The 56124-nt window shown below is 69.9% G+C and carries 47 protein-coding genes and 3 pseudogenes (1 of these 50 cut by a window edge); 31 read left to right on the top strand and 19 right to left on the bottom strand.

The features are described 5' to 3' along the window. On the top strand, positions 1-576 hold the 3' portion of the coding sequence (locus ACYVO6_RS26880) for a DUF998 domain-containing protein (RefSeq protein ID WP_461065429.1). It extends 24 nt beyond the left edge of the window; only the last 576 of its 600 coding nucleotides appear in the window; the start codon falls outside the window, past its left edge; its stop codon occupies positions 574-576. A 34-nt stretch (positions 577-610) separates the two neighbouring features. Here the strand turns inward: ACYVO6_RS26880 and ACYVO6_RS26875 are convergent, their stop codons facing one another. After that, entirely contained in the window at positions 611-1468 is an 858-nt protein-coding gene (locus ACYVO6_RS26875; RefSeq protein WP_461065427.1) for a sugar phosphate isomerase/epimerase family protein, read from the bottom strand. A 209-nt stretch (positions 1469-1677) separates the two neighbouring features. On the opposite strand from ACYVO6_RS26875, the gene ACYVO6_RS26870 reads away from it, so the two are divergent. Further along, positions 1678-2715, top strand: coding sequence for a LacI family DNA-binding transcriptional regulator (locus ACYVO6_RS26870; RefSeq protein WP_461065425.1), 1038 nt, complete (start codon positions 1678-1680; stop codon positions 2713-2715). Positions 2716-2743: 28 nt separating this feature from the next. Here the strand turns inward: ACYVO6_RS26870 and ACYVO6_RS26865 are convergent, their stop codons facing one another. From ACYVO6_RS26865 to ACYVO6_RS26855, 3 genes are all read right to left on the bottom strand, one after another. Next, positions 2744-3406, bottom strand: a complete 663-nt coding sequence (locus ACYVO6_RS26865) for a protein-L-isoaspartate(D-aspartate) O-methyltransferase (protein WP_461065424.1) — start codon at positions 3404-3406, stop codon at positions 2744-2746. A 105-nt stretch (positions 3407-3511) separates the two neighbouring features. Then, on the bottom strand, positions 3512-4870 hold the full coding sequence (locus ACYVO6_RS26860; RefSeq protein ID WP_461065422.1) for an alkaline phosphatase PhoX: 1359 nt from the start codon (positions 4868-4870) through the stop codon (positions 3512-3514). Positions 4871-5042: 172 nt separating this feature from the next. Further along, positions 5043-6056, bottom strand: coding sequence for a LacI family DNA-binding transcriptional regulator (locus tag ACYVO6_RS26855; RefSeq protein ID WP_461065420.1), 1014 nt, complete (start codon positions 6054-6056; stop codon positions 5043-5045). Positions 6057-6212: 156 nt separating this feature from the next. On the opposite strand from ACYVO6_RS26855, the gene ACYVO6_RS26850 reads away from it, so the two are divergent. Next, complete coding sequence (locus ACYVO6_RS26850) at positions 6213-7367, top strand: Gfo/Idh/MocA family protein (protein ID WP_461065418.1); 1155 nt, start codon at positions 6213-6215, stop codon at positions 7365-7367. 5 nt (positions 7368-7372) lie between these two features. Here the strand turns inward: ACYVO6_RS26850 and ACYVO6_RS26845 are convergent, their stop codons facing one another. Next, entirely contained in the window at positions 7373-8374 is a 1002-nt protein-coding gene (locus ACYVO6_RS26845; protein WP_461065491.1) for a glycoside hydrolase family 43 protein, read from the bottom strand. A gap of 68 nt (positions 8375-8442) precedes the next feature. Continuing rightward, positions 8443-9231, bottom strand: coding sequence for an IclR family transcriptional regulator (locus ACYVO6_RS26840; RefSeq protein ID WP_461065416.1), 789 nt, complete (start codon positions 9229-9231; stop codon positions 8443-8445). 151 nt (positions 9232-9382) lie between these two features. On the opposite strand from ACYVO6_RS26840, the pseudogene ACYVO6_RS26835 reads away from it, so the two are divergent. Both ACYVO6_RS26835 and ACYVO6_RS26830 read left to right on the top strand, forming a co-directional pair. Beyond that, positions 9383-10723, top strand: a pseudogene (locus ACYVO6_RS26835) (gluconate:H+ symporter); the annotation flags it as partial. Positions 10724-10737: 14 nt separating this feature from the next. Beyond that, positions 10738-12066 carry an enolase C-terminal domain-like protein gene (locus ACYVO6_RS26830; protein ID WP_461065414.1) on the top strand — a complete coding sequence of 443 codons (1329 nt, stop codon included), beginning with the start codon at positions 10738-10740 and terminating at the stop codon, positions 12064-12066. A 123-nt stretch (positions 12067-12189) separates the two neighbouring features. Here the strand turns inward: ACYVO6_RS26830 and ACYVO6_RS26825 are convergent, their stop codons facing one another. Continuing rightward, positions 12190-12390 (bottom strand): cold-shock protein, encoded by a 201-nt coding sequence (locus ACYVO6_RS26825; protein ID WP_352375788.1) that lies wholly within the window; start codon positions 12388-12390, stop codon positions 12190-12192. Positions 12391-13076: 686 nt separating this feature from the next. Between ACYVO6_RS26825 and ACYVO6_RS26820 the strand changes: the two genes are divergently transcribed. From ACYVO6_RS26820 to ACYVO6_RS26810, 3 genes and pseudogenes are all read left to right on the top strand, one after another. Continuing rightward, on the top strand, positions 13077-14375 hold the full coding sequence (locus ACYVO6_RS26820; RefSeq protein ID WP_461065412.1) for a DUF3533 domain-containing protein: 1299 nt from the start codon (positions 13077-13079) through the stop codon (positions 14373-14375). A gap of 80 nt (positions 14376-14455) precedes the next feature. Further along, positions 14456-14620: pseudogene (locus ACYVO6_RS26815) on the top strand (alpha/beta fold hydrolase); the annotation flags it as partial. 55 nt (positions 14621-14675) lie between these two features. Beyond that, positions 14676-15140 (top strand): winged helix-turn-helix transcriptional regulator, encoded by a 465-nt coding sequence (locus ACYVO6_RS26810; protein ID WP_461065410.1) that lies wholly within the window; start codon positions 14676-14678, stop codon positions 15138-15140. A 118-nt stretch (positions 15141-15258) separates the two neighbouring features. Here ACYVO6_RS26810 and ACYVO6_RS26805 read toward each other — a convergent pair. Continuing rightward, a pseudogene (locus ACYVO6_RS26805) lies at positions 15259-15703 on the bottom strand (winged helix-turn-helix domain-containing protein); the annotation flags it as partial. Between the two features lie 111 nt (positions 15704-15814). Between ACYVO6_RS26805 and ACYVO6_RS26800 the strand changes: the two are divergent. Continuing rightward, on the top strand, positions 15815-17164 hold the full coding sequence (locus ACYVO6_RS26800; RefSeq protein ID WP_461065408.1) for an SCP2 sterol-binding domain-containing protein: 1350 nt from the start codon (positions 15815-15817) through the stop codon (positions 17162-17164). Between the two features lie 56 nt (positions 17165-17220). After that, positions 17221-18183 (top strand): PDR/VanB family oxidoreductase, encoded by a 963-nt coding sequence (locus ACYVO6_RS26795; protein WP_461065489.1) that lies wholly within the window; start codon positions 17221-17223, stop codon positions 18181-18183. Positions 18184-18561: 378 nt separating this feature from the next. Here ACYVO6_RS26795 and ACYVO6_RS26790 read toward each other — a convergent pair whose 3' ends face one another. Continuing rightward, a complete protein-coding gene (locus ACYVO6_RS26790) occupies positions 18562-19989 on the bottom strand; it encodes a glycoside hydrolase family 43 protein (protein WP_461065406.1) in 1428 nt (475 codons plus the stop codon). Between the two features lie 98 nt (positions 19990-20087). Beyond that, complete coding sequence (locus ACYVO6_RS26785; protein ID WP_461065404.1) at positions 20088-21305, bottom strand: right-handed parallel beta-helix repeat-containing protein; 1218 nt, start codon at positions 21303-21305, stop codon at positions 20088-20090. Between the two features lie 348 nt (positions 21306-21653). On the opposite strand from ACYVO6_RS26785, the gene ACYVO6_RS26780 reads away from it, so the two are divergent. Further along, positions 21654-24494 (top strand): beta-L-arabinofuranosidase domain-containing protein, encoded by a 2841-nt coding sequence (locus ACYVO6_RS26780; RefSeq protein ID WP_461065402.1) that lies wholly within the window; start codon positions 21654-21656, stop codon positions 24492-24494. Positions 24495-24567: 73 nt separating this feature from the next. Here ACYVO6_RS26780 and ACYVO6_RS26775 read toward each other — a convergent pair whose 3' ends face one another. Together ACYVO6_RS26775 and ACYVO6_RS26770 are read right to left on the bottom strand one after the other, a co-directional pair. Further along, the gene (locus tag ACYVO6_RS26775; protein ID WP_461065400.1) at positions 24568-25653 is read right to left on the bottom strand and encodes a mechanosensitive ion channel family protein; all 1086 of its coding nucleotides are present in this window, start codon (positions 25651-25653) and stop codon (positions 24568-24570) included. 334 nt (positions 25654-25987) lie between these two features. Next, positions 25988-26950 (bottom strand): lysylphosphatidylglycerol synthase transmembrane domain-containing protein, encoded by a 963-nt coding sequence (locus tag ACYVO6_RS26770; protein ID WP_461065398.1) that lies wholly within the window; start codon positions 26948-26950, stop codon positions 25988-25990. Positions 26951-27097: 147 nt separating this feature from the next. Between ACYVO6_RS26770 and ACYVO6_RS26765 the strand changes: the two genes are divergently transcribed. Continuing rightward, a complete protein-coding gene (locus tag ACYVO6_RS26765) occupies positions 27098-29011 on the top strand; it encodes an ABC transporter ATP-binding protein (protein ID WP_461065487.1) in 1914 nt (637 codons plus the stop codon). A 278-nt stretch (positions 29012-29289) separates the two neighbouring features. On the opposite strand, the gene ACYVO6_RS26760 is transcribed toward ACYVO6_RS26765, so the two are convergent. Further along, positions 29290-29952 (bottom strand): TetR/AcrR family transcriptional regulator, encoded by a 663-nt coding sequence (locus ACYVO6_RS26760; protein ID WP_461065396.1) that lies wholly within the window; start codon positions 29950-29952, stop codon positions 29290-29292. A 104-nt stretch (positions 29953-30056) separates the two neighbouring features. Here ACYVO6_RS26760 and ACYVO6_RS26755 point away from each other — a divergent pair, with 104 nt between their 5' ends. The 3 genes from ACYVO6_RS26755 to ACYVO6_RS26745 all read left to right on the top strand — a co-directional run bounded on the left by ACYVO6_RS26755 (position 30057) and on the right by ACYVO6_RS26745 (position 32887). Then, positions 30057-30911, top strand: coding sequence for an SDR family oxidoreductase (locus ACYVO6_RS26755; RefSeq protein ID WP_461065394.1), 855 nt, complete (start codon positions 30057-30059; stop codon positions 30909-30911). Positions 30912-31040: 129 nt separating this feature from the next. Then, positions 31041-31994 carry an alpha/beta hydrolase gene (locus ACYVO6_RS26750; protein ID WP_461065392.1) on the top strand — a complete coding sequence of 318 codons (954 nt, stop codon included), beginning with the start codon at positions 31041-31043 and terminating at the stop codon, positions 31992-31994. 143 nt (positions 31995-32137) lie between these two features. Continuing rightward, entirely contained in the window at positions 32138-32887 is a 750-nt protein-coding gene (locus ACYVO6_RS26745; RefSeq protein ID WP_461065390.1) for a type 1 glutamine amidotransferase, read from the top strand. A 49-nt stretch (positions 32888-32936) separates the two neighbouring features. Here ACYVO6_RS26745 and ACYVO6_RS26740 read toward each other — a convergent pair whose 3' ends face one another. Further along, entirely contained in the window at positions 32937-33974 is a 1038-nt protein-coding gene (locus ACYVO6_RS26740) for a helix-turn-helix transcriptional regulator (protein ID WP_461065388.1), read from the bottom strand. 215 nt (positions 33975-34189) lie between these two features. Here ACYVO6_RS26740 and ACYVO6_RS26735 point away from each other — a divergent pair, with 215 nt between their 5' ends. The 4 genes from ACYVO6_RS26735 to ACYVO6_RS26720 are packed head-to-tail and all read left to right on the top strand — an operon-like array spanning position 34190 to position 39726. Beyond that, positions 34190-35221 (top strand): sugar ABC transporter substrate-binding protein, encoded by a 1032-nt coding sequence (locus ACYVO6_RS26735; RefSeq protein ID WP_461065386.1) that lies wholly within the window; start codon positions 34190-34192, stop codon positions 35219-35221. Between the two features lie 9 nt (positions 35222-35230). Then, positions 35231-36916 (top strand): sugar ABC transporter ATP-binding protein, encoded by a 1686-nt coding sequence (locus tag ACYVO6_RS26730; protein WP_461065384.1) that lies wholly within the window; start codon positions 35231-35233, stop codon positions 36914-36916. Beyond that, positions 36913-37956 (top strand): ABC transporter permease, encoded by a 1044-nt coding sequence (locus ACYVO6_RS26725; protein WP_461065382.1) that lies wholly within the window; start codon positions 36913-36915, stop codon positions 37954-37956. The genes ACYVO6_RS26730 and ACYVO6_RS26725 overlap by 4 nt, the downstream gene beginning before the upstream one ends. 24 nt (positions 37957-37980) lie before the next feature. Then, on the top strand, positions 37981-39726 hold the full coding sequence (locus ACYVO6_RS26720) for an amidohydrolase (protein WP_461065380.1): 1746 nt from the start codon (positions 37981-37983) through the stop codon (positions 39724-39726). An 89-nt stretch (positions 39727-39815) separates the two neighbouring features. Here the strand turns inward: ACYVO6_RS26720 and ACYVO6_RS26715 are convergent, their stop codons facing one another. Beyond that, positions 39816-40763 carry an LLM class flavin-dependent oxidoreductase gene (locus tag ACYVO6_RS26715; protein WP_461065378.1) on the bottom strand — a complete coding sequence of 316 codons (948 nt, stop codon included), beginning with the start codon at positions 40761-40763 and terminating at the stop codon, positions 39816-39818. Positions 40764-40952: 189 nt separating this feature from the next. Here ACYVO6_RS26715 and ACYVO6_RS26710 point away from each other — a divergent pair, with 189 nt between their 5' ends. Both ACYVO6_RS26710 and ACYVO6_RS26705 read left to right on the top strand, forming a co-directional pair. Further along, on the top strand, positions 40953-42395 hold the full coding sequence (locus ACYVO6_RS26710) for an APC family permease (RefSeq protein WP_461065376.1): 1443 nt from the start codon (positions 40953-40955) through the stop codon (positions 42393-42395). Positions 42396-42489: 94 nt separating this feature from the next. Beyond that, entirely contained in the window at positions 42490-43311 is an 822-nt protein-coding gene (locus ACYVO6_RS26705; RefSeq protein WP_461065374.1) for an SDR family NAD(P)-dependent oxidoreductase, read from the top strand. Here the strand turns inward: ACYVO6_RS26705 and ACYVO6_RS26700 are convergent. Together ACYVO6_RS26700 and ACYVO6_RS26695 are read right to left on the bottom strand one after the other, a co-directional pair. Next, positions 43295-44590: a cytochrome P450 gene (locus ACYVO6_RS26700; protein ID WP_461065372.1), complete on the bottom strand. Its 1296-nt coding sequence runs from the start codon at positions 44588-44590 to the stop codon at positions 43295-43297. The two genes, ACYVO6_RS26705 and ACYVO6_RS26700, sit on opposite strands and share 17 nt — an antisense overlap. Positions 44591-44624: 34 nt before the next feature. Continuing rightward, the gene (locus ACYVO6_RS26695; protein ID WP_461065370.1) at positions 44625-45983 is read right to left on the bottom strand and encodes a glutamine synthetase family protein; all 1359 of its coding nucleotides are present in this window, start codon (positions 45981-45983) and stop codon (positions 44625-44627) included. 221 nt (positions 45984-46204) lie between these two features. On the opposite strand from ACYVO6_RS26695, the gene ACYVO6_RS26690 reads away from it, so the two are divergent. The 7 genes from ACYVO6_RS26690 to ACYVO6_RS26660 all read left to right on the top strand — a co-directional run bounded on the left by ACYVO6_RS26690 (position 46205) and on the right by ACYVO6_RS26660 (position 52468). Continuing rightward, the gene (locus tag ACYVO6_RS26690; RefSeq protein WP_461065368.1) at positions 46205-46393 is read left to right on the top strand and encodes a ferredoxin; all 189 of its coding nucleotides are present in this window, start codon (positions 46205-46207) and stop codon (positions 46391-46393) included. Positions 46394-46397: 4 nt separating this feature from the next. Continuing rightward, complete coding sequence (locus ACYVO6_RS26685; RefSeq protein ID WP_461065366.1) at positions 46398-47669, top strand: NAD(P)/FAD-dependent oxidoreductase; 1272 nt, start codon at positions 46398-46400, stop codon at positions 47667-47669. An 8-nt stretch (positions 47670-47677) separates the two neighbouring features. Next, the gene (locus ACYVO6_RS26680) at positions 47678-48484 is read left to right on the top strand and encodes an acetoacetate decarboxylase family protein (RefSeq protein ID WP_461065364.1); all 807 of its coding nucleotides are present in this window, start codon (positions 47678-47680) and stop codon (positions 48482-48484) included. Positions 48485-48584: 100 nt separating this feature from the next. After that, entirely contained in the window at positions 48585-50054 is a 1470-nt protein-coding gene (locus ACYVO6_RS26675) for an aldehyde dehydrogenase (RefSeq protein ID WP_461065362.1), read from the top strand. After that, entirely contained in the window at positions 50047-50961 is a 915-nt protein-coding gene (locus ACYVO6_RS26670; RefSeq protein ID WP_461065360.1) for a 3,4-dihydroxyphenylacetate 2,3-dioxygenase, read from the top strand. The genes ACYVO6_RS26675 and ACYVO6_RS26670 overlap by 8 nt, the downstream gene beginning before the upstream one ends. Before the next feature lie 11 nt (positions 50962-50972). Continuing rightward, a complete protein-coding gene (locus ACYVO6_RS26665; RefSeq protein WP_461065358.1) occupies positions 50973-51818 on the top strand; it encodes a fumarylacetoacetate hydrolase family protein in 846 nt (281 codons plus the stop codon). Between the two features lie 74 nt (positions 51819-51892). Continuing rightward, positions 51893-52468 (top strand): MarR family winged helix-turn-helix transcriptional regulator, encoded by a 576-nt coding sequence (locus ACYVO6_RS26660; protein ID WP_461065356.1) that lies wholly within the window; start codon positions 51893-51895, stop codon positions 52466-52468. 81 nt (positions 52469-52549) lie between these two features. Here ACYVO6_RS26660 and ACYVO6_RS26655 read toward each other — a convergent pair whose 3' ends face one another. Both ACYVO6_RS26655 and ACYVO6_RS26650 read right to left on the bottom strand, forming a co-directional pair. After that, positions 52550-53257: a gamma-glutamyl-gamma-aminobutyrate hydrolase family protein gene (locus tag ACYVO6_RS26655; protein WP_461065354.1), complete on the bottom strand. Its 708-nt coding sequence runs from the start codon at positions 53255-53257 to the stop codon at positions 52550-52552. Then, positions 53254-54750, bottom strand: coding sequence for an aldehyde dehydrogenase (locus ACYVO6_RS26650; RefSeq protein ID WP_461065352.1), 1497 nt, complete (start codon positions 54748-54750; stop codon positions 53254-53256). Before ACYVO6_RS26650 ends, ACYVO6_RS26655 begins: the two co-directional genes overlap by 4 nt. Positions 54751-54821: 71 nt before the next feature. Here ACYVO6_RS26650 and ACYVO6_RS26645 point away from each other — a divergent pair, with 71 nt between their 5' ends. The 3 genes from ACYVO6_RS26645 to panD all read left to right on the top strand — a co-directional run bounded on the left by ACYVO6_RS26645 (position 54822) and on the right by panD (position 55812). Then, positions 54822-55028 carry a hypothetical protein gene (locus ACYVO6_RS26645; protein ID WP_461065350.1) on the top strand — a complete coding sequence of 69 codons (207 nt, stop codon included), beginning with the start codon at positions 54822-54824 and terminating at the stop codon, positions 55026-55028. Beyond that, positions 55001-55237, top strand: a complete 237-nt coding sequence (locus tag ACYVO6_RS26640; RefSeq protein ID WP_461065348.1) for a TetR/AcrR family transcriptional regulator — start codon at positions 55001-55003, stop codon at positions 55235-55237. The genes ACYVO6_RS26645 and ACYVO6_RS26640 overlap by 28 nt, the downstream gene beginning before the upstream one ends. Positions 55238-55383: 146 nt before the next feature. Then, the gene (gene panD / locus ACYVO6_RS26635) at positions 55384-55812 is read left to right on the top strand and encodes an aspartate 1-decarboxylase (RefSeq protein WP_461065346.1); all 429 of its coding nucleotides are present in this window, start codon (positions 55384-55386) and stop codon (positions 55810-55812) included. The last annotated feature ends 312 nt before the right edge of the window (positions 55813-56124 follow it).

Below are 56124 nucleotides of genomic sequence, written 5' to 3'. Positions count from 1 at the left end.
CTGCTCTCGTCGGGGTGTGCGCCCGTCCTGCTGGCCGGAGGCTGGGCGATCGCGGCGGTGCTGGAGGGACCCGCCTACGACCCCGCCACCCGGACGATCAGTGTCCTGGCGGCGTACGGGGCCTCGGGATTCTGGGTGATGACCGGAGGACTGCTCGCCCTGGGCGCCTGTCACCTGCTGACCGCCTGGGGGCTGCGTGCGGCGGCACTCGCCGGACGTGTGGCGCTGGCCGGCGGTGGAGCGGCGACGTTGGGGGTGGCACTGTTCCCGGCGCCGAGCAGTGGGGGTTCCCTGGGGCACGGTTTCGTTGCCGCGGTCGGATTCGCTCTGCTGGCGGTGTGGCCGGTCCTGGCTGCCGATCGCGGAGGGACCGCACCCTGGGGGCTCCGGCCCGCGCCCTCGTTCGCGGCGACCACCCTGATGGCCGTCGGCGCGGCATGGTTCCTGATCGAACTGCACCGTCACGGTGCCGCTGGTGTCGCCGAACGCGTGGTGACCTCCATCCAGTCCCTCTGGCCCTTCGTAGTCGTCGCTTCGTGCGCCCGTCATCCTGACGACGACGGGCCTGCGATGTGAGTCCTGCGAGGTGAGGGGTGAATGCCGGGCGGAGTCACTTCCAAGTGGCCAGGTATTCGCCGATCTTCTCCCGCATGAATACGGAGGACTCCTTGGCCTTCTCCTCCCAGGCGAACACGCAGGCGGTGAGGGTGCCGTCGAAGCCGCCTGCGTCGAGTGCGCGGAAGAGTTCGTCGAAGTCGACCTCGCCCTCGCCCATGTTCAGGTGCTGGTGGATGCGGGCCGGGGTGCCGGGCGGGTTGAGGATGTAGCGGTTGCCGGAGGACGCGGTGTGGTCGAGGGCGTCGGCGAGGTGGACGTGGGTGAGCAGGTCTCCCGCGTACTCGATGATGCCGGGGGCGTCGTTGCCGATGTGGAAGGTGTGCGGGGCGCAGTAGAGGAAGCCGACGTTCGGGTGGTTGATGCCGCGGATGAAGTTGATCGCGTCGTAGCCGTTCTCGATGAAGTCGTCCGGATGCGGCTCCAGGGCGAGGTGGATGCCCTCGCGTTCGAACAGCGGCAGCAGTTCGTCCATCGACTTCCAGAACTGGGCCTCGCTGCGGTCCGGGTCCTCCGGGCGGCCGTTGAACTCGGAGATCATGCTGGTGACGCCGAGGTCCGCGGTGATCTGGACGGCCCGCTTCCAGTACCGTACGGCGGCCTGCCTGGCGTCCTCGTCCGGACCCGACCAGCGGAACAGGGGGAGGACGGAGGAGATGCCGACGCCCGCGGACTCCAGAGCCTTGCGGAACTTCGCGACCGTGCCGTCATCGAGGCGCGGATGGCGGAAGAACGGGATGAAGTCCTCCCGCGGCGACAGCTCGATCCACTCGTAGCCCAACTCGGCCACCACGGCGGGCAGTTCGAGCAGTGGGGTGTTGCGGATCATGTACGGGTCGAGGGCGATCTTCATGGTGAGTACTCCTTGGTGTCATCGGCTCCGGCGACGCGCCACCCGGGCGCCGCTCCCCGGCCGGAACTGGACGAACCGGGCGCTCGCCGTCCCGCTTCCTGTCTGGGCCCGGCCACTCAGGACCTACCGTTAAAGCGCTTTAAGTCCTGGTACTATCAGCGGCGTCACAGACAGATGTCAAGGGTGTTGCCCAAACCACGGGAGGTCGTGTGGACGAGGTCGGCTCCGGTGCCCCCGCGGGCGGCAACGGCGCGACTCCGCGTCCCCGCCTGGAGGACGTCGCCGCGCGCGTCGGCCTGTCGACGGCGTCGGTGTCGCTGGTGCTGCGGGGCGTGCCCGGCCCCAGCGAGCGCACCCGGCAGCGCGTCCTGAAGGCCGCCGCCGAACTCGGCTACCGCCCCGACCGCACCGCCAGCGCCCTGGCCAGCAGGCGCAGCCGGCTGCTCGGCGTCATGGTCGCCATCCACAGCCCCTTCCACGCCGAGCTGGTCGAGCACCTGCACACGGCCGCCGAGGAGGTGGGCTACGACCTCGTCCTGAGCGCCCTGACCCCGAACCGCGACGAGAACACGGCCGTCGAGACACTCCTGGCCTTCCGCTGCGAGGCGCTGATCCTCCTCGGCCCGGTGGCCCCCGCCTCCGTACTCGCCGACCTCGACCGAAGGGCGCCCGTCATCTCCGTGGGCCGCCGGATCACCGGGGCCGAACTGGACGTCGTCCGCACCGCCGACGACGACGGAGTCGGCCAGGTCGTCGACCACCTGGTGGGCCTCGGGCACCGTACGATCGCCTACGTCGACGGCGGCAAGGGTGTCATCGCCACCGACCGGCGCCGCGGTTACCGGAGTGCCATGCGCCGCCACGGTCTCGACGAACAGATCGGGATCCTGCACGGGGACATCACCGAGGAGGCCGGGGAGAAGGCCGGCCGGCACTTCCTCGACGACGGCGAACTGCCGACCGCCGTCGTGGCCTACAACGACCAGAGCGCCATCGGCCTGCTCACCGCCTTCCGGCGGGCCGGCATCGACGTCCCCGGCACCATCTCCGTCGTCGGCTACGACGACAACACCCTGTCCCGGCTGGCCGCCTTCGACCTGACCACCGTCAGCCAGAACGCCGAGGAACAGGCCCGCCAGGCCGTGACGGCCGCCGTCGAGCGCCTCGACCAGGGCCGCACCACACCCCGCGAGATCGTCCTCGATCCCTCCCTGGTGATACGGGGGACCACGGCTCAGCCGCGCTGATCACGGGGGCAGGCGCCGCTGGTCTCGCTCAAGGAGGACCCGTGTCGTCCTGGGGAAAGCCGTACCGTCCCTGAAGCCGCACGAAGCGGGCCGCGGTCACGATCCGACGCTGCTCCAGCCCCGATGCGGTGCGCACGAAGCACACGACGCGCTCGTGTCCGCCCGGCCCGATCGGCTGCACCAGGCGGCCGGACGGCCGCACCTGCGTGACCAGCGGTGCGGGTACCTCCGGGAACGCGGCCGAGACGACGACCGCGTCGTACGGAGCGCGGTCCGGCACGCCGCCGCTGCCGTCGCCGATCCGCAGCTCCACGTTCCGTATCCGCTGCCGTGCGAGGTTGCCGCGCGCCTGGCGGGCGATGTCCGGCCGCATCTCGATGCTGACCACGTCGGCGGCCAGCCGGGCGAGCAGCGCCGTCTGGAAGCCGAGACCGGTACCGATCTCAAGGACATGCTCGTTCCCGCCCAGGCCAAGGCTCTCGATCATCATGGCGGACAGCGACGGCTGCGTCGTGACCTGTCCCTGCCCGATCGCAACGGGTGCGTCGCGGTAGGCGGCGGCCACCTGACCGGCCGGAACGAACTCCGCCCGGGGCGTCGTCCGTACGGCCTCGAGCAGCCGTTCGTCCCTGATCCCGGCGGCTCCGAGGGCCCGCACGAGATCCTCGGGCTCCCTGGGTACGGAGTTCATGGGCGGGTCACCACACCGTCAGCCTAGGCGGCCGGGTGAGGGTTGCCGGACCTGTTCTGGCTCCGGTCCGGCAACCCTGCGGGCAGACGGTGACCTACGGACGGATCAGAGCGCGCCCTGGGTCCAGGGTCCGGTGATCGCGAACGTGATGCCGGGTGTCTGGACGTTGACGAACAGCCAGTTGCCGTTCTTCGGCTCGAACACGGATCCCGCCCACTCGGAGCCCCTGTGGTCGGCGGCCGGGACGTTCTTGCCCGCGGTGCCGCCCCGCAGGTCGACGTCGTTGGCGGCGAAGCGGAAGATCTCGCCCTCCGTGGTCAGCCCGTGGACGTACTCGGTGCCGCCGCCGTCCTCGCACAGCACCAGGCCGCCGCGAGGGCTGACGCACATGTTGTCCGGTGCGTTGAGCACGTCGGAGCCCGGGGAGGCGAAGAGCACCCTGAACTCGTCGGTGGCCGGGTCGAGTTCGAAGACCTGGCCCTGGCGGGCGGGACCGCCGTCGGTCGTGAGCACATAGATGCGGTCGTTGCCGTACCAGGCGCCCTCGAGGCGGCTGAACACGGCGGCGCCGTTCGCCTGCGCCTGGAGCCGCACCGTGTCCGTCGCCGGGTCGGCGTCGCTCACGGGCACCCAGGAGACGGTGCCGTACGCCTTCTCGCCGTCGAGGCGGGTGTCGTACTTCGCGGCGCCGATGCGCATGGCCTCGAGGCGGCCGCCCTTGGACAGATCGCCCGGCACCGCCGGCACGAAGCGGTACAGCGATGCGTCGCCGCGGTCCTCGGTCTCGTAGACGTGGCCGGTCGCCGGGTCGATGGCGACGGCCTCGTGGTTGAACCGGCCCATGGCCTTGTACGGTTCGGGGTTGCCCTTGCCCTGAGAGGCCACCTCGAAGATGTAGCCGTGGCGCTTGCCGGCGGTCGTGGAGAAGGTTTCCTCGCAGGTGAGCCAGGTGTTCCACGGGGTGGGACCGCCGGCGCAGTTGCGGATGGTGCCGCCGAGGCTGCCGTACGACTCCAGCCATTGGCCGGCGTCCGGGTCGAAGACCATGGTGGTGGTCCCGCCGCCGGCCTCGGGGTTGTAGGCCGGGGCGGTGAAGGCGGGTCCGGCGCCGCGCTCGTGGTTGCGGACGAGGTGGACCTTGTCCCCGTACCGGAAGGCCGCCATGCCGTCGTGCGAGCCCGGGGTCCGTACCCCGTCGTCCATGAGGTCGTTCGTCCAGCCGTAGGAGATGTACTCGAACCCGCGCGGCAGCTGCAGCAGTTCCAGGCCGGTCGCCTGGTCCTTGACCGGGCGCAGCGGACCGTACCCGGCGTCGAATTCCAGCTTGACCGGCGCGGCTGCCGCCGTCCGCGCCGCGAGGGCCTGGAAGGGTACGGACGCGGCAGCGGCCACGGCAGCCCCGCGCAGGAGGGTGCGTCGTTCAAAACCGGAACCGGTGGATCTTCCGGCGGACGTGCCTGACATGGGAGTCCTCTCGATGCAACGAACGAGGGGGCGGCGCGAGTCACTCTAGGAGCAGACGCTTGGTCGTTTTCCCAACGGCAAGTGAGCGTTGGGAGAACCTCTTTCGGCCATGGGGGCAGGAATTTGGCCATTCGGTGCGCACGAGGCCGGGGCGTCCGCAGGGCGGGGCCGGTCATGCCTCGGGGCTGCTCGCGGGTGGTGCCGTCGTGCCGCGTACTTCGAGGAAGGGGACGGTGAGGTCGACCTCGCCGGGGCGGTCCGGGGCGTCGATGCGTTCCAGCAGCCGCTGGGCGGCGCGGCGGCCGACGTCGTGGCTGGCGTTGTCGACGGTGGTCAGCCACAGATGGCGAAGGCGGGAGAGGTAGGTGTTGTCGTAGCCGATGAGGGAGAGATCGCGGGGGACCCGCAGGCCGCTCTCCTCGGCGGCGGAGAGGGCGCCGACACAGGCCATGTCGTTGACCGCGAAGACGGCGGTGGGCCGCCGCGGACGGCTCAGCAGCCGGACGGTGGCCCGGTAGCCGCCCTCTTCGGTGAGGTCGCCCTGCTCCACGACCGCTGTGCCGGTCAGTCCGTGCTCGCGCATGGTGGCCTCGAAGCTGCGGCGGCGCAGTTCGCCGACCGCGCCCTGCCCGGCGATGTGGGCGATGTGCCGGTGGCCCAGGCCGATGAGGTGCTCGGTGGCCAGGCGGGCGCCGTGCTCGTCGTCGCCCGCGACGATGTCCACGCCGGGCAGCACCGGTTCGCGGGTGCCGGCGACGACAGTGGGGACCCGCCCGGCGGCGGTGCGCAGCGCCTCGGGGTCCTGCAGGGTGCCGACGGCGATCAGGCCGTCGACGCGCAGCTCGGTGAACGTGCGGGTGAGGTCCTCGCCGAGGCGCCGGTTCAGGTGGCTGTCGGCCAGCAGCGTGTGCAGGCCGCTGTCGTACAGCCGCGCGTTCAGCCCGTCGAGGAGTTCCACGAACCAGGGGTTGCGCAGGTCGTTCAGCAGCACGCCGACCGTGCGGGTGCGCCGCTCGCTGAGGCTGCGCGCGGCGGCGTTGGGCCGGTAACCGAGTTCCTCGACCGCGGCGAGGACCGCCGCCCGCTTCTCGGGACGCACACCCTCCGCACCGCGTAGCACCAGCGAGACCAGGGACTTTGACACGCCGGCCCGCGCGGCGACGTCACGTATGGTCGGAGTGCTCATGGGATGGACCGTTCCACACGGCTCGAGCCCTTGTAAAGGCCCCTTGACACCTGCTGGAAACAGGACTCATCGTGAGGCCGCAGGTTCTGGATCGGTCCAAAGAGGCTTTGAACGAGGTCCGAACAAGGTCGGAACAAGGTCCACAGAAGGGCTGTCATGGTGAATGGGCTCGGCATCGCCGTCGTGGGGTTCGGCTGGATGGGACGTGTGCACACACAGGCGTACGCCCGCCTGCCGCACCACTTCCCGCAGCTGTCCCTGCGGCCCGAACTGGTCGCGGTCGCGGACGAGGTGCCCGGCCGGGCCGAGGAGGCGGCGGGGCGGTACGGCTTCGCGTCCGCGGCCCGCGACTGGCGGGAGGTGGCCGCCGATCCGCGGGTGCGGGCGGTGAGCATCACCGCCCCGAACTTCCTGCACCGCGAGATCGGCGTGGCGATGGCCGAGGCCGGCAAGCACATCTGGATCGAGAAGCCGGTGGGCCTGACCGCCGAGGACGCCAGGGCCGTCGCCGACGCCCTCGGCAAGGCGGGCGTCCAGGGCACCGTCGGCTTCAACTACCGCAACGCGCCCGCCGTCGAAGCCGCCCGCGAACTGGTCGCCTCCGGCGAGATCGGCACGGTCACACACGTACGCATCCGGCTGTTCAGCGACTACGCGGCCCACCCCGAGGGTGCCCTGAGCTGGCGGTACGAACGGGAGCGCGGGGGCGGCGGGGTGCTGGGCGACCTGGCCTCACACGGCGTCGACCTGGCCCGCTTCCTGCTCGGGGACATCACCTCCCTCACCGCCGACACCGCCGTCTTCATCCCCGAGCGGGCCCGCCCCACCGGCGCCACCGCCGGTCACACCCGGGCGACCGGCGGGGAACTCGGGCCGGTGGAGAACGAGGACTACGTCAACTGCCTCCTCCGTTTCGCCTCCGGTGCCCGCGGTGTCCTGGAGGCGTCCCGGGTCTCGGTCGGCGAGCAGAACAACTACGGATTCGAGATCCACGGCACCACCGGCGCGGTGTTCTGGGACTACCGCCGGATGGGAGAGCTCGCCGTCAGCCGCGGCAGCAGCTACCAGGACCAGCCCGTGAGCACCCTGTACGTCGGCCCCGGACACGGCGAGTACGCCGCCTTCCAGCCGGGCTCGGCCAACAGCATGGGGTACGACGACCTGAAGGTCATCGAGGCGTACCACTTCGTGCGTTCGATCGCCGAGGGCATTGCGTACGGGCCGACGGCGGCCGACGCCGTGGCGAGCGCGGTGGCACTGGACGCCATGGCGCGCTCCGCCGAGCAGGGAACATGGGTGAACTTGGGGTGACCGCGTCAGCCGCCGCCGTCGAGGTCGGTGCGCTGGCGGAGCACCCGTAGCTCGTGACCGAGGAGCTGCATCTCGTACAGCTTCCCGCGCGCGTTCTCGAACGGGCGGTGCAGGATCATCATCAGCTCACCGTCGAAGGTGTGGAACAGCATGCCGTGACCGCTGTCGTCCCGGACCAGAGGGCGGTGCTGTTGCCAAGGCCCGGTGATGTCGCCGGACTTGGAGACGGCATAGGTCTGCACATAGCCGCCACTGATGGTGCCGTCCTGGCCGGCCACGTTCTTCTCGTACGTCGACCACAGCATGAGCAGGGAGTCGTCAGGGGTGCGGTACAGCTGCGGGCCGTCGGTGACGTAGGGCGAGAGCTGGTGCGGTACGCCACCGGGGATCTGCTCGCTGATCCAGAACGCGTCCGACGCCTTGAACAGGAAGACCGGGTCTCCGATCGTCCGGGTCAGGTCCGGAGCCAGGCGGATCGCTTCCATGGTTCCGTCGATGGTCTGCAGCCACTCGTGTGCGTACACCATCCAGGGCTGTCCGGCCGGGTCGACGTAGAGCGTGCCGTCGAGGGTCATCAACTGCTCGGGAGGGGTGGGGCCCGCCGGGTCGATGACGGTGAAGGGCCCCAGCAGCGAGTCGGACACAGCCGTGATCGTGCCGCGCATGTGGTTGGGGAGCTGGAACGGTGTGCCCCATTGGCTGGGCGGCGGTACCGGCAGCGGCTTGTCCTGGTCGTGCAGCGTGGTGAGCAGGTAGTACCTGCCGCCCCATGCGTGCACCTCCGGCGCCCATCCGCCGTCGCTCGCCCAGATCTCCTTCTGCTCGGCGGCCCGGAAGACCACGACGGGACGCATCCAGTCGCGCAGGTCGCGGCTGCGGTAGACCATCGTGCCGGTGCCGTCCACGCCCGATACGGACGGGTTGTTGGACGTGTAGAGGTAGTATGTGCGGGTTTTGCTGTCGGCGACGATGAACGGATCGTGCAGCGGCATGTCGGGAAGCCGCATCAGCTCGGTCTCATCGGTCTCAGCCACGGTCGAAGAATACGTTGACGCTCATTCCCGGGCGGGGGCGGCTACTCCCAACCGGGCTCGCGAGAGGCCGGCGGCAGCAGGGTCTCGATCTTCCCCCGGACCTCCCGCATCACGGCGACGATGCGTCGCTGATGCTCCTCCGTGAGGCGGGACACCGGTACCGAGCAGCTGATGGCGTCGTTGGCCGGGGTGTCGTAGCGCAGGGCGAAGCCGAAGCCGGCGATGCCGAGGACGGTTTCCTCGCGGTCGATTGCGTAGCCGCGTTCGCGTATCTCGGCGAGATCGGTGAGCAGCGTCGCCCGCGTGGTGTGCGTGTTCTCGGTGCAGGCCGTCAACGGCTCGTCGAGCAGGGGGAGTTCGGCGTCGGGGCGTTCCGCGAGGAGGGCCTTGCCCAGGGCGCCGGCATGGGCGGGGACGCGGCGGCCGACCCGGCTGATCGTGCGCAGGTATTCGTGGGACTCGCGGGTCGCGAGGTAGACGACGTCGGAGCCGTCCAGCCGTGCCAGGTGGATGGTCTCGCCAAGTGTGTCCGAGGCCTCGTCGAGATACGGGCGGACCGTACGTACCCGCTTGTCACTGTCGAGATAGCTGGTGCCGGTGAGCAGCGCGCGGATCCCGATGCCGTACAGGGAACCGGTCGCATCCGTGCGGACCCAGCCGTGCTCGACGAGGGTCTGCAGCAGCGCGTACATGCTGCTGCGGGGCACGCCCAGCTCCTCGGACAGCTCGCGCAGCCGGGCCGGTCGGTCGCCCCGTGCGGCAAGCAGTTCGAGCAACGCGACAGTACGGACCGCCGACTTGACCTCGGGTACGCCCCCAGCCTGTGACATGAGCCGATCGTAAGTCCGTCGGCAATCCGTGGGCCCCGAGCCATTGACTCGTTCCCGTCCACAAGCCTAGCCTCCATCCTCATACATGGACGCTGTCTTCATATGAAGACAGCGCAGCGAAGGCGGCGTCCACGGTTCAAAGGGGAACTGGTACATGCCACTTGTTGTCGTCGGGATCAGTGTTCTGATCCTGCTCTTCCTGATGACGAAGCTGAAACTCAACGGCTTCGCCGCCCTCCTCCTCGTGGCCGTGGGCGTCGGCCTGGTCCAGGGGATCGAGCTGGAGAAGATCCCGGAGGTCCTCTCGGAGGGCATCGGAGGACAGATCGGCGACACGATGCTCGTCATCGGGCTCGGCGCGATGGTCGGCCGGGTGATGGGGGACTCCGGCGCGGCCCAGCGGATAGCCGGCAAGCTCCTCGACCTGTATGGTCCGCGCTGGGTGCAGGTGGCCATGGTGCTGACGGCCATGCTCATCGGCGTCACGATGTTCTACGAGGTCGCGTTCGTGATCATCGTGCCGATCGCGTTCACCATCGTGCGCGTCACCGGGAAGAACCTGCTGTGGGTCGGCCTCCCGATGTCGATCGCCCTGTCCACCATGCACAGCTTCCTGCCGCCCCACCCCGGACCGACCGCGGTGGCCGCTTCCTTCGACGCCTCGGTCGGACTGACGCTGTTCTACGGCCTGTTCATCGCCCTCCCCGCCGGTGCGCTCATCGCCCTGCTGTGGCCGCGCCTTCCGTTCGTGCGGGCGATGAACCCCTCCATCCCCAAGGGCCTGGTCAGCGAACGCGTCTTCGACGAGGAGGAGATGCCGGGCATGGCCTGGTCGCTGTCGGTCGCCCTGCTGCCCGTCGTGCTGATCGCCGGGGCGGCCGTGACCGACATGGCCGCGTCCGGAACCAGTCCTGTCCTGCACTTCGTCGCCTTCATCGGTTCGGCGCCGGTCGCTCTCCTGCTGACGCTGTGCATCGCCATGTGGGCGTTCGGCCCGCGGATCGGCCGCAGTCTGGACGAGGTCAGCGCTTCGTGCAGGTCGGCTGCCCAGGCGATGGCGATGATCCTGCTCGTGATCGGCGCGGGCGGAGCCTTCAAACAGGTCCTCGTCGACGGCGGGATCTCCGACTACATCAAGGACACGACCGACGGCTGGTCCATCTCGCCGCTCGTCCTCGCCTGGCTCATCGCGGCCATCCTGCGCGTGGCCCTCGGCTCGGCGACCGTCGCCGTCGTCACGGCCTCGGGCGTGGTGCTGCCGCTGCTCGCGGGCAGCGGAGTCCACCCGGAGATCATGGTGCTGGCCGTCTCCTGCGGCTCGATCGCGTTCTCCCATGTGAACGACCCGGGTTTCTGGATGTTCAAGGAGTACTTCAACCTGTCCGTAATCGACGCGATCAAGGCGCGCACCACCTACACGACCGTGCTCGCGATCCTGGGCCTGGGCGGCGTACTGGCCGTCGAATGGGCCCTGGACGTCCTCAACCTGTGATGCGGAGACCAGCCATGCAGCAGCCCACCGTCACCAAGTTCTCCGTCCACCCGGTCGCCGGCCGGGACTCCATGGAGCTCAACCTCTCCGGCGCCCACGGCCCGTACTTCACCCGGAACATCGTCGTCCTCGAGGACTCCGAGGGGCGTACGGGACTGGGGGAGGTGCCCGGCGGTGAGAAGATCACGCAGACTTTGCGGGACGCCGAATCCCTCGTCGTCGGCGCGCGTGTGGGCGACTACAAGCGCGTACTGCGGGCCATTGGCGACAGGTTCGCGGACCGCGACCGGGGCGGCAGAGGCGGCCAGACCTTCGATCTGCGCACCACCGTGCACGCGGTCACCGCCGTCGAGTCGGCACTTCTGGATCTCCTCGGGCAACACCTGGAGGTTCCCGTCGCCGCGCTCCTGGGCGACGGGAAACAGCGCGATTCCGTGCGGGTCCTCGGTTACCTCTTCTACGTCGGCGACCCCGACCGGACCGACCTGGAGTACGTACGCGAACCCGACTCGGCCGTGGACTGGTACCGGATCCGGCACGAGGAGGCGCTGACTCCCGAGGCGATCGTCCGTCAGGCCGAGGCGACCTACGACCTGTACGGCTTCCGCGACTTCAAGCTCAAGGGCGGCGTCCTGCGGGGGAGCGAGGAGGTCGAGGCGGTACGGGCGCTCAAGGAGCGGTTCCCGGAGGCCCGGATCACCCTCGACCCGAACGGCGCCTGGTCCCTACGGGAAGCCGTCGACCTGTGCAAGCCGCTCGTCGGCACGCTCGCCTACGCCGAGGACCCGTGCGGAGCCGAAGGCGGCTACTCGGGGCGTGAGATCCTCGCGGAGTTCCGCCGGGCCACCGGGCTGCCCACGGCGACCAACATGATCGCGACGGACTGGCGCGAGCTGACCCACGCGCTGGCCCTGCAGTCCGTCTCCATCCCGCTCGCGGACCCGCACTTCTGGACGATGCAGGGTTCGGTACGGGTCGCCCAGCTCTGCAACGCGATGGGGCTGACCTGGGGCTGCCACTCCAACAACCACTTCGACATCTCCCTGGCGATGATGGCCCACTGCGGGGCCGCCGCCCCCGGTGAGTACAACGCCCTTGATACGCACTGGATCTGGCAGGAGGGCCTGGAACGGCTGACCACCGAACCTCCGCGGATCGTCGACGGCGAGGTCGCCGTCCCGGACACCCCGGGCCTCGGCGTCCGCCTCGACAGGGACCGCCTCCTCGCGGCCCAGGACCTCTACCGGGAGAAGAAGCTGTCAGCCCGCGACGACGCACTCGCGATGCGGTACCTGGTCAAGGACTGGACCTTCGACGGCAAGCGGCCCTGTCTCGTGCGCTGAGCCCCGTGCGTTGAACCCGGCGCGCTGAATCCGGCCCGGGACGCGCCGAGGGCCGGCGCCTTGCGGCGTCGGCCCTCGGATTCGTCGTGAGGTGTCCGGCGGGTCCTGCCCGCCGGACGGATCTCAGACGGCGCGGACGTTCGTGGCCTGCGGGCCCTTGGGGCCCTGGACGACGTCGAACTCCACGTGCTGGTTCTCCTCGAGGCTACGGAAGCCGTGGCCGTCGATCTCGGAGTAGTGCACGAAGACGTCCGGTCCCTCGGACTGGGCGATGAAGCCGAAGCCCTTCTCGCCGTTGAACCACTTGACGGTTCCCTGAGTCATTTGTTGCTCCTTGCAGGGGCTGGGTACGGGGCCCCACACCGTGCGGTGCCCCGGGCCGGCCTGGACGCGTCTTCTCCAGATCCCTGAAGGAAGGCGGCGCCCGCGACATCGTTCTTCGCGAGCGTGCGGTGAAACACAGACACAAAAACTACGACCACCCGCTACAACCCACCCCCTGCCGGATTCATTCCCGCCACCGCCTCCTGAGTTCGGGGTGGCGGTTGTCCCGGTCCTTGGTCAAGTGTCCAGCGAGGGGACGGACGACGCCCGGGCTCAGTGAGCACTCGGCACCTCGCCAGGTAACCGTTCTGCACCGCCGCGGACCGGCAATGGCCGTGTCCCTGTCCATGGCGACGGACGGTCCACGCGTGAGGCTTCGGGGACCGCCTCGACTTTGACCCGAGAAACCGATCAGTTTACGATGTGACCGAAACCGATCGGTTTCACCTGGGGGAAGTCGTGACCGCGATCCGAGGACGTCGTCGGCATCGGGGGTGGAATCAACTCGGTGCTGTTCGGGACTTGATGGCGATGTGCTCGTCGGAGGGGCGACGCCGAGTTGAGAGGTCTACCGCTCTTCCGAGGCGCGCACGCACCGAGGGTTGAACGTACCGAGGAGCTCGGCCCGCAACGGTGCCGTCCGGTCTTCTCCTGATGCAGTCGTGTTGTCGAGATCGGAGTAGGCCATGCATGAAATTCACCCGTTCCGCGTCCTGCGCGCGAAACCGCTGTGGATCGCCAACGGTGTCATCACGGGGGTACTGGCGCTGCTGTTCACCGTGTTCTATGTCGGCGCCAGCATCGATCCGGTCGATCACATGACGAAGTTGCCGGTCGGTCTGGTCAACGCCGACAAGGGGGCCGACGCCGGTGGTAAGCAGGTCAACCTGGGGGCGCAGATCACCGAGTCGATCAAGAAGTCCGCTGTGGGCGGGGACAAGATCGACTGGAAGGTGATGGACGAGAAGGAGGTGAAGGACGAGCTCGGCGAGGGCAAGTTGTTCGGCGCGCTCGTCGTGCCCGGCAACTTCACCTCCTCGGCCACCGCACTGGCCGACGCCGCGGCCACCGGGACCCCGGCTCGCCCGACGCTGACGGTGCTGACCAACCAGTCCGCCGGCAGCCTGGGTTCCAGCCTGGCTCGGGCGGCGACGACGCAGGCGGCCGAGAACGCCTCGCTCCAGGTGGGCAAGGAGCTGACCGCGCAGAACGGGATCGGACAGGCGAAGCTGCCCGCCGCGGCGCGCCTCCTGCTCGCCGACCCGGCCGCCGTCACGGTCAAGGACGGGCATCCACTCGACTCGCACAGCGGTCTGGGTCTGACGGCGTTCTACTACGCGCTCGTCCTGGTGGTCTGCGGCATGCTCTCCGCCAACGTCATCAGCGGCCAGGTCGACCACGCCCTCGGCTACACCCACAACGACATGGGCCCGCTGCGGCTGCACCGCCCGCTGATCCGGGCCACCCGGGTGCAGACCCTCGCCATCGGCAGCACCCTGATGGTCGGTCTGTCCCTGCTGATGGGGACCCTGGTCATGGTGGGCGCGGTCGGCGTCATGGGGATGGACGCCGCCCATCTGCCGCTGCTGTGGCTGTTCTCGGTGTGCGCCATCGCGGTCTCCGGGATCGGTGCGCTCTCCCTCCTCGCGGTCTTCGGCACGCCCGGCATGCTGGTGGTCACGCTGGTCTTCATCGGGATGGCGGTGCCGACGGCCGGGGCCACCACCCCCATCGAGGCGCTGCCCGGCTTCTACCGCTTCCTCGCGGAGTTCGAGCCGCTGCGGCAGATCACCGGCGGTCTCCGCTCGATCCTCTACTACGACGCCCAGGCCGACGCGGGCCTGGCCCGGGGCTGGGTGATGATGGCCGCCGGCCTCGCGGCGGCCGCACTCTTCGGCTTCGGCGTGACCGGTTGGTACGACCGCAAGGGGCTGCACCGCATCCCCGCCGAGAAGAAGCCCGAAGAGACTGCCGTCGCGGTGTAGCGGAGACGTAGCCGCAATAGGTAAACCGATCGGTTTCAATTTCGAGAAAACCGAGTTGGCCTCACCCAGGGCGAGCAGGACCGGGGATGGGCTACTCCGAGATCGTGCCCGGTGCGTCGTACCAGGAGCCGGAGATGCGCGCGGGCGTCGAACGGCTCCTGGCCGGACTCGGCCTCCAGGACGTGACGCTGGCCGGGGAGTCCCTGGGGGTGGTGCTCGCCCTGACCACCGCGGCCGGACTGCCCGGCGCCCGGCCTCTGCGGCTGTCAGTTGCTTGGTGCAACGTGCTAGATTGAAAGCATGTTGGGCCGGACCTACGAAAATCAGCTGTGCTCCATAGCCCGGACCCTTGAGGTTGTCGGCGAGCGCTGGACCTTGCTGATCATTCGCGATGCGCAGCTTGGCCTACGCCGGTTCGAGGAATTTCAAGACAGCCTGGGTATTGCCCGCAATGTGCTTACCAACCGCCTCTCCAAGCTGGTCGACGAGGGTTTGCTGGAGCGGGTCTGTTATCAGGAGCGGCCCGCCCGCTATGAGTATCGGCCGACGGGCAAGGCCAAGGACTTGCTCACCGCCGTGCTTGCCTTGATGCACTGGGGCGATGAGCACGCCGAGGATCCGGCCGGCCCGCCGCGGATCACCAGCCATGCGGGATGCGGGGGCAACGTTCGGGAACAGCTCGTGTGCACTGAATGCCGACAAGCGGTGGGGCCAGACGCCGTTCTCCTGCTTCCCGGCCCAGCGCTTACCGACTCCCCGGCCTGACATCCGAAACGTTCCTCGATGGACTCGCCACCTCACTCCAGCTCCAGTCTCCAAGGTGTCCACGCTCAGGGGGAAAGGCCCGTCCTCGTAGTCGACGAGACCGGCGACCTGAAGAACATCGGGCGGGGACCTGATGACTGAAGCCGTGACGGTGAAGCATCTGCGCGATGGCCGAGAGCGTCAGGCTCTTGTGGAACCGGCGCCCGATCAGCGTCTTGATCCGCGCCGGCGTCCAGGTCTGGTCCGGCCGGCCGTGCGCCACCGGCCCCTTGGCCGGCTCCTGCTCCAGCACCACGAACAACGCCTCGTTCAGCGTGGGCTTCGATGCCGGCCCCTTGGGCCGCAAGGCCCGCGCCCCGCTTTCATGCCCGGTGCCACCGCTGCACCGACCGCACACTGACCCGTAACTGCTTGGCGACCGCGGCGCTGCTCTGCCCTTGAGTGAACAACTCGGCCGCCTGCATCCGGATGCCCTCGCGAAACGCCCGTCGTTCCGCGGTCGGCCCACCACCTTGCGGATACCTCGTACATCCGGACGTACGGCGACGACCAAGCCTTGTCAGCCCTGCGACATCACGCCAACAAGCTCAATAGTTGCTTCACAAAACTCATGCGGTTAGTGTGCGGGTTGCTTCATGAAACTCGCTCTTCCCGCTCCCGTGAGGTGATGCCAGATGGCCAAACAGAACAAGCTCGACGACCATCCCACCGTCGTCCAGGTCCGCCAGCGGCGCGACCGCGACGCCGCCCGGACCGCCGAGCCGCTGGATGCGGCATGGCTGCGGGAGCTATGTCTCGAAGCGGGTGCGGATGACGTTGGCTTCGTCGAGATCGACCGGCCGGAAATCGCCGACCAGCGAGCGGACCTGGGCGCCGCGCTGCCGGGTGTCCGAACGTTGATCAGCTTCGTGGTGCGAATGAACCGGGAGAGCATCCGCACTCCGGCGCGCTCGGTGGCCAACCTGGAGTTCCATCACAGCGGCGACCACACCAACGAGGTGGGCCGGCAAGTGGTGGGCAAGCTGGAAGCGATGGGTGTGCGCGCCCTCAACCCCGCGATGGGTTTTCCGATGGAGATGGACAAGTTCCCCAGGAAAACGTGGGTCGTCGGGCACAAACCGGTCGCCGTGGCGGCCGGGCTCGGCAAGATGGGCATCCACCGCAACGTCATCCATCCCAAATTCGGCAACTTCGTGCTGCTGGGCACCATCCTCATCGACGCCGAGGTCAGCGACCAATCCCAGCCCATCGAGTACAACCCCTGCCTGGAATGCAAGCTGTGCGTCACAGCCTGCCCGACCGGGGCGATCGCCTCCGACGGTCACTTCAACTTCTCCGCCTGCTACACGCACAACTACCGCGAGTTCATGGGTGGCTTCGGCGACTGGGCCGAACAGGTCGCCGAAAGCCGTAACGCCGACGACTACCGCTCGCGAGTGAGCGACAGCGAGAGCGCCTCGATGTGGCAGAGCCTGTCCTTCGGCGCCAACTACAAGGCGGCCTACTGCATGTCGGTCTGCCCGGCCGGCGAGGACGTCATCGGCCCCTGGTTGGACGACCGCAAGGCACATCTGACCCAGGTCGTGCGCCCACTGCAGAACAAGGAAGAGACCGTCTACGTCGTCCCGGGTTCCGACGCCGAGCAGCACGTGGCCGCCCGGTTTCCGAACAAGCGCACGAAGCATGTGGCGATGAGCTTGCGAGCGAACAGCATCGACGGTCTGGTGGAAGGCCTGCCGCTGATCTTTCAGCGCGAACAGGCCAAGGACATGTCCGCCACCTACCATTTCACCTTCACCGGCGACGAGTCTCGGCAGATCACCGTGACCATCCGCGACCGCGAACTCGATGTCGCCGACGGACATCACGGTGAGCCGGATCTCAGGATCACCGCCGACACGCGCACCTGGCTGCGTTTCCTCAGCAACCCGTCAATGTTGGCGTGGGCACTGGTGCGTCGCCAAATCAAGCTGCACGGCTCCCCCCGACTGCTGCGCGACTTCGGCCGTTGCTTCCCGTCCTGATCGGTCAGAAAAGGACCCATCACCGAATCATCACTGTAAGAAATGGAAGGCCGATCATGAGCACTCTCAGCACCGAAGTTGAGCTCGACCTCGTGTTGGAACGTAAGGAAACGATGGCCGAAGGTGTCGTGCTGCTGACGTTGCGCGACCCGGAAGGCCGTCCGCTGCCGGAATGGCAGCCGGGAGCACACATCGACCTGATACTGCGAGCCGACCTGGTCAGGCAGTATTCACTGTGCGGGGACCCGGGGGATCGGTCCCGTCTTCAGGTCGCGGTGCTGCGTGAACCGGAAAGCCGGGGCGGGTCGAGCTACGTGCACGACGTGCTCACGGAAGGTGAGTCGGTGCGCATTCGCGGGCCACGCAACCACTTTCCGCTTGTGAAGGCCAAGAACTACCTGTTCATCGCAGGCGGAATCGGGATCACCCCCATCCTGCCCATGGTGGCAGCCGTCAACGCGAGCCGCGCCGACTGGCGCCTCGTCTACGGGGGCCGCACCCGAGCTTCGATGGCGTTCGGCGAGACTCTGCAGCGGGCCTACGGAGACCGGGTGAGCCTGCGGCCGCAGGATGAATACGGGCTGCTGGACCTGCCTTCGCTGCTCGGCAAACCGCAACGGAAGACAGCCGTCTACAGTTGCGGTCCGGAACCGCTGCTCGCGGCGGTCGAATCCGGCTGCGAGAAGTGGCCGAGCGGAGCCCTGCACCTGGAGCGCTTCGCCCCGAAGAAGGACGTCACCGCCGGGCCGCTCACGACCTTCGAGGTCGAACTGGCCCAGTCCGGCAAGACACTGAAGATCTCTGAGGACATGTCCATCCTTGAGGCCGTCGAAAATGCCGGTGTGCCGGTGATGACATCGTGCGAGGAGGGAATCTGCGGAACCTGCGAGACGACGGTGTTGTCCGGGGGGATCGACCACCGCGACTCGGTCCTGAACGACCAGGAGCGCGCCGCAGGCAACACCATGATGATCTGCGTCTCCCGAGCCAAGGGCGACCGCCTGGTCCTCGACCTCTGATCCACTGCGGGAGCAGATGACCGGGCCGCGGCCCACCCTCCGGGCAGTTGGGTGCTGACCGGTGTCAGCAGACCAACGTCCGCCTGTCCCGTCCCCTTGGCAACGGCGTCCGGTCCGTGGTCGGTCCCCTCGCGATCCGGGCCGGAGTGTTCAGGCTTGTACGGCATCCCGGCGCCTCCCGGTTTGCCTGAGGCGGCTTTGACGCCGCGCTCACAGCAGAAGCGACGTCACGCCGGCCTCGCGTGTGACCACCGACCTGGTGCACGAAGGAAGCGTGCACCAGGTTCAGGCCGTCACTGGCCAGAAGGGCAGGAGGAAGTCATGATCTCGGAACAACCGATGTGCAACGGCTTTCGTCGGACGAGCTTGCCTCGCAGGTCAGAGTGGGTTTACGGGCACGAAGGAGCTGTCCTGGCGGAACATGTCGGAGCCGTCCGTCGGGTCCACCCGGAGCTGGTAGCTGTAGTGACGCAGGTAGTACCCCGGGTAGTTGTACGACTCGAAGCGGACGGAGCCGCTCGCCGTGCCCGTACGGGCGATGTACGTGGCGTCCCTGGCGAACGTCGACGAGCCGTCGTTCGCGTCGAAGCGCGCCCGGAAGTCCCAGTGGCGCAGATAGTTCCCGGCCGCGTTGCGGAAGGAGTAGCCGCCCGTGTCGGCGAGACCCGGCACGACCGTGAACGTGGCCGCCTGCCTCTCCGCGGCGCTGCTTGTGGAGCTCACCACGGGGAGGTTGAGCAGGGCGGACTGCTCCTGCCAGTAGCGGGTGGTGTAGTTGGCCGAGCGCAGCGAGCGGCTGACGTTCGCCGGCAGGTTCACCCCGCCGGAGACCGTCTCCTTGAGCACGGTGAAGTGGCGTGCCGTGCCGGAGATCGACGGCAGCCTCTTCGGGGCGCTCCAGGTCGCGAAGGTGTCGTAGCTGTCGCTGTGGTAGTAGCTGCCGTCGCCGTAGCCGTCGAAGAAGATCCGCCACGCACCGTTGTCGAGCTGCACCAGTGCGGCGCCCTCGCGGGTGCTGCCCCAGCCCGCCCAGTTGCCGGTCCTGCGGATGGTGTACGGGCCGGTCAGGGCGGTGGCCGTGGCGTACTCGATGTACTTCGTCGTCTCGTTCTTCGTGAACGCGTGGTAGGTGGAGCCGATCTTCACGATGAATGTGTCGATGTGGTTGGCGCCGATGCCGGACAGCGCCACGGGTGAACTCCACGTGGTGAGCGCGGAGTTGGTGGCCTTGAGTAGATACGGCGTGAAGATCCACTGGTCGTTGGCGGTCGAGCAGGACAGGATGATGTTCACGCTGCCGTCGCTGTCGACGAACCACTCGGGCGCCCAGGCGCGCGACAGATTCGCGATGGGGACGGTGTAGTCGTACAGGAACGTCCAGTTGACCCGGTCCGAGCTGCGGGCGAAGCCGATGGTGGTGCTGGTGTCCTGCCAGGTGCGCGTGGTGTACGTGACGTAGTAGTAGCCGTTGGAGTGCCGGAAGATGCTGGCGTCACGGATCCGGCCCGCCGGCGGGGTGTACGCGGACGCCTTCACGAGCCGGAAGTCGGTGGCGTCGTCGGACTCGTACACATTGACCGTGGCATCGGTGCTGTTGAGGAACGGCACGATGGTGTAGCGGGTGGCGGAGCCGCGGGGCGGTGCCGCGGCCAGGGCTGAGCCGAGTGTTCCGGGCAGTGCGCCCAGCAGGACCGCCGAAGCGGGGAGGGCGGCCATCGCCCGCAGTACACCGCGGCGGGACGGCGTCAGGGAGTTCGAGGTTTTGGTGCCGTTCGGTACGGCGGCAGGTCTGTCGGGTGTGTTCATGTGCGGCTCTCCTCAGTGCTTTCTCTGGATACGGCCCGTCCCATGGGCCCTACTTCTTGTTCGGGGCCCTGCGGAACGGGCCGTACGCAGCGGTCAGTTCACAAACGCGCCCCGATCGCCGTGCCATCACGCGGGACCAGGAAGCCCGCGGCGGACGGCAGGGAGCCGTCGGCGTCGCGGGGCCCCGTGATCGCGGCCGGGTTTGTGCTCTGGACGGAGGACTCGCCCCAACTGCCGCCCAGGTTCCAGGAGTTGCCGGTGGCGACGGTGCCCGAGCCGATGGCGGCGGCCTGCGCGTCCGCGATCGACAGGTTGTCCTTCAGTACGGCACTCGATCCCGCGCCGTCGGCGTCGAAGCCCGTACCGGCGTTGCCGAAGGTGGAGTTGCGGCTCAGCGCGAGCGCGCCGGGGTTGCCGTTGTCGGTGACGCCGTGCTTGGCGTTCTTGAACGAGACGCTGTTGCGCAGGGTGTGGGCGACGGACGGGTCGGGATCTCCGCCGCCCATCTTGAAGCCGTTGCCGTCGCCCGCGAAGTCGGGGAAGTTCCAGCGGTTGAAGCCGTTGCCGTACGCGACCGTGTCCTCGATGACGATCGGCGAGGTGAACTCCCAGGCGTCGAAGCCGTCGTCGACGTTGTTCCACAGCCGCGCGCCCCGCACCACGTTGCCGCTCCCGCTGCCCTCCTTGATGGCGAGACCGTCCGCGCTCTCGCCGTTCTTGCGTGGATCGCGGTTGCCGTAACTGTCCAGGTTCAGGATCTGGTTGTTGCTGGAGGCGCCCTGCAACTGGAAACCCGACTCGTAGTTGTCGTGGGTGCGCAGGCCGGAGAAGACGTTGTTGTTGCAGCCGTCGCAGTAGATGCCGTACGGGCCGTTCACGATCTCCAGGCCCAGGATCCGCCAGTGGGACGCCTCCTGGTGGATGGCACCGCGCTCGGCACGCGGGATGCTGCCGCCAACAGGCGTGTGACTGGCGGGCAGTTGCTCCCCGTCGACGACGACGCGCTCACCCGGGTACGCCTCCAGGGTGATCGGCTGGGACGCCGTGCCCGAGGTGGTGATGGTGATGTTGTCGGTCATCCCGTACGTACCGCCGCGGACGGCGATGACGTCACCGGGCCGCGCCTTGTCCACGGCCTTCTGAATGGTCCGCAGCGGACGCGCGAGCGTTCCGGGAGCGGAATCGTCGCCGTTCACGGCCACGACGATGGTGGGCGTGGCGGCGGCCGATGTCCCGTCGGCCGCCGCTGTCGCCATCGTCGCCGGCACCGCGGCACCCAACACGAGTAACCCGGCGATCACACCAACTGTGCGCATAAGGCTTCCTCTTCCTGTCCGGACGGATGTCGCCTTTGAGTGGTCACCCGACCGCGGAACGTTGCCGCGCCGCGCGGTCAGGAACCATGAACACCGGCCAACGGCCGACATTTCGAACGGAGTTCGGCAAGCCGGTCAGAACGTAAGGTGCAGGTGGGGCCGCGTCAAGACTTCGTGAACGCTTGGCGACTTCTGGCGCCGGTGAGTCGCAGGTGTATGTACGAGCTGATCGTGACGCAACCATTGACGTCCACCCGCCTGCCTCTTACGTTCTGGTCGGTTATCCGAACCTTGATCGATATACCGGACATCGCTCCCGACCAGAAGCTTGAGTAGAAGAGGCCCCCCATGGCGTCATCCCCCTCCAGACGATCCCTGCTCCGCGCCGCCGCCCTGGTCGCCGCGACCCCGGTGATATCCACGATCCCCGTCGGCCGAGCCACCGCCGAGACCGGTGCAGCCGCGGCAGCGGTCGCCGTCGCGGCCGGGCTGCCGGCGCCGACCGCCTGGGCGGTGCGGCCGTTCGAGCTGGAGGACGTGAAGCTCGGGCAGGGCATCTTCGCCACCAAGCGCCAGCTGATGCTCGACCACGGCCGCGGCTACGACGTGAACCGGCTGCTCCAGGTCTTCCGCGCCAACGCCGGGCTCTCCACGGGCGGCGCGGTCGCCCCCGGCGGCTGGGAGGGCCTGGACGGCGAGGCCAACGGCAACCTGCGCGGCCACTACACCGGCCACTTCCTGACCATGCTGTCGCAGGCGTACGCGTCCACCGGCGACCAGGCGTACGCCGACAAGATCCGCACCATGATCGGCGCACTGACCGACGTGCGCGCGGCACTGCGGACCGACCCGCGCATGCTCGCCGTCACCGGGAAGTGGGGCGGCGCCCACGAGAACGTCCGGGGCTCGTACCAGTACGTCGACCTCCCGGCCGCCGTGCTCGGCGGTGCCGCGGCGATCACCCTGTCGGTCTGGGTGAAGCCCACCCACAACGCCAACTGGCAGCGGGTCTTCGACTTCGGCAACAACGCCACCCGGTACATGTACCTGGTCGGCCGCAACGCGAACGGCGTCCCGCGGTTCGCCATCACCACCAACGGGCCGGGCGGGGAGCAGGGGCTCAACGGCACCGCCGCACTGCCGCTGAACCAGTGGAGCCATCTGGCGGTGACCATCTCCGGCAGCACCGGCACCCTCTACGTCAACGGCACCGCCGTCGCCCAGAACACCTCGATGACGCTCAACCCGTCCGTCCTGGGCACCCTGACGAACAACTGGCTGGGCCGCTCGAACTTCTCCGGCGACCCCGTGTTCGCGGGCGCCTTCGACGAGTTCAACGTCTACTCACGGGCCCTGACCGCGGCCGAGATCACTTCGCTGCAGACCAACGAGGCCAAGAACTCCTCCGCCGGACTCGGCAACCTCGCGTCGTACTACTTCGCCGCCACCACCGGCGGCACCTGGGCCGACGCCTCCGGCCGCAACCTCACCGCCACCCTGCGCCGCACCTGGGGCGGGCCGAGCCACCCCGGGTTCCTCGCCGCGTACCCGGAGACGCAGTTCATCGACCTGGAGTCGCGGACCACCGCGGACTACACCAAGGTCTGGGCGCCCTACTACACCGCGCACAAGATCCTCAAGGGCCTGCTGGACGCGTACCTCGCCACCGACGACGACCGGGCGCTCGACCTCGCGTCCGGCATGTGCGACTGGATGTACTCCCGGCTGTCCAAGCTGCCCGACTCCACGCTCCAGCGCATGTGGGGCATCTTCTCCAGCGGCGAGTTCGGCGGCATCGTCGAGACGATCGTCGACCTGCACTCGATCACCGGCAAGGCCGAACACCTCGCGCTGGCCAAGCTGTTCGACCTCGACAAACTCATCGACGCCTGCGCCGCGAACACCGACACCCTCGACGGCCTGCACGCCAACCAGCACATCCCGATCTTCACCGGGTACGTCAGGCTGTACGACGCGACGGGCGAGACCCGCTACCTCACCGCCGCGAAGAACTTCTGGGGCATGGTCATCCCGCACCGCATGTTCGGCATCGGCGGTACGAGCACGGCCGAGTTCTGGAAGGCCCGCGGGGTCATCGCGGGCACGATCAGCGACACCAGCGCCGAGTCCTGCTGCGCGTACAACCTGCTCAAGCTGAGCCGGATGCTGTTCTTCCACGACCAGGACCCGCGCTACATGGACTACTACGAGCGGGGCCTGTACAACCAGGTCCTCGGCTCCAAGCAGGACAAGGCCGACGCGGAGAAGCCGCTGGTCACGTACTTCATCGGCCTCACGCCCGGGCACGTACGCGACTACACGCCCAAGCAGGGCACGACCTGCTGCGAGGGCACCGGCATGGAGAGCGCCACCAAGTACCAGGACTCGGTGTACTTCACGAAGTCCGACAACTCCGCTCTGTACGTCAACCTGTACAGCCCGTCCACGCTGACCTGGTCCGCGAAGGGCGTCACCGTCACGCAGGCCACGGATTACCCGAGGGAGCAGGGCTCCACGCTCACCATCAGCGGCGGCAGCGCCTCCTTCGAGCTGAAGCTGCGCGTGCCGTCCTGGGCGACCGGTGGCTTTCGGGTGACCGTCAACGGCAGCGCGGTCAGCGGAACTCCGAGCCCCGGCAGCTATTTCACCATCTCCCGGAACTGGCAGAGCGGCGACACCGTACGCGTCACCATCCCGTTCCGGCTACGGGTCGAGAAGGCGCTCGACGACCCGTCCCTCCAGACGCTCTTCTACGGCCCGGTCAACCTGGTGGGCCGCAACTCCAGCACGAGCCACCTCCAGGTCGGGCTCTACAAGAACGCCGCACTCTCCGGCGACCTGCTGCCCTCACTGACGCCGGTGTCCGGCAAGCCGCTCCACTACACGCTGAACGGCACCGAGTTCGCCCCCTTCTACGAGGGCACCGAGGACTCGACGCATGCCTATGTCCGCCGGTCCGAGCCCAGGGTCGTCTTCGGGAACACCGACTCCGGGGTCGCCAACCCGGCGAAGTCCGACGGGACGACACTGCTCGACGAGGTCTGGGCCGGGGCGCCGTTCGCCAACAAGGGCGCGCTGGTCTCGCGTGTGCAGTCGACCGTGAATTCCTGGGTGTCGGCCGGGCTGCTGAGCCAGGCCGACGGTCAGAAGGTGGTCACCACGGCGCAGAACGCCACGTACGTGCCCTGACGGCGGGCGGGTCTGTCAGGTCTCTCAGGGAGGTCACCGGTGTTGACACGGTGACCTCCCGCTGACCTCGCGCCTACGAGACGGACGTGACGCCGTCCCACTGCGGCGGAATGGCCCCGCCGCCGTTCGGTCCACCGTTCTGCAGCGCGATCGTCCGCGCGGGGGAGGGAATCCTGATGCCCTCGACCCGGTACCGCGTGTGCAGCCGCTTGATGAACTCGTGCTTGATCCGGTACTGGTCGCTGAACTCGCCGACCCCCAGGATCACCGTGAAACTGATCCGCGAATCCCCGAACGTGTGGAAGCGGATGGCGGGTTCGTGCTCGGGCATGGCGCCCTCGACATCCGTCATCACCTCGATCACGACCTCGGAGGTCACCCGCTCGACATGCTCCAGGTCGCTGTCGTAGCCGACCCCGACCTGCACGGTGAGCGTCATCTCCTGTTCGGGACGGCTGTAGTTGGTCATGTTCGTGCTGGACAGCTGGGCGTTGGGGATGATCACGAGGTTGTTGGAGAGATTGCGTACGACGGTGTTGCGCCAGTTGATGTCGACGACGTAGCCCTCCTCACCACTCGTCAGCCGGATGTAGTCACCGGGCTGGATCGTCTTCGAGGCGAGGATGTGGATGCCCGCGAAGAGGTTCGCGAGGGTGTCCTGAAGAGCGAGGGCGACCGCGAGACCGCCGACGCCGAGGGCGGTGAGCAGCGGGGCGATGGAGATGCCCAGGGTCTGCAGGACAATCAGGATGCCGATCGCCAGCACCACGACACGGGTGATGTTGACGAAGATCGTGGCCGATCCGGCGACGCCCTGCCGTGACTGGGTCACCGCCCGCACCAGGCCCGTGACGATGCGCGCCGCCGTGATGGTGGAGGCGAGGATGAGGAGAACCGTCAGGATCTGGTTGACGTTGTGATTGACCCGGCTCGTCAGGGGCAGGGCCGCCGCGGCGGCGGCCACACCGCCGGCGAGCGCCGCGATCGGTACCAGCGCGCGCAGTGAGTCGACGATGACGTCGTCCCCGCGCCAACTCGTACGGTCCGCGTGCTTGCCCAGCCAGCGCAGCAGCATCCGCGCCAGGACGCCCGCCGCAAGCCCGACGGCCACCCAGACGCCGGCGATGATCATGTCCTGTGCGGTGAGATCGCGGTTCACCAGCTGCCTCCCGTCGCGCTGGGAAGGGCGCGTACGCCCGGTATGTGATGTCTCGTCACTTGGTCACCTGCTGCTCGATTCCGTGATGTACGCCCCCGCCAGGACGTCTGTGCGAAGTCCGGCGGGCTCGCTCATCCTGCCGCATCCGCGCGCATGGCTCGCCCCCGGTCCGCTTCGTTTCCGGCCATCGTCGTAGGCGCATCGGGCGCGTGGACGCCGGGCGCGGCTGGGGCGGGGCTTGCGTGGAGTGATCACCGACGACTCGGGGGTGGGGCTCGCCCTCGTCTTCGCCGGGCCCAAGATGGCCTGGATACGCCGCCTGCTCAAGCGGGGTTCAGATCATCTTCAGGCGCACCAGCGCGCCCAGCGTCAACGCCCCCGGCAGCAGCGGCAGCCACACCGTGATGATGCGGTAGGCGAGTACGACCGCCGTCGCCACCGCGGCCGGTCCGCCCGCCGCCACCAGCGCGACGATCAGCGCGGCCTCGACCGAGCCGATGCCGCCCGGCGTGGGGATGAGTGCGACGGCGACCGTCGCCGCCAGGTACGCGACCACGATGTGCAGCGGAGACACCGGCAGCCCCAACGCCAGCCCCACCGCGACCAGTCCGGCCGCCTGCAGGATGGGGAAGGAGATCGAGCCGCCCCACAACGCGAGCGCGCGCGCCGGCCGGGTGTGCACGGAGCGCGCCTCGCTCAGCGCGGTCCGCAGGAAGGTGAACACGACGGTACGCAGCCGTCGTACGAGCAGCAGGACCGCCACCGCGACGCACACCGCCGCACCGGCGGCGAGCAGCAGCGGACCGATCGCCGCGTCCGGGATGAGCTTGTCGGGTCGCAGCGCGTCGGGGAAGGCGATCAGCAGGGCCAGTAGCAAGCCGGTCCGGGCTATGGACTCCGCGAGCAGATAGAGCGCGAGCGCGGCCGAGGAGCGGGCCAGCGGAACACCGCAGACCGCCATGAAGCGGAGGTTGACGGCGCTCGCGCCGAGCCCGGTGGGCAGGAGATGGTTGGCGGCGCCCGCCGCGAACTGCGTGGCGAGCAGCCGGCATTTGGGCAGCCGTTCGACCAGGGCGCCCTGCCGGGTGACGGCCGCCGCGACCCAGGTGAGGCAGGTCGCCGCACCCGCCGCCAGAAGCCAGGGCCACTTGGCCGTCGCCAGGTGGCCGAAGCCGTCCACGAGCACGGACCAGTGGCGCACCGCGACCCAGGCCACGAGGGCGAGCGGCAGCAGGCACAGGATCTGGCGGACCGGGATGCGTCGGTGGAGGGCTCGGGGAAGTCGTACGTCCGTCACACCGGGAAAGGCTTTCCATGTCGTGCCAACGAGGGGTTGCGCGCACGGGGACGGCGGCTTACACGCCGGGCACGTCCTTGGACCATGCGTATCGATCAACCCCTTGACCTCAAGGTTGCTTGAGGTCTTAGCGTCGTTCCCATGAGCATGGAGACCACAGCCTGGACGCAGCTGCACAGCGTCATGAACGCCCAGCAGGAGCGCCGCCCCTTCGCCCGAGCGACGCTGCGCCGCATCGCCGGTTTCGCCCGTCCGCACCGTCGCCGTATCGCGCAGTTCGTCCTGCTCAGCGTGGCGACCGCGCTGCTCGCGGTGGCGACGCCGGTCCTCGCCGGGCGCGTCGTGGACGCGATCGTGTCCGGCGGCGAGGAGGGCACGGTCGTACGCCTTGCCCTGCTCATCGCCCTGATCGCGTTCGCCGAGGCGGGGCTCGGGCTGATGAGCCGCTGGCTCTCGTCGACGCTCGGCGAGGGGCTCATCCTCGATCTGCGCACAGCGGTCTTCGATCATGTGCAGCGCATGCCGGTCGCGTTCTTCACACGCACGCGTACGGGAGCGCTCGTCAGCCGTCTCAACAACGACGTGATCGGCGCCCAGCGGGCGTTCAGCAACACCCTCTCCGGAGTGGTGAGCAACCTTGTGACGCTGCTGCTCACCCTCGCCGTGATGCTCACCCTGTCCTGGCAGATCACCCTGCTCGCGCTGGTCCTGCTCCCGGTGTTCGTCATCCCTGCCCGCCGCATGGGCCGCCGGATGGCGAAACTCCAGCGCGAGGCAGCCGACCTCAACGCTGCGATGGGCACGCGGATGACCGAGCGCTTCTCCGCGCCCGGTGCCACGCTCATCAAGCTCTTCGGGCGGCCCGACGACGAGTCGAAGGAGTTCGCCGCGCGGGCCCGGCGGGTGCGCGACATCGGGGTGCGTACGGCGATGGCGCAGACGGCGTTCATCACGGCGCTGACCCTCGTCTCCGCGCTCGCACTCGCCCTGGTCTACGGCCTCGGCGGCTGGTTCGCGCTGCGCGGCAGCCTGGAGCCGGGCGCCGTGGTGTCGCTGGCGCTGCTCCTCACCCGCCTGTACGCGCCCCTGACGTCCTTGGCGGGAGCCCGAGTTGAGGTCATGAGCGCTCTAGTGAGCTTCGAGCGGGTCTTCGAGGTGCTCGACCTGAAGCCGCTGATCGAGGAGAAGCCGGGCGCGCGGAAGGTGCCGGACGGTCCGGTCTCCGTCGAGTTCGCCGGCGTCCGCTTCGGCTACCCGTCCGCCGACAAGGTCTCCCTGGCCTCGCTGGAGGAGGTCGCCTCCCTCGACACCCGCGGCGGCGCCGAGGTCCTGCACGGCATCTCCTTCCGCGCCGAACCCGGCCAGACCGTCGCCCTCGTCGGCTCCTCCGGCGCCGGAAAGTCGACCATCGCGCAACTGCTGCCCCGGCTGTACGACACCGATGAGGGCTCCGTACGCATCGGCGGCGTCGACGTACGCGAACTGAGCGCCGAGTCGATGCGGGCCGCCGTCGGCATGGTCACCCAGGACGGGCACCTCTTCCACGACTCGGTCCGCGCCAACCTGCTGCTCGCCCGGCCCGACGCCGACGACGACGAACTGTGGGCCGTACTGCGCCGCGCCCGCCTCGACGACCTCGTACGTTCCCTGCCCGACGGCCTGGACACCGTGGTCGGCGAGCGCGGCTACCGGCTCTCCGGCGGCGAACGCCAGCGGATGACCATCGCCCGCCTGCTGCTGGCCCGCCAGCGCATCGTCATCCTCGACGAGGCCACCGCCCACCTGGACAACACCTCCGAAGCAGCCGTTCAGGAGGCCCTCACCGAAGCCCTGGAGGGCCGCACCGCGGTCGTCATCGCCCACCGGCTGTCGACGGTACGGGCCGCCGACGCGATCCTCGTCGTCGAAGCGGGCCGGATCGTGGAGCGCGGCACCCACGAGGAGTTGCTCGCGGCGGGCGGACGGTACGCGGAGCTGTACCGGACGCAGTTCCAGAAGGTCGCGCCGCTCCAGAAGGCGGATGTGGCGGAGATCGCTGTGGTGGGCGAGGCGGTGGCGTAGGCAAGCGCGCGGGGCGCAGCCGTGCTCTGGGCGGCGTCGGCGCGTACCCGTACAAACAGTCAGAGCGGGGCACGGTTGCGCCCCGGCGTTGCTGACCTCCGGGCCGGGAAGGGCCCCGGCCCGGGTGGGTCCCCGGTTCCCAACCGGGAGGTTTGGTGCGCCCCGCCTTCGCTGAAGTCGCCGGCAGTCGGGTCGAGTTCCCCGGGGCGCCTCGCCCGTGACCGCACACCCTCGTGCGGGCGGCGCCGTTCGCCGCGTATGCCTGGGCTGAGCAGATGTCAGGAACGTGGTCCTGGCGCGGTCCGCCGCGGTGTGTCGACTGCCGCAGGAAGGCCGGCGGTCGCCGTGGCCGAGGACGGTACGTCGGCCCGCAGTCCCAGCGTGATGACGTCGAGCAGTCCGTCGGCCCGCCGCACGGACACCGGATCGTTGCGGGCGAGCACCTGATACACCAGGGCGCCGGTGAGGGCGTCGGCGACAGCGTCCAGGTCGGCGTCGGCGCGTACCTGTCCGGCTTCGGCTCCGGCGCGCAGCCGCCGCACCAGGGTTTCGCGCTGGGGCCCGGTGAGCCGCTGAAAGAGGGCTTCGGCGTCCTCGGCGTCTTCCGCCGCGGCGGCGGCGAGGGCACGGATCAGCGCCGCGTGCCGGGGGTCGGCCAGGAAGGCCACCAGCCCGTACAACCAGGTCCGTAGATCCCGGTGGACGTCGCCCGTGTCGGGCGGTCCGGGGGTCCGGGCGCCGTCCAGTACGGCCTCGGCCACGAGCGGCGCCTTGGAGGGCCACCGCCGGTAGACGGTCTGCTTGCCCACTCCGGCCCGGGTGGCGACGCGGTCCATCGACAGCCGGGCATAGCCGTTCTCGATCAGCAGGTCACGCGTGGCCTGGAGGATGGCGCGGTGGACGGTCGTGCTGCGCGGTCGGCCGCGGCGCTCCTCTGCCATGTGCCCAGGGTAGGCGGACCGGTGTTCCCAACGTGGCGGAGGAGGCGTACGCTCCATTTACGAGAATTTCTGTCTCGTAATGTGCGAACGTGGAAGGGTGGCTCATGAACAGGGACGTAGTCGTCGTGATCGGTGTCGGCGGAATGGGGCAGGCGATCGCACGCCGCCAGGGTGCGGGCAGGACGCTGCTGCTGGCCGACTTCGACAAGGCCACCTTGGATGCCGCCGCGGACGTCTTGCGGGGTGACGGCTACGACGTGGTCACTCACCACGTCGACGTCTCCTCGCGCGAGTCGGTGGCCGGCCTCGCCGAGGCGGCAGCGGCGCGAGGCAGGGTCACCCAGGTCGCCCACACGGCGGGACTCTCACCCGCGCAGGCGCCCGCCTCGGCGGTCCTTCAGGTCGACCTGCTCGGCGTCGCCCTGGTCCTCGAGGAGTTCGGTCGCGTCATCGCCCAGGGCGGCGCGGGCGTCGTCATCGCCAGCATGGCCGGCCACCTGGCAGTTCCCCTCGACCCCCAGCAGGAGCAGGCCCTGGCCCACGCCCCTGCCGAGGAGCTGCTGCACCTGCCGTGCACCACCACGGAAACGGCCGCCGAGCCGGGCCCTGCCTACAGCCTCGCCAAGCGCGCCAACCTGCTCCGCGTGCGGGCCGCTTCCCTGACGTGGGGTGAGCGCGGTGCCCGCGTGAACTCCATCAGTCCCGGCGTCATCTCCACCCCGATGGGCCGGCAGGAACTGGCCGGAGACACTGGGCAGTTCATGCGTGCCATGGTCGACGCGTCCAGCACCGGGCGGCTGGGCACACCCGACGACATCGCCGACGCCGCCGCCTTCCTGCTCGGCCCGACCTCGACCTTCATCACCGGCACGGACCTCCTCGTCGACGGCGGCGCCGTCGCAGCCCTCCACTCGGGCGGTGTGAAGACACCCGCCCGCCCTGACGGCCCGACGACCTGACGGCCGGCACCGGGAAGAGGCGCCGCAGCCATCGGCGCAAGCCCCTGACCTGGAACTTGTTCACGAACGTGACCTCGGACCTGGCCTCGAAACCTGACCGCGATCCCTAATCGACTCCGGGAAACCCACATGACTTATGCGTACGACGCGGAGCTGGCCCCAGTCATGGCGGCGGTGGCCGCATCAGACGCCGCACCACCCCTGGCGGAGCGCGGCGACTGGAAGGCCCTCCGGGCCACCGCCGATGCCACCGTGGCATTCATCGAGTCGCTGATGCCCGAGCTTTCCTCGGTCACCCGCACGGACTTCACGGCTCTCTCCCGCGACGGCGCCAAGGTCCCGCTGCGCTGGTACGTCCCGGAGGGGCACGACCCTTCGGCCTCCGGCCCGGCAGCGGTCTACCTGCACGGTGGCGGAATGGTCTGCGGCTCGGTGGACCTGTACGACCGCACGGTCGCCGCCTACGCGTCCGACAGCGGCGTCCCCCTCCTCGCGGTCGACTACCGGCGTGCCCCCGAGCACCCTCACCCCAGCCCGGTCGAGGACGGCTACGCGGGCCTGGCGTGGCTGGTCACGCATGCCGGTGAACTGAGCGTCGACGCGAACCGGATCGCGCTGATGGGAGACAGCGCCGGAGGCGGGCTGGCCGCCGGCACCGCACTCCTGGCGCATGACCGGGGCCTGCCCGTGGCCAGGCAGATCCTCGTCTACCCCATGCTCGACGACCGCACCACGGTGCCCGACCCCGCCCTGGCACCCTTCGCGGCCTGGACGTACGACGACAACCACACCGGCTGGCAGGCCCTGCTGGGCGAGGCCGTCGGCGGTCCCGAGGTACCCGGCACGGCCGCCCCTGCCCGCGCGTTGGACCTGTCCGGGCTGCCTCCGGCCTATGTCGAAGTCGGCGAGCTGGACATCTTCCGGGACGAGAGCATCGAGTACGCCAGACGCCTCGCCGCCGCCGGCACCTCCGTCGAACTGCACGTGCACCCCGGCTGCCCCCACGGCTTCGACCGCATGAACCCACAGGCGGATGTCGTCCGACGTGCCCGCGCCGACCGCATCCGGGCACTGCGCGGATAGGGCAGCCAACTCCCGGAGGATATATTTGATCCCAAATGATATGGTGAAGGTGTGGACCTCGCGGTAGCTGGCTTGCAGGGGCTTTCAGATGCCGGCAGTAGATCGACCGTGATGCCCACCATGCCGAGCAATGGAGAACTCACGTGCGTGCCCTGGTCATACGCCATGATCACGCGTCGCTGCTGGGCCCGATCGGCGACCGCCTTGCTGAACTCGGCTACGCACTCGACGAGTTGATCGTCGTGCCCGCGGAGAATCACCACGCCCCTGGCGTGGATTTCACCTTCCCCGACCCCACCGGGTACGAGCTGCTGGTGCTGCTCGGCGCCCCTTGGTCCGTCTACGACCGGGCCGTGATCGGTCCGTGGGTCGACCGTGAACTGGTCCTGCTGCGCGACGCCTTCGCCGCGGACATCCCCGTACTCGGCATCTGCTTCGGGGCCCAGGCGCTGGCTGCCTCGCTCGGCGGGGCCGTGGAGCGCGCCCCGCGTCCCGAGATCGGCTGGTCGACGGTCGAGTCGGACGCGCCTGGGTTGATCGCCCCGGGACCGTGGTTCCAGTGGCACTTCGACCGGTTCGTGATCCCGCCCGGCGCCGTGGAGCTGGCTCGCGGCGCGGTCGGCCCGCAGGCGTTCCGGGTCGGGCGGGCGCTCGGTGTGCAGTTCCACCCCGAGCTCACCGAAGAGACGCTCCTCCAGTGGCTCGACCTCGGCGGCCACCGCCAGGCCGAGGAGTTCGGGGTGGACCCCGACCGGATGATCGCCGAGACCCGTGCCCGCCGCGAGGAGTCCCGGCAGCGGGCGTACGACCTGGTGGACGGGTTCCTCGGGCAGGTGGTTCAGGGGGCGTCGGGCAGGCCGGAGCGTCGGAGGCCGGTGCCGCGGTGCGGTTGACGTCCGTGCCTGGCGAGATGTCTGACCTCGCGTCCTCCTAGGCCCTGCACTAGAACTGCCCGCTGTGGCCTTCGGCGAAGTGCCGGACGCTGTCCGGAGCGGGGCGGAGCAGGCCGTCGCGGACCGCGAGGGCGGTGGCTTCGGAGCGGGAGAAGCAGCCGGTTTTGCGGAGCATGTGCTCGATGTGGCTGTGGACGGTGCGCGGGGAGAGGAACAGATGCCCGGCGATGGCCTGATTGGTGTGGCCCATGGCAGCACGGGTGAGGACGTCCAGCTCGCGGGGGCTGAGGCCGTAGGGCAGCGGGGTGGGCCGGGCGTGGACCAGAACGGCGGGGCGGGCGAGGGCGGCGGGGAAGTCGAGGGCGCGGCGGGCGAGGCCGACGTGGTACCAGTCACGGCCGACGGGCCACAGCAGACGCAGACGGTGTCCACCGGAGGCGTCGAACTCCCGCACCAGGCAGTCGAACGCGGCGTCGTCCAGGACCGGCGGCCGATCCCGGCCGGGCAGGGCGAGGATGCCGTCCGGGGTGACAAGGGCAGCGGACGCGTCGCCGGGGAGGTCGGGGTGATCGCCGATCCGGGCGGTGGGGTCGGCGAGGGCGGCCAGCGCGGGGATGACGGAGGCGAGGAGGTGGCGGGCCTCGCGGGTGAAGGTACCGGGGCGCTCCGCGGCGAGATGGATCATGCCGACGTAGCGGCCGTGGTGGTGGAGGGCACCGCTCATGGCGTCGCGGAAGCCGGCGGGGTGGACATGCTCCTCGTAGAACCGGCTGTGGCGGTACGGCTGCCCGGCCTCGTCGGAGATGGACGGCGGCAGCGGCTCGGCGAGCACCTTGCGGTACGAGGGCGTGCCGACGAACGTCTCGGTCAGCGACCGGACGGAGTCGTCGGCGCCCGCAGCGCCCCCTGCGCCGGCGACACGGACATGGGCGCCGCTGAACGGGTCCAGCGCGGTGAGCGTCGAGGCGTCGCTCGGCAGCGCGCTCGCCAGCAGCCGCAGAGCTTCGGCGCCGGCCGACGCGGTGTCGCGCTCACGCGTGAGCATGCCGATGCGGGTGGCCGCCGCGATCTGGTGGTGGCTGAGCATCCTCGCCTCCTGTGGGCGGGCGAGCGGCTGGAATCGTTTGGTCCCTAACGTAAGGGGCTCGCGGTAATCCGGACAAGAGGTTCACCCGCCTGTAACCGAATGGCATCGCCACCGATCGGGGTCCGTATTTGTACGGATGGTGGGCCACCGCCGTACGGGGCTTTGCTGTTCGCCACACAGCTGCCGTGTCAGCACCCCGATGAGAGGCCCCCGTCATGAGAGACCTGCCCCTTGCGTCCCGTGGACCGGGTGCGTCCCGTAGAAACTTCCTCGCACTGTCCGGTGGTCTGACCGCCGCCGCCGCGCTGAGCGCTTGCAGCGCACCGAGCAGTACCGCCTCGTCGTCCGCGACCCGTTCCGCCCCTGCCAAGAGTCTGTCGAAGATCGGCCTGGACTACCCCTTCACCCAGCTCCCGCTGTACACGACCCTGGTCAAGCTCTCCACGGCCGGCGCGAAGAAGCACGGCGTCAGCCTGGTCACCACCAGCGACCAGAGCAGCCCCGACATCCAGGCGTCGAACCTCAACGCGTGGATCACTCAGAAAGTCCCGGCGATCGTGTCGTTCCCGATGGTCTTCGAGGCCACCGAGAAGATCGCCGAGAGCGCACTCGACGCCGGGCTGATCTGGGTGACGTACGGCGGTTCGCTGACGAACCAGAGCGCGGACATCCAGTTCAGCTTCGTCGAAGGCGGCAGACTGCTCGGCGAGGCCGCGGCCAAGTGGGCCAACGAGACGCTGGGCGGCAAGGGCAAGATCGCCTTCCTGACCGACAGCGCGATCCAGCTCGGCCGTGACCGTACGAAGGGCATGATCGACGCGTTCACCAAGCTCGCCCCAGGCGTGGACGTGGTCGCTCAGGAGCAGGCCATCGACCCGGACACCGGCCTGTCCAAGTCCAACGCGATCCTGGCCAAACACCGCGACCTCAACATCATCCTGGGCGTTACCGACGCCGCCGCCTACGGCGGGTTCAAGGCGCTCCAGCAGGCGGGCCGGGCCAAGGCCGACGCCAAGACCTTCGTCGGCGGTCAGGACGGAGCGGCGCCGTCGCTCATCGCGATCAAGCAGGGCACGTTCTACCGGGCGTCGTCCGCGCTCGCCCCGAAGGACATCGCGGCGGCGATCGTGGACGTACCGCTGGCGGTGGCGGCCGGCAAGGCGAAGCCGAGCGTGAACGTGCCCATCACGCTGGTCCGCAAGGCCGACGGCGCGAAGATCGACGCGCTGCTGGCGCAGAACGCGTAGGCGGCCGCGATGACCCTGCGCATCAGCGGGCTCGCCAAGTCCTTCGGCGGCGCCAAAGCCCTGGACGGAGTGGACCTGACCGTGCCGGCCGGGCAGGTGCACGCCCTGCTCGGGCACAACGGTGCCGGGAAGTCGACCCTCATCAAGTGCCTGGGCGGCGCCTATGCCCCCGACGCGGGCACCATCGAGGTGAGCGGCGCCGTGTACACCCGGCTGAGCCCGCGTGAGTCCATCGCGGCCGGAGTCGCGATCATCTTCCAGACCCTGAGCGTCGTCGAGCCGCTCACCGTCGCCGAGAACATCTTTCTGGGCCAGGAGTGGACCCGCCGCTCCCGGCTGGGCGCGGTCGACCGGCGGGCGCAGGAGCAGGTCGCCGCCGGGCTGCTGGAACGAGTCGCCGCGAGCTGCTCGCCCCGCGACAGGGTCGGCGATCTGCCCATGGGCCAGCGGCAGTTGGTCGAGATCGCGAAGGCGCTCAGCCGCAGCGCCTCCGTCCTCGTACTCGACGAGCCCACCGCCGCGCTCTCCAGCACCGAGAGCGATGCCCTCGCCGAACGCGTCGAGGATCTGCGGACACAGGGCCTGGCCATCGTGTACGTCACCCATCTGCTGTCCGAGGTCGAACGGCTGGCGGACGACCTGACCGTCCTCCGCGACGGCCGCGTCAGCTACCACTCGTCCATGTCCGGGCACACTCGCTGGCAACTCGTCGACACGATCGCCGGCGCAACGGCTTCGCCTGCGGCGGCTTCGCCCGCTTCGAAGCCGGCTCCCGATCCCTCTGCCGCAGTCTCCGCAGTAACCGCCGTCTCCGCCGTGCCGACCAGTGCCGCCGCGACCCCTGCCGGTGAGGCGCCCCGGCCCGGCGCGGTCGCCGGCCCACCGGTCCTCGCGGTGGACGCGCTTACCGGGCCCGGCTTCGGGCCGGTCGGTGTCGGTGTCGGCGGGGGCGAGATCGTCGGGCTCTACGGGCTCATCGGCTCCGGTCGTACACGCCTACTGGAAACCCTTTTCGGCCGCCGCCCCCGCACCGGGGGTACCGTACGCGTCGCGGACCGTGTCGTCGCCACCCGAAGCCCCGCTGACGCTCTCGCCGCCGGCATAGCGCTGGTACCCGGCGACCGCCGTGCACAGGGCGTCTTCGCGGGCCTCGGCGCACAGGACAACGCGCTGCTCCCCACCGTCTCCGCACTCGCCCGGTGGGGCGTACGGTCCCGCCGGGACGAGCGCCGCATCTTCGCCGACCTCGCGGGGTCGGTCGGCCTGCGGCCGTTCGCCCCCCGGCTACCCGCCGCGGCCTACTCCGGCGGCAACCAGCAGAAGCTGGTCCTCGGCCGCTGGGTCAACGCCTCGCGCACGCCGACGGTCCTGCTGCTCGACGAGCCCACCCAGGGCGTCGATGTCGGCTCCCGTCAGGAGATCTACCGCGTCATCAACCGGCTCGCCGCGGAGCGGCGGACAGCGGTGCTCTTCGCCTCCTCCGACCCCGAGGAGATCGTCGCCCTCGCACACCGCTGCCTTGTCGTCGCCGGAGGAAGAGTCGTCGGCGAGCTGGCGGGGGCCGGACTGACAGAGGAGGCGCTGCTGTCGGCGGTCCACGACGGCCCCGCGGGCGGCGGGTCCGCCGAACACCTGCGTACCGACGCACGTTCCGACACCCATGCCACCGGTTCCGCCGAAGGAGCAGCGCCATGACCACCGCCGAACAGGCCGAACACGTCAAACGGGCCGATGGGGCAGACGGGTCCGGCCGCGTCGAGCGGACCGCCCTCCCGAGCTCCCGTGCGCTCGCCGGCACCACTCTGGCCGGAGTGCGGCGGAACCCGCTGCTGCCCGTGCTCGTACTCATGGTGGTGGGTTTCCAGTTGGCGACGGGCAGCTTCCTGGACTCGGGCAATCTGCGCGGGATCGCCACCGACGCCGCCACGATCGCGATCGTCGCCGTGCCGCTGGCCCTGCTCGTCATCAGCGGCTACCTCGACCTCTCGGTCGGCTCCAGCCTCGCCCTCGGCGCCCTGGTCGCCGGGCAGTTGGCGGGCACCCACCACCAGTCGCTCGCCGTGTCGGTGCTGGGCGCGCTGGCAGCCGGGGCGGCGGTGGGCGTGGTCAACGGCATCCTGTGCTGCTACCTCGGACTGTCGGCGTTCATCGTGACCCTAGGCATGCTCACCGCGGTGCGCGGCGTGGCCCAGCAGCTCTTCCCGCTGCCGCTGAGCAACTTCGGCGACGGGTACGCCTGGCTGGGCGGTGCCACGCTCGCCGGGATCGCGGCACCGGTCGTCATCGCGGCCCTGGTGCTGCTGGCGGGGGCGGCGTTCCTGGCGTTCGCGCCGGGCGGGCGGCATCTGTTCGCGATCGGGGTCAACCGGGAGGCCGCGTATCTCTCCGGGATCAATATCCGCCGTACGCCGTTCGCGCTCTTCGTGCTCACCGCCGCAGCGGCCGCGCTCGCCGGCGCCATCAGGGCATCGGTGCTGGACAGTGCCTCGGCCGGGACCTCCGGGGCCGGCTTCGAGCTGACGGTGCTCACCGCCGTGCTCCTCGGCGGAGTGGCCCTGACCGGCGGCTCCGGGTCGGTCTTCGGGGTGCTGCTGGGCGTGCTGTTCCTGGGCTGCCTGCAGAACGGGCTGACACTGCTCAGCGTGCCGACCTTCTGGCAGCAGATCGCCCAGGGCACCTCGCTGGTCATCGGTGCCGCGCTCGCCTACTTCGGTCCCCGGCTGAGCCGGGCCTGATCACCACCGAGAAAGGTTCAGACAGTGAACGCCACGGACAGCGGTACGGACACCACCCCCACCCTCATCCTCACAGGCGGCCGAGTCCTGACCGTCGACGCAGACTTCACGGTCGCCGAGGCCGTCGCCGTGTGCGGCCGGGAGATCACCGCCGTCGGTACGGCCGCCGAGATCGCCGCGCTCGCCGGGCCGTCGACCCGCGTGGTGGACCTGGTGGGGCGGACCGTGCTGCCGGGGATCAACGACTCGCATCTGCACGGGGCCGCGTACGCGATGACCAAGCCGCCGTTCGCGATCGACGTGGGCCATCCGGCCGTGCGGTCCATCGCAGAGATCACCGAGGTCGTACGGAAGGCGGCCGAGGCGGCGGGGCCGGGGGAGTGGGTCATCGGGCTGGGATGGGACCCGGGCTATCTGGCAGAGTGCCTGGCCGAACCGGGCCGGCTGCCGAGCCGCTCGGACCTGGACCGGGCGGCGCCGGAGAATCCGGTGTGTCTGACCGACTTCTCGTCGCACATGGTGTGGGCCAACAGCGCGGCCCTGCGCACCGCCGGGGTCGACCGGGCGACCGAGCCGCCACCGGGCGGGGTGATCGACAGAGACCCGGACGGCGAACCAACCGGCATCCTGCGGGAGGCGGCCCAGCGCTTCGTCCAGGCGCTGCTGCCGTCGCCGACGGTCGCGCAGCGCCGCGAGGCGATCCGTTCGCTGGTCTCGGATCTGCACGCGCGCGGCATCACCAGCTACACCGAGCCCGGCCTCGGCACCGGCGGTTCCGACACTCTCTTCGGCGGGCTGAGCGCCGACAACCTCACCGCCTACGCCGAACTGACCGCGGAGGGCGCGTTGCGGGCCCGGGTCAGTGTGCTGCTGCTCCCCGCCGCGATGGGCGGCTCCGCCGCCGACGTACGCAAGGGGCTCGACGAGCTCCGGGTGCCGCCGTCGGCGGACGAGCGGCGGCTGCGCGTGATCGGCGTCAAGATCTTCGGCGACGGTGTGCCGCCGAACCGCACCGCGTGGATGAGCGAGCCATACCCCGAGGGCGGCCATGGCGCGCTGTGCGTCCACGGCGGCACCCCCGCGCTCCAGGCGGACGAGCTGCGCGAGATGATCCGTATCGCGCACGAGGCGGGCTATCAGCTCGGCGTGCACGTCACCGGCGACCGGGCCATCGACACCGTCGTCGACGCCTTCGCCGCCGCGAACGAGGCCGCCCCGCGGCCCGATGCCCGGCACTACGTCATACACGGCGACTTCATCAGTCCCGAGAGCCTGGCCGAGCTCGCCGCGCACGGCTACGGGGTCAACATGAACCCCGGCATCAAGTGGACGATCTCGGATCTGATGGACGAGATCGTCGGTGAGACCCGCTCGGCCTATCAGTGGCCCGTCCGCTCCGCCGTCCAGGCAGGCGTCGCGGTGTGCGCCAGCTCCGACGCCCCCATCACCGAGCCGGACTGGCGGCAGGGCGTCGCCGGCATGCTGCTGCGGGAATCCAAGGCCAGCGGCCGCCGAAGCGGCGCGGACCAGTGCGTAGGCCTCGCGGACGCGCTGCGCGCCTACACCATCAACCCGGCCCGGCAGGACTTCGCCGAGGACTGGAAGGGCTCGATCGAGCCCGGCAAGGTCGCCGACCTCGTCGTCCTCGACCGCGACCTGACCGCGACCGACCCGCACGACATCACCTCGGTCGGAATCGATCTCACCGTCTTCGACGGCGAGATCGTCCACGAGCCCGGGGCCCTGCGGGCGTCGAGCGGGTCGGCGTAGGCAACTGCTCGACGGGCGGCTGCCGACGGGAAGTTCGCGCGCCGTCGCGGCGGAGAGAATCTCCGCCGCGACGGCGTTTGTGTTCACCGCTACTGCGTGAACCGCTCCACGCGCCGCATCACCTCACGGCAGAAGGCCCCGACGCCGTCCGGGTCGTCGATGAACTGGTTGGGCTTCACGCAGAAAAGGCTGAAGCCCTGTTCGAGCTGCTCGGGGATCGAGGAGAGAGCCTGGCCGAGGTCGGCGGGGGAGTGGTCGTCGGGAAAGACGGGCCGGGTGCCGCCGATCATCTCCAGGTCGGTGATGTCGCGACCCGCGGCGGTCATGGCGGTCTTGAGGGTCTGGAGCTCTTCGGGGGACGGACGGCCCAGGGGGTGGAAGCCGTGGGCGTGCTGGACCAGGCGGCGGAGCAGCGGGCCGTGGAGGTGCTGGCCACCGAGCCACAGGCGGGGGCCGTCGGGGCGGTGGGCCTTGGGCTCGAAGTAGACGTCCCGGAACGGGTAGTGGTCGCTGTCGTGGGACACGGGGCCGGAGCCGGGGTTCCACAGCTTGGCCCAGACCGCGAGGTGTTCGTCGAGAAGCTTGCCGCGCTTGCCGAACGGGACACCGAGAGCTTCGTACTCGTCCCGGCTCCAGCTGACGGTCGGCTGGACGATGAGGCGGCCCTCGGAGAGCAGGTCGAGGGTGCCCAGCTCGCGGGCAAGCAGCAGCGGGTGGCGCAGGGGGGCGAGGATGGCGGCGGCGGCGAGCCGGAGGCGTTCGGTGACCGAAGCGATGGCGCTGAGCATCATCAGGGAGTTGGGCCAGGGGGTGTACGGGTCCTGGTTGCCCGGCAGCGCCCAGTCGCGGGGGTTGCCCATGATGCCGCCAGCGACGGCGTCGGGGCCCAGCACGATGTGCTCGCTGACCATGACGGAGTCGAACCCGGCGTCCTCGGCCTCACGGGCCCAGCGGACGGTGGCGGGGAGGTCGGCGCGTCCGCCGGTGAGCGTCCAGTTCTCGCTGAGCACGAGGAGCATGCGGGGAGTGGCGGTCATGAGGAGGGGCCCCTGTCGTTCGGTTGTCTCCCAGGAAATCATTTGGGGTCAAACGTAAGTCCCTGCATGGGTGCCGACAACCCCCTGATGTGGATTCGTCGAGGGCATTGCGCACCGTCCGGCCCGGGGATACCGTACGGGCCCAAACGAACTCCTCGATCGGGCGCCTCCCCCTGGATGGAGCGATCCATGTCGCCGTACAACAGCACCTCACCACCCAAACTCAAGCTGGTGGACGTGATCGCCCAGTCCGTCGGCTTCATGGGCCCGGTCTTCTCGGTGTCGATCCTGCTGCCCCAGCTCGTCGGCATCACCACCGCCACCGGCAAGGGCGCCGGCGGCGCCGCGCCGCTTGCGGTACTGCTCGGCACCATCGGCATGCTCGGCATCGGCTGGATCGTCTCCGCCTACGCCCGCCGGATCCACGCCGCCGGCTCGCTCTACAACTACGTCACCGAAGGCATCGGCCCGCGCGTCGGCGCCGCCGCCGGATATGTCTACTACCTGGGCGTGCTCATCCTCGGTGCCGCCATCGCCGTCCTGATCGGCGGCACCCTGCACGACACCCTCGCCGGCGAGTTCGGCTTCGACGCGGTGCCCGTCTGGGGCTGGAACCTGATCCTGCTCGCGGTGCTGCTCGCCATCGTGCACATCGGCGTACAGATCTCCGTCAAGGCCCAACTGGTCCTGGCACTCGTCTCCATCGGCGTGCTCACCGTGTTCTTCGTCTACATCATCGTCAAGGTCGGCGGCGACAACAGCGTCAGCGCCTTCCAGCCCTCCAGCGCGGCCCAGGGCTGGGGCGGCATAGCCTTCTCCGTCATCTACGGCGTGCTGCTCTTCACCGGGTTCGAGGCCGCCGCCAACCTCGCCGAGGAGACCGCCGAGCCGAAGCGCGCCATCCCCCGGGCCGTACTCATCTCGCTGATCGCCTCGGCCGCCTTCTTCCTGCTCGGCTCGTACGCACAGATCGCCGGCTTCCACTTCGACGTCGCCGAAGTCGCCGAGAACGCCGGTGCGCCGATCACCGCCCTCGCCTCACCGGGCGCGTACGGCTCGACAGGGGTGGCCCGGCTGGTCGAACTGGTCATCCTGCTCGACATGTTCGCGGTCTACATCGGCATCGGGGTCTCCAGCACGCGCGGCCTGCGGACCATGGCCAAGGACGGCTGGCTTCCGCGGCCGATCGCCCGGCTCAGCGCCAAACGCGGCACCCCGGTGGTCGGCACGACGATCGTCGGTGCGGTCTTCCTGACCTGCGTGCTGCTGAGCGCGGTCTTTCCGCACGCCGTCGCGGTGCCCGGCCTGCCGGACTACTTCGCCTGGTACGTCTGGCTGTCGGCCTTCGGCATCTTCTGTCTTGCCGTCATCTACTTCGCGATGTGCGCGGGCGCACCGCGCGGCCTGCGGGGGCACCGCAGCCCCGCGCTGGTGTGGACCAGCTCCGCCGTAGGTGTCGTGATCACCGGCGGTGCGCTGTTCGGCGCCGTGTACCAGGTACCGGCACCCACCAAGTGGGCGGCGTACGCGGCGATCGGCTGGGTCGTTCTCTCGCTGGTCGCGGGCTTCGTGGTGCGGCCGGACCGCGCCACGGAGGCGGTCCCGGCCAAGGCGGTGGCCTCCGGCGTCTGAGCGCGGAGCCCGAACGGATGCGCCGCGGCGCCGGGCAGGCCTGGTCTCGGGCCCGCCCGGCGCCGCGGTGCGCAAGCCAAGAGAGCGGGAAGACATGGGACTTGACGGCAAGGTGGTACTGATCGTCGGCGCCGGGAGCGGCATCGGCGCGGCCGTGGCGGCCCAGGCGGCCGCCGCCGGTGCGCGGGTGGCCGTGAGCGGGCGGCGGCGCGAGGCGCTGGAGAAGGTGGCCGCCGCCACGGGGGCGACGGCTCACCCCGCCGACGCGACGGTCCGGGACGAGGTGGAGGCGCTGGTCGCGGCCGTGGTCCGGCAGCACGGACGGCTGGACGGGGTGGTGGCGAGCGCCGGGGTGATCACGGCCGGGAAGGTGCTGGACATCGGCGACCAGGACTGGGTAGCCGCCCTCCGCACCAATCTCACCTCGGTGTTCCTGCTGGCCCGTGCCGCGCTGCCCCACCTGATCGAGGCGCGCGGCGCCCTGGTGACCGTGGGGTCGATAGCCGGCCACCGGGCGGCCGCGGGGTCGGCGGCCTACGCGGCATCGAAGGCCGGGGCGGAGGTGCTGACCTCGACCATCGCGGTGGAGTACGGCCCGCTCGGGGTGCGGGCGAACACGGTGTGCCCGGGCTGGACCCGCACCGAGATGGCGGACGAGGAGATGCGCGAGTTCGGCGAGCCGCACGGGCTGGACGTCGAGGAAGCGTACGCGGAGGCGACCGCCCTCGTACCGCAGCGCCGGGCGGCCGAGCCCGGCGAGATCGCCGACGCCGTGCTGTGGCTGCTGGGCCCGCAGTCCAGTTACGTCAACGGGACGGTGCTCACGGTCGACGGCGGTACGACCGCTGTCGACCCCGGCACCGTCCCGCTCGACTTCAGGATCACTCCACGAGACCCGCTCAGTCCGCGAGCGTGACCTCGACCGGCAGCTTCTTGATGCCGTTGACGAAGTTGGAGCGCACCCGGGGGACTTCGCCGGTGAGCCGGATGTCCGCGATACGCGGGATCAGCTCCTCGAACATGATCCGCATCTCGGTGCGCGCCAGCAGATTGCCCAGGCACAGGTGCGGGCTGCCCTTGCCGAAGGTGATGTGGTCGTTGCTCTGCCGGGTGACGTCGAAGTCGTACGGCCGGTCGAAGATCTCCTCGTCGCGGTTGCCGGAGGCGTACCACATCACCACCTTGTCGCCCTCCTTGATCCGCTTGCCGCCGAGCTCCACATCGCGGGTGGCGGTACGGCGGAAGTGGTAGACGGGCGAGGCCCAGCGCAGGAACTCCTCGACGGCGCTGGGCATCAGGGAGGGGTCCCGGCGCAGTCTGTCGAGCTGGTCGGGGTGCTGGAGCAGGGCCAGCATGGAGTGCGAGATGGCGTGCCTGGTCGTCTCGTTGCCGGCCACGACCAGCAGCAGGAAGTAGTTGTCGAAGTCGTCCTCTGACAGTGGCACACCGTCCCGGGGGGTCTCGTTGACCAGCTTGGAGACCAGGTCGGTGCCGTTGCCGCCGCGTCGCTGACGGGCCAACTCCCTTCCGTACGCGAAGACTTCGAGCGACGCGGGGGAGCGGAACGGCAGATGGCGGTACTGCTCACTGTCCGCGCTGTCCAGCAGCACATCGGCGTAGTCGGGGTCGGTGTTGCCGATGATGCGGTTGCCCCAGTCGATGAGCTGCTGGGTGTCGTCCTCGGGGACGTCGAGGAGCCGGGCGAGGACGTTGATCGGGAAGTCCGCGGAGACCTCCTTGACGAAGTCGAAGCTGCCCTTGGCGAGGGCGGCGTCCAGGGTCCTGGCGGTCAGCCCGCGCAGGAAGTCGGAGTACTGGCCGATGACGCCCGCGCCGAACTGGCGTTGCAGCAGCCGGCGCATCGCCTGGTGGCGCACCCCGTCCAGTTCGAGGATGGAGGCGCGCTTCTTGATCTGGTCGTCGTCGACCTCCTCCAGATTGACGAATTTGGTGGAGGTGAAAGTCTCGGCGTCGCGGTCGACGCGGACGATGTCCTCGTGCCTGGTCAGGGCCCAGAAGCCGTGGTTGGGCTCCGGCTCGGGCTGCCAGTGGACGGGGTCCTCGTGGCGGAGGGTGTGGAACATCCGCCAGGGAGTGACGCCGTCGACGAACTTGTCGTTGTCGGCGAGGTCGACCTCCGCCAGGGGCAGCGGGGCGCTCACGTCTGTGTCGGTGCTGATGTCGGTGCTGGTCATGTTCGGCTCCGTACGGGGTCCGCGGTGTCCTCGGTCAGATGTGCTGGGCGTACTCGCCGAACTCCCAGTCGGTGACGTAGGTCTGAAAGCGCGTCAGCTCATTGCGCTTGTAGGCGAGGAAGGTGTCCGTGAAGGGCTTGCCGAGCAGTTCGGTCAGCTCGGTGTCGGCCTCCAGGGCGTCCAGTGCGGCGTCCAGGGACTGCGGGAGCCTGCCGGCCCGGGTCTCGTCGTAGCCGTAGCCCTCGATGGGGGCGGGCGGCTCGGCGGCGTCGCGGATGCCGAGGTGCAGGGCTGCGACCAGACCGGCGACGGCGAGATAGGGGTTGGCGCTGGCATCGCCGAGTCGCATTTCCAGGCGGGCCCCGCTGCCGCGCTCCGGGGGAATGCGGAGCATGGCGCTGCGCTTGTCCAGGCCCCAGTCGATCAGCCAGGGGGCGAGGGTGTCGCGGCCGAAGCGCTTGTACGAGTTGATGGTGGGGTTCAGCAGAGCGGTGAGCGCCGGGGTGTGCGCGAGCAGGCCGCCGATGGCGTGCCGGGCGGTGGTGGAGAGCCCGTACTGCCCGGCGGGGTCGTCGAAGACATTGCGGCCGTCGCCGTCCTCGCAGGACACGTGCAGGTGGAAGCCCGAGCCGCCGCTGTCGTTGAAGGGCTTGGCCATGAAGGTGGCGAGCCGTCCTTCGGTGCGGGCCAGCTCGCGGACGGCGGACTTGAAACGGAAGGCGCGGTCGGCGGCGTCCAGGGCGGCGGAGTGGCTGAGGTTGATCTCGAACTGGCCGCCGTCGAATTCCTGGTTGCCGGAGGTGACGCCGATGCCGAGGCCGTCCAACTGGCGCAGGGTGCGCAGCAGATGGCTCTCCGGGTCGCCGCGTCGGCCGCTGCTGTAGACGTTGCCGGTCAGGCCGCTGTAGCGGGCCCAGCCGGTGGGGCTGCCGGGGGCCGGGTCGAGCAGGAAGTACTCCAGCTCCGGGCCGATGACGGCCTCCAGACCGGTGGCGGCGAGACCGCCGGTGAGCCGGCGCACCAGGTCGCGGGGGGACTCGGCGGCCGGGGCGCCGGTCGCGGGGTCGATCGGATCACCGAGGCACCAGGCCACGCCCGGCTCCCAGGGCAGCGCCACCAGGGTGTCGAGGTCGGGCCGCACCGAGATGTCCGGCAGTCCCTCCTCGAGGCCGCCCGGGGCGTCGATGACATCGCCGCGCGGGGACGTCACATAGATCGCCCGGCAGAAGGCGAGGCCGTGGTCGCAGGCCGCGGGGAGGTGGCTGAGCAGGACGTCGCGGCTGCGGTCCACCCCGATCAGGTCGGGATAGGTGACGCGCACGATGTCGATGCCCTGGGCGGCGAGCCTTTCGACGTGCTGCCGGACCTGCTGGGCGGTGGACGGATCGCTCACCGGTGTCTCCTCAGGGGCGGAACGGGCGGCGGAGGTGGTTGTCTGAAGTCAGTTGTTTGAAGCCAAACGATATGGATGGGATCGGCTCGCCGCAACCACGTGTGCCGGAAAATTTGCGCGCTCCTCTGGTTCCTCCTCTCAGTTTCCTCTTCACGGAGGGCTTGACCCGGGTGGCGAGTGTTCGTAGTTTATTTGGAGCCAAACGATTAAGAGGAGCGGCCATGCGGATCGTCGTCGACATGGACAAGTGCCAGGACCATGGCCAGTGCGTCTTCGCGGCCCCCGATGTCTTTCAACTGGACGACGCCGGGCACCTCGTGCACGTCAGCGAACCCGACGAGGCGCTGCGCGCCGACGCCGAGGACGCCGCCGACGTCTGCCCGCTGCAGGCCATCCGGATCGAGGGCTGATCCGGTGAGCGGTCGCATCGTCATCGCCGGGGCCTCGCTGGGCGGCCTGCGCGCCGCCGAGCAGCTGCGCGCGGCCGGCTGGACGGGAGAGATTGTCGCCGTCGGGGACGAGCCCCACATGCCGTACAACCGCCCACCGCTGTCCAAAGAAGCGCTGGCCGGCAAGGCCACCCTCGCATCCTTGTCCTTCCGCCCCCGGGCCTCCGCCGCGGACGTGCGGTGGCGGCTCGCCACGGCCGTGAGTGCCGCTCGTCTGACCGACCGGGTGATCCGGCTCGACGACGGCACCGAGCTGCCCTTCGACGGCCTGGTCGTCGCCACCGGGATGCGCCCGCGCCGGCTACGCTGCGCGGGCCCCACCGGTCCGGGCAGCGGTCGCCACACGGTACGCACCCTCGCCGACGCGGAGGCCCTGCGCCCCGAGCTGACCCGGCCGGGGGCCCGCGTAGTGGTCGTCGGTGCCGGCTTCATCGGCTGCGAGGTGGCCGCCACCGCGATCGGCCTCGGCGCGGCGGAGGTCACCGTTGTCGACCCCGAGCCGCTGCCCATGCTCCGGCCGCTGGGCGAGTTGCTGGCCCGCGCACTGCTCCGGCGCCATGAGGAGCGCGGTGTGCGGTTCGCGCTGGGGACGGGAGTCGCCGGCTTTGAGGGCGACGAGAGCGTCACCGGCATTGTCCTCGGCGACGGCAGGGTCCTTGCGGCCGACGTCGTCGTGGAGTCGGTCGGCTCGGTCGCCAACACCGAATGGCTGGACGGCAACGGCCTGGATCTCGTCGACGGCGTACTGACCGACGAACTGCTACGGGTCATGGTGAGAGAGCGACAAGGGATCAGGGTGCCTGAACGCGAGCGGCCGGAGTACAGCCTGCCGTACGTCGTCGCTGTCGGAGATGTCGCCCGCTTCCCCAACGCCCGCTACGACGGGGTGCCCCGCCGCGTCGAGCACTGGTCGATCCCCGGCGACAGCGCCAAGCACGCGGCCCGCAGCCTGCTCGCGGGGATCACCGGTGAGGGCGACGATCTGGCCCCCTTCGCCCCGCTCCCCGCCTTCTGGAGCGACCAGCACGACTTCCGCCTGCAGTCCTTCGGAGCCCTCGCCCTCGGGACCGGGGACGTACGGGTCCTGGACGGTGACCCGGACGGCGATGTCGTCGTCGGCTACCACACGGGCGGCCGGCTCATCGGCGTGGTCGCCCTCGGCGACCAGGCCGCCGTCACCCGTGCCGCCGCCCGCTACCGCGCGGAGCTGCTGCGGCAGCCCGCCCTCACCGCCTAAGGAACGTCATGGCCACTGTCCGCGGCTACTTCCACCCCAAGACGGCCACCGGCCGGTCCTCCCTCATTCCCGCGCCCCCGTGGCACTACTCCGGCGACCTGCTCACCATCGAGTACCGCACCGACCCCGCTCGGGTCCGCGAACTTCTTCCCGCCCCCCTGGAACTCGCCGCCGACGACCCCGGCGCGGTCGCCCTCATCTGGGCCGACTGGCAGTCCTGCTCCTCCTCCGCCGAGGAACTCCTCGACCCGGTGCGCGCCCAGTACAAGGAGGCCTTCGCCGTGGTGCGCTGCTCCTACCAGGGCCGTACGTACTCGCGCTGCGTCCACATCTGGGTCGACAAGGACTTCGCCATCGCCCGCGGCCTCCACCAGGGCTATCCCAAGAAGCTCGGCTCGATCCATATGACGCGTCCGCACCCCTACGGCCCCGCCCCGCGCATCGAGGCCGGCGCCCGCTTCGGCGCGACGCTCGCCGCCGCCGACCGGCGGCTGGCGCAGGCCGTGGTGACCTTGCGCGAACCGTCGCAGACCAACGGCTTCGTCAACGGCCACCCCATGGCCCACCACCGCTGGCTGCCCTCCATCGAGACCGGCAAGGGCCTCGCCCTGGATGAGCTGATCGAGACCGGCGCCGCCTCCTTCGAGGCCGGGCAGGCCTGGACCGGCGACGTCGACCTGGAGCTGTTCGAAGCCCCGACGGAGGAGCTGGCCCGGCTGGAGATCCACGAGCCGATCGCGGCGTACTACCGGCAGGTGGGTGTCGTCTGGGACGGCGGCCGCCTGCTGGAATCCGGCACTTCGGCGGCCGAGTAGCGCCTCCGGCGGACTCCCCGCGCCACCACGTGGTGGACAGGCGCCCCGACGCGCGAAACCACTCATCCTCCTTCGTCACCCGTCACCTGGAGCACAGGACATGTCCGAAAAGACCACGGTCGCCGGGGTCGCCGTCGACACCCGGCACTGGATCGGCGGCGAACGCGTCGCCTCCGCCGCGACGTTCACCGATCACTCGCCCCTCGACGGCCGCGCTCTCGGCGAGATCTCGCGCGGCGGTGCCGCCGAGGCCGAGGCCGCCGTGGCCGCCGCCAAGGCGGCGTTCCCGGCCTGGGCGGCCACCCCGCGCGCCGAGCGCGCCCGCATCCTCCACGCCATCGCCGACGGAGTCGAGAAGCGGCTCGAAGACCTCGCGAACGTCGAGACCCTCGACAACGGCGCCCTGCTGCGCTCGCACCGCCGGGGCGTGATGCCCCGCGTCGCCCACAACTTCCGCTTCTTCGCGGACTGGCTACTCACGCTCGGCCACGAGGACTTCGACACGCGCGGCCACACCAACCACGTCTCCTGGGACCCGGCCGGCCCCTGCGTCCTGATCACCCCGTGGAACGCGCCCCTGATGCTGGCCACCTGGAAGGTCGCCCCGGCCCTCGCCGCCGGCAACACCGTCATCCTCAAGCCCGCCGAGTGGTCCCCGCTCACCGCCTCGCTGCTCGCTGACATCGCCGACGCCGCCGGGCTGCCGGCCGGTGTCCTGAACGTCGTCCAGGGTTACGGCGGCGAAGCCGGCAGCGCCCTCGTCGCCCACCCGGACGTGCGCCGGATCAGCTTCACCGGCTCCGTACCGACCGCCAAGCGCATCGCGGCGGCCGCGGCGGCCCATCTCACCCCGCTCAGCCTGGAGTTGGGCGGCAAGTCGCCGTTGCTGGTGTTCGCCGACGCCGACCTCGACCTCGCCGTGGACCTGGCCGTCGAGCAGTACGACAACGCGGGCCAGGTCTGCCTGGCGGCGACCCGCATCCTGGTCGAGTCCTCGATCGCCGAGGAGTTCACGGAGCGGTTCAAGGCCAGAGCGGCCGCGCTGACCCAGGGCGACTCCCGCGAGGAGGCCACCGACCTCGGCCCCAACATCCACCCCCGGCAGCTGGAGAAGATCGACGAATTCGTCCAGCGCGCTCTGGCATCGGGTGCCCGCGCCGTCATCGGCGGTGGCCCCAACACCGAACTCGGCGAGCTCTACTACCGGCCCACCCTGCTCACCGATGTCGCCCAGGACTCCGAGATCGTCCAGGAGGAGGTCTTCGGCCCCGTCCTGACCCTCCAGACCTTCGACACCGAGGACGAGGCGGTCGCCCTCGCCAACGGCACCCGCTTCGGCCTCGCCGCCACCCTCGCCACCGGCGACCCCGAGCGCGCCGAACGGGTCACCGCCCGGCTCGTCGCGGGCACGGTGTGGGTGAACTGCTTCTTCGTACGGGATCTCCAGGCGCCCTTCGGCGGCTCCCGGCTCTCTGGCGTCGGCCGTGAGGGCGGCACCTGGAGCTTCGACTTCTACTGCGACGTGAAGAACACCGTCACCGCGCCGAAGGGCTGGAAGAACCATGGGTGAGATCGTCGGAGCGGGCCTGCTCGCACACGTCCCCACCATCGTGCTGCCCGAGGCCGAACGGCTGGAGCTCAACGGAGGCAAGGAGATCACCCTGGTCACGGGCCTCCGGCAGCTCCGCGAGGAGGTGTTCGAGAGCGACGAATACGACACCGTCGTCGTCCTCGACTCGCACTGGGCCACCACGGTGGAGTTCGTCGTCGCCGCCCAGCAGCGCCGCGCCGGCCTGTTCACCTCCGAGGAGCTGCCGCGCGGCATGTGCCGGGTGCCGTACGACTTCCCCGGCGACCAGGAACTGGCCCACAACATCGCGGGCTTCGCCGAGAAGCACGGCACCTGGATCACCGCGATCGAGGACGACTACCTGCCGGTCTACTACGCCACCATCAACCTGTGGCGGTTCCTCGGCGAGGGCCTGCCCGACAAGCGCTGGGTCACCATCGGTGTCTGCCAGACCGGCGACATGGAGGACCATCTGCGCCTCGGCCGCGCACTGGCCGACGGCATCGCCGCCACCCCCGGCCGCAGGGTGCTGGTGATCGCCTCGGGCGCGCTGTCGCACACCTTCTGGCCGCTGCGCGAGATCCGCGACCACGAGGCCAGCGACCCAAGTCACATCTTCACCCCTGAGGCCCGCGCGGCGGACGAAGAGCGCATCGCCTGGTTCAAGGAGGGCCGCCACGACAAGGTCCTCGACACGATGGACGAGTTCTGGAAGTACAAGCCCGAGGCGAAGTTCTTCCACTACCTGATGATGGCCGGCGCCCTCGGCGAACGGGCCTGCACTGCCCCGGGACGCCAGTACGGCGAGTACGAGAACTCCGTCGGCACCGGCCAGGCGCACATCTGGTTCGACCGCCCCGACGGGGGCTGGACCGCTCCCCGCACCGCCGCCACCGACGCTTCATAAGGAGCCGAGCCATGCCCGAGTACCGCCGCATCCTGCTGGACGGCGCGACCGTCCAAGTCCTGCGCGACGGCGACGAGCTCGTCGCCGGGGACGGCCGCCGCGTCAAGAGCGACGACGCCCAGCACCTGCCGCCCGTCGTCCCGTCGAAGGTCATCGCGGTGCACCTCAACCACCGCAGCCGGGTGGACGAGTTCCAGATCCGGCTCACCCCGACCCCGACCTACTTCCACAAACCGACCTCCGCCCTCAACTCCCACAAGGGCGCCGTCGTCCGCCCGCACGGGCTGAAGTACCTCAACTACGAGGGCGAGGTCGCCATCGTCATCGGCAGGACCGCCCGCAACATCGCCCCCGCCGAGGCCGGCGAGTACATCGCGGGCTACACGGTCGCCAACGACTACGGCCTCCATGACTTCCGCGACACCGATGCCGGCTCCATGCTCCGCGTCAAGGGCTCCGACACCCTCTGCCCGCTCGGCCCGGGCCTGGTCACCGACTGGGACTTCCGGGGCAAGTCGCTGCGTACCTACGTCAACGGCCAGGTCGTGCAGGACGGCTCCACGGACGAGATGGAGTGGGACATGCACTACCTGGTCGCCGACATCGCCCGCACCATCACCCTCCACCCGGGTGATGTGCTGCTCTCCGGCACTCCGGCGAACTCGCGGCCGGTGGAGCCCGGCGATGTGGTCGAGGTCGAGGTCGAGGGGCTGGGTCGGCTGACCAACCACATCGTCAGCGGTCCCATCGGTATCCGCGAGGATGTCGGCGCCCAGCCCACCGCTTCGGAGGAGGTGCTCTCCACAGCTCTCGGCGGCGACTGGGAATTCCGGGGCATCCGGCCGCCCCGGCGCTGACTCTCCGCCACCCCGTAGACTTTGTTCTTTGGGTTCGAACAATGCTCTGGAACATGTCCTGAAGGGGGATGCCCGTGGTCGGTCGGCGATCCGTCACCGAGACCGAGAAGCTGGTGCAGGCCAAGCTCGGCCACACCCCGATCCGCCACGAGCAGATGGCCGCGGTCGCCAACATCTACCGCGCCGCGGCCGCCGTCCGCCAGCACTTCGAGAACTCCGTGCTGCGTGACTCCGAGCTGACCTGGACCGGTTTCGTCGTCCTGTGGGTCGTCTGGATCTGGGGCGACATGGAGACGCGGTACGTCGCGGAGGAGGCCGGTATCTCCAAGGGCACCCTGACCGGCGTCGCCCGCACGCTGGAGTCCCGTGGCCTCGTCAAGCGCGAGGCGCACCCGTCGGACGGCCGACGCGTTCTCCTGGGGCTCACGGAGGAGGGCGAGCAGCTCATGGAGCGGCTCTTCCCCGAGTTCAACGCGGAGGAAGCCTTCGTCGCCGAGCAGCTCACCGACGCCGAGTGCCGTTCCGTCGCCGACGCCCTGCGCAAGATCGTCGTCCAGGTGGAGACCCACGGCGAGGAGCGCCGCCTCAACCTCCTGGGCGGCGCTGAGCCCGCCCCCCGGCGCAGCGGCCGCCGCCCGAAGGCGGAGTAGCGGACGGTCCGAGCCAGGCGCCCTCCAAGTGCCTGTCGCCAAAGGGGGATTGGGCAGGACGCACCCTTTGACGACAGAGCCCTACGCCCTCGCCGCCGCGACCAGCGCGTCGAACAGTCCCTGGGCGGCGGGGTCGTCACCGGCCGTGTCCTCGGGATGCCACTGCACGGCCGCGAACCAGCCCACCGCCGAGGTCAGTTCCATCGCTTCCACCGTCCCGTCGCCCGCGCGGGCGGTGACGGTGAGACCGCTGCCGAGGCGGTCGACGCGCTGATGGTGGTAGCAGGAGGCGTCGACCTTCTCGGCCCCGCAGGCCAGCGCGACGCCGGAACCGGGGAGCAGGGCCATCGGGTGCACCAGGTGCCGGTGCTCGGTGCCGGGGCCGACGCCGCCCATGTGCTGCTCCAGCGTGCCGCCGAGGGCGACGTTGACGACCTGCAGCCCCCGGCAGACGGCCAGCAGCGGCAGCCCGGCGCCGAGCGCGTGGCGGGCGACGGCCAGATCGAAGGCGTCCTGCGTGACGTCCACGTCGTAGACGGCTTCATGCGCGTCAGCGGCTCCGTACAGTCGCGGGTCGAGATCGCCGCCGCCGGGGAGCAGGACGCCGTCGAAGCGGGAGAGCCGGGCGGGTACGCACGTCGGGTCGGGGTCCGGGTGGATGGTGGCGGGCTCGCCGCCCGCCCGGTAGACGGCCTCGACCAGGGCGCGGGCGTTGACCTCGGCGGCATACCGCAGCGCGGATGTGGTGGCCGAGAAACGGGCGGGTACGGCGATCAACGGCCGGGTCACAGCTGGATCCAGGTCGTCTTGAGGTCCGTGTACTTCTCCACGGCGTGCGCCGACTTGTCGCGGCCGTTGCCGGACTGCTTCATACCGCCGAAGGGCACGGTGAGGTCGCCCTCCTCGTAGCAGTTGACCCACACCGTCCCGGCCTTGAGCGCGCGGGAGACGCGGTGCGCGGTCGACAGGTCGGAGGTCCACAGCCCGGCTGCGAGTCCGTACTCGGTGTCGTTGGCGAGGGCGACCGCCTCATCGACGTCGTCGAAGGTGAGCACGGACAGCACCGGGCCGAAGATCTCCTCACGGGCGAGCCGGGAGCCCGGGTCGACTCGGTCGAACACGGTCGGCGCGAGGAAGCTGCCCGAGTTGCCGGGCAGCGCCCGCTCGCCGCCGGTACGGAGCCGGGCGCCTTCCGCGGTCCCGGTGGCGATGTGGCCGAGGACCCGGTCCAGGTGGGCCTCGCCGACGAGAGCGCCCATCTCGGTGGCGGGATCCAGAGGGTCGCCGATCCGCAGGGCGCGAGCGCGTCGGACAACGGCCTCGGTGACGCGCTCGGCGACGGAGGAGTGCACCAGCAGCCGGGAGGGCGCGGTGCACATCTCGCCCTGGTTGAAGAAGATGCCCCAGGCGGCGGTGGCGGCGGCGCGGTCCAGGTCGGGGGCGTCGGGAAGGATGATGTTGGGTGACTTGCCGCCCAGCTCCAGCCATACCCGTTTGAGGTTGGAGTCCGCCGCGTAGTGCAGGTACTGCCGCCCGACGGCGGTGGATCCGGTGAACGCCAGCACATCCACGTCGGGGTGCAGCCCGAGTGCCCGCCCGGCGGTGGGCCCGTCTCCGGTGACGACATTGAGCACGCCAGGTGGCAGACCGGCCTCGGTCGCCAGCCGCCCGAGCAGCAGCGCGGACAGCGGAGAGGACTCGGACGGCTTGAGCACCACCGTGCACCCGGCCGCCAGCGCCGGGGCCACCTTCCACGAGGCTAGCGTCAGCGGGAAGTTCCACGGCACGACCGCGCCCACCACGCCGGACGGCTCCCGGGTGATGAGGGCCAAGGCGTCGGGGGCGACATGCGGTGCTTCGTCAGTGAGCTTGTCCGCGAGCTGCCCGTACCAGCGGAAGGTGGCGATCGCGGCGCGCAGCTCTATGTCGTACGCGTCGGTGATGGGCTTGCCCATCTCCAGGCTTACGGTGAGCGCCAGCTCGGTCCGATGCTCCTCCAGCAGCTCGGCGAGACGCAGCAGCACCCCACCGCGCACGGCCGGCGCCAGCGTCGGCCATGGGCCGGAATCGAAGGCACGACGCGCTGCGGCGACCGCGAGGTCGACCTCCTTCGCCCCGGCGTCGGCAACGCGCGCCACCACCCGCCCGTCCCGGGGCGAGACGACATCGAAGATGTCGCCTGAGCCCGGCTCGTCGGCGCCGTCGATGTGGTGACGGTCGGGCAGTCGCGGCCGCAGTGCCTCAGCGCGGCGCACCCAGTCCTCGTGGCTGTCGTCCAGCATCCGTGCCTCCGCCGACTAGTTATTTGACCCCAAACGATAACCTCAAAGGGACGGATCGACAATGGACCCGGGTGAAGCCGCGTCTCCTCGCGTCCGTCATCCAGTACTTCGGCACCAAGCAGGGACTGTTCCGCGAGGCGGTCCACTGGCAGATCCCGATCGGTGAGCTGACCACCGACGATCCCGCCCGGACGGTCGAGAACTGCCTGCGGGCCATGTTCGGTGCCTGGTCGGAAGACCCGAACAGCCCATGGCCGTGCTGCTGCGCGCCAGCATGACCAGCGAGGAGGCCGCCGACCTCCTGCGCCGGCACGTCACGTCGGGGTCCGTCGAGCCGGTGGCCGCCACCGTCGACGCCCCCGACGCACGCCTGCGGGCCCGCAGTGGGGAAAGTCACGGAGGTCAGCGAAGGCCGGTGCGTAGGCTGGTCGCCGTCGTCGTGGCAACAGGTCTGGGGGAGCGGGACAGACCCTGGGATCCAGCCTGACGGTGTCAGGGAAGTCAGCAAACGGTCAGCATGAGTCCTGAAAAACCCTGCGCATGCTGGCCGGGCATGCGACTCGTTGTAGGGTAAGGAAACAGCCCTTGACCTGCAAAAACGCAGGCAGGGAGCTTAGATCCGGGAGTGCCTCCATGCTGCGTACCATGTTCAAGTCCAAGATCCACCGTGCCACGGTGACCCAGGCCGATCTGCACTACGTCGGGTCCGTGACCATCGACGCCGATCTCCTCGATGCCGCCGACCTGCTGCCCGGCGAGCTGGTCCACATCGTCGACATCACCAACGGCGCCCGCCTGGAGACGTACGTCATCGAGGGCGAGCGTGGCTCCGGCGTGATCGGGATCAACGGTGCGGCGGCCCACCTGGTGCACCCCGGCGACCTGGTGATCCTCATCAGCTATGCCCAGGTCTCCGACGCCGAGGCCCGCGCCCTGCGCCCCCGGGTCGTGCACGTCGACGCCGACAACCGGATCGTGGCCCTCGGCGCGGACCCCTCCGAGCCGGTACCGGACTCGGACCAGGAGCGCAGCCCGCAGGCCGTGCCCGCTGCCATCGCCTGACCGTCCACCTGGGCCCCGTACATCCCGCGACGGGGTGAGTGCGCGTACGGCGCAGGGGTACGCGTGGGACAAGTCCAGGGCCGAAGTTCCACATGGCTGGAGGACACGATGACCCACCCGAACCCCGACCCCACCCGCCCGGGCCCTCCGCCGGGCCCGGGCCCCGACCGCCCGGAACCCCTCCCGGAGCCGCCCAACCCCAAGCCCCACCCGGTACCGGACCCCACCCCGTCCCCGGTCCCGGAGCCTCCGGGCCCCGAACCGCTGCCGAAGCCGGGTCCACTGCAGCCGTAGGGGCACGAACAACACGGT

This window comes from Streptomyces pseudoechinosporeus (genome assembly GCF_054783935.1).
The sequence above is the reverse complement of the archived record's forward strand: the minus strand, read 5'-3'. Positions and strand labels throughout refer to the sequence as shown.

Coding starts and splice junctions, on each gene's coding strand:
- ACYVO6_RS26735 (WP_461065386.1), top strand. CDS start 34,190: ATGAGAGACCTGCCCCTTGCGTCCCGTGGACCGGGTGCGTCCCGTAGA.
- ACYVO6_RS26810 (WP_461065410.1), top strand. CDS start 14,676: ATGTTGGGCCGGACCTACGAAAATCAGCTGTGCTCCATAGCCCGGACC.
- ACYVO6_RS26800 (WP_461065408.1), top strand. CDS start 15,815: ATGGCCAAACAGAACAAGCTCGACGACCATCCCACCGTCGTCCAGGTC.
- ACYVO6_RS26760 (WP_461065396.1), bottom strand. CDS start 29,952: ATGGCAGAGGAGCGCCGCGGCCGACCGCGCAGCACGACCGTCCACCGC.
- ACYVO6_RS26765 (WP_461065487.1), top strand. CDS start 27,098: ATGGAGACCACAGCCTGGACGCAGCTGCACAGCGTCATGAACGCCCAG.
- ACYVO6_RS26730 (WP_461065384.1), top strand. CDS start 35,231: ATGACCCTGCGCATCAGCGGGCTCGCCAAGTCCTTCGGCGGCGCCAAA.
- ACYVO6_RS26790 (WP_461065406.1), bottom strand. CDS start 19,989: ATGAACACACCCGACAGACCTGCCGCCGTACCGAACGGCACCAAAACC.
- ACYVO6_RS26865 (WP_461065424.1), bottom strand. CDS start 3,406: ATGAACTCCGTACCCAGGGAGCCCGAGGATCTCGTGCGGGCCCTCGGA.
- ACYVO6_RS26850 (WP_461065418.1), top strand. CDS start 6,213: ATGGTGAATGGGCTCGGCATCGCCGTCGTGGGGTTCGGCTGGATGGGA.
- ACYVO6_RS26785 (WP_461065404.1), bottom strand. CDS start 21,305: ATGCGCACAGTTGGTGTGATCGCCGGGTTACTCGTGTTGGGTGCCGCG.
- ACYVO6_RS26860 (WP_461065422.1), bottom strand. CDS start 4,870: ATGTCAGGCACGTCCGCCGGAAGATCCACCGGTTCCGGTTTTGAACGA.
- ACYVO6_RS26705 (WP_461065374.1), top strand. CDS start 42,490: ATGGGACTTGACGGCAAGGTGGTACTGATCGTCGGCGCCGGGAGCGGC.
- ACYVO6_RS26640 (WP_461065348.1), top strand. CDS start 55,001: ATGGCCGTGCTGCTGCGCGCCAGCATGACCAGCGAGGAGGCCGCCGAC.
- ACYVO6_RS26825 (WP_352375788.1), bottom strand. CDS start 12,390: ATGACTCAGGGAACCGTCAAGTGGTTCAACGGCGAGAAGGGCTTCGGC.
- ACYVO6_RS26710 (WP_461065376.1), top strand. CDS start 40,953: ATGTCGCCGTACAACAGCACCTCACCACCCAAACTCAAGCTGGTGGAC.
- ACYVO6_RS26755 (WP_461065394.1), top strand. CDS start 30,057: ATGAACAGGGACGTAGTCGTCGTGATCGGTGTCGGCGGAATGGGGCAG.
- ACYVO6_RS26670 (WP_461065360.1), top strand. CDS start 50,047: ATGGGTGAGATCGTCGGAGCGGGCCTGCTCGCACACGTCCCCACCATC.
- ACYVO6_RS26840 (WP_461065416.1), bottom strand. CDS start 9,231: ATGTCACAGGCTGGGGGCGTACCCGAGGTCAAGTCGGCGGTCCGTACT.
- ACYVO6_RS26690 (WP_461065368.1), top strand. CDS start 46,205: ATGCGGATCGTCGTCGACATGGACAAGTGCCAGGACCATGGCCAGTGC.
- ACYVO6_RS26700 (WP_461065372.1), bottom strand. CDS start 44,590: ATGACCAGCACCGACATCAGCACCGACACAGACGTGAGCGCCCCGCTG.
- ACYVO6_RS26665 (WP_461065358.1), top strand. CDS start 50,973: ATGCCCGAGTACCGCCGCATCCTGCTGGACGGCGCGACCGTCCAAGTC.
- ACYVO6_RS26830 (WP_461065414.1), top strand. CDS start 10,738: ATGCAGCAGCCCACCGTCACCAAGTTCTCCGTCCACCCGGTCGCCGGC.
- ACYVO6_RS26715 (WP_461065378.1), bottom strand. CDS start 40,763: ATGACCGCCACTCCCCGCATGCTCCTCGTGCTCAGCGAGAACTGGACG.
- ACYVO6_RS26680 (WP_461065364.1), top strand. CDS start 47,678: ATGGCCACTGTCCGCGGCTACTTCCACCCCAAGACGGCCACCGGCCGG.
- ACYVO6_RS26725 (WP_461065382.1), top strand. CDS start 36,913: ATGACCACCGCCGAACAGGCCGAACACGTCAAACGGGCCGATGGGGCA.
- ACYVO6_RS26875 (WP_461065427.1), bottom strand. CDS start 1,468: ATGAAGATCGCCCTCGACCCGTACATGATCCGCAACACCCCACTGCTC.
- ACYVO6_RS26675 (WP_461065362.1), top strand. CDS start 48,585: ATGTCCGAAAAGACCACGGTCGCCGGGGTCGCCGTCGACACCCGGCAC.
- ACYVO6_RS26820 (WP_461065412.1), top strand. CDS start 13,077: ATGCATGAAATTCACCCGTTCCGCGTCCTGCGCGCGAAACCGCTGTGG.
- ACYVO6_RS26740 (WP_461065388.1), bottom strand. CDS start 33,974: ATGCTCAGCCACCACCAGATCGCGGCGGCCACCCGCATCGGCATGCTC.
- ACYVO6_RS26855 (WP_461065420.1), bottom strand. CDS start 6,056: ATGAGCACTCCGACCATACGTGACGTCGCCGCGCGGGCCGGCGTGTCA.
- ACYVO6_RS26650 (WP_461065352.1), bottom strand. CDS start 54,750: ATGCTGGACGACAGCCACGAGGACTGGGTGCGCCGCGCTGAGGCACTG.
- ACYVO6_RS26780 (WP_461065402.1), top strand. CDS start 21,654: ATGGCGTCATCCCCCTCCAGACGATCCCTGCTCCGCGCCGCCGCCCTG.
- ACYVO6_RS26795 (WP_461065489.1), top strand. CDS start 17,221: ATGAGCACTCTCAGCACCGAAGTTGAGCTCGACCTCGTGTTGGAACGT.
- ACYVO6_RS26750 (WP_461065392.1), top strand. CDS start 31,041: ATGACTTATGCGTACGACGCGGAGCTGGCCCCAGTCATGGCGGCGGTG.
- panD (WP_461065346.1), top strand. CDS start 55,384: ATGCTGCGTACCATGTTCAAGTCCAAGATCCACCGTGCCACGGTGACC.
- ACYVO6_RS26845 (WP_461065491.1), bottom strand. CDS start 8,374: ATGCGGCTTCCCGACATGCCGCTGCACGATCCGTTCATCGTCGCCGAC.